The sequence below is a fragment of the Streptococcus sp. Marseille-Q7087 genome (genome assembly GCF_965111935.1).
In genome coordinates, this window is the sequence record NZ_CBCOPJ010000001.1 from 941,006 (window position 1) to 998,676 (window position 57,671).

Sequence of the window (57,671 nt, forward strand, 5' to 3'; positions counted from 1 at the left end):
TGCACTTCCAATCTCAGTCCCTGTAACTTTTTCAGTTTTTGAAAAATCTGGAAGCTCAAACTGAACAGTAGGATCTTTTGGTTTACTTTGACCAGCTACTACGACTCCTTCCATATCCATGACCGGTTCATAGAACTTTTTAATCTGACTCGGTGTCTGAACACTTGGAAGATTGATTGCTGCACGGTGGATTTCGTTATACACTTCCACTTCTTTTAGCATTTCCAACGCATCTTTGATGGTTTCTGACTGGCGGTTGTCTGCTTGGGATAGGTCTTGAAGTTGACTTTTATGTTCCAATTCTCCCATAGCTTCTTTGGTTAGGTCTTCTTCACCTTCAAAGCGCACACTAAAGTGTAAATCCTCTTTAGAAAATGCTTGATAGATTGCCCAAATCCAATCCTGGAAATTTTGAGCATCTAGTCTAGTTTCTTTCGTCAAAAGACCTTTTCCATTTGTCGGATATTCTTTAGACTCTAATTTTTCACGTGATCCTTTTCCGACTAGATAGAGTTTCTTCTCAGCACGTGTCATGGCTACATAGAGCAAACGCATGAGTTCAGAATAACTTGCTAATTGGAGTTCTTCCTCATTTTGAGTATATGTCAAGCTTGGAATAGATAATTTAATGGTAGATGGAACATATTCCTCTTTGGCATTTGTAGCAACTCTAGCAACATACTTGAGACCAAGGCCATTTCTTCGACTCAGGATAACCTCAGCCATGGAATCTTGCTTGTTAAATTGCTGATCAATATTAAGGATAAAGACATAAGGAAATTCAAGACCCTTACTTTTATGAATACTCATAAGTTCTACAGCATCCTTGGGTGGTGCTACAGCGACATTGGCAAGATCATGCTGGGCTTCCAAGACTTGGTCAATCATTCGAATAAAGCGAGATAATCCCTTGAAATTACTCTTTTCAAACTGATCTGCTCTTAAAGCAAGGGCATAGAGATTTGCCTGTCTGGCCTGTCCATTTGGCAAGGCACCGACATAGTCATAGTAAAAGCGGTCGCTATAGATTTTCCAAATGAGGTCATAAAGAGAATGTGTTTTAGAATAAAAGCGCCATGAATGGACTGTTTCCATGAAAAATTCTAATTTTTTATGAAGTTCAGACTTAATTAAATCCTTATGAATACTAGTTTTCGCTTGAGCATTGACTAGTTTCTCATAAAAGTTCTCTTGAACTTTATCCTCAGATTTTTGGAGAGCGAGACGAGCCAATTCATCCTCATCGAAGCTAAACATCGGAGATTTCATTAGAGCAACCAAAGCAAAGTCTTGCAGAGGATTATGGATGACACGAAGAGTATCCAACATAACCTGCACTTCTAGGGATTGCAAATAGTTTGCTTGAGCACCGTCTGTCTTGACAGGGATACCATACTCTGACAATGCTAGTAGAACTTGATCATTACGACTTCTGCTGGCAGTTAAGAGAGCCATGTCCTTGAAAGGTACACCCTTATCATTATGAAGGTGAATTATCTCCTTAAGCACCATCCGCATTTCACCAGTCAGTTTGTTAGTTGCAAGTTCCTCCTCATCATCAGAATCGCCATCATCAGCCTTATCATACAAGAGAACTTCTGCCTTGTTTTCTGGATTTGATTGAATATCAGTATTTCCAAAAACAAGCTGGTGCATACCGTCATAAGATATCTCTCCAACTTCCTCGTCCATGAGGTGTTTAAAGACATCGTTCGTAGCATCAAGAACCTCTGAACCGCTCCGGAAGTTTTCCTTAAGCAGAATTAACTGACCTTCTTTGTCATCTTGAGCAAATCTATGAAATTTTTCGTTGAAAATTTGGGGATCTGCCTGTCTAAAACGATAAATAGACTGCTTAATGTCACCCACCATAAAACGATTATGACCGTTTGAGAGGAGTTCTAGCATTCTTTCCTGGATGTGATTGGTATCCTGATATTCATCGACCATGACTTCATGGAAGCGTTCCTGATACTCTTGTCGAACCTGAGGGAAGTTTTCCAAAATCTCAATGGTATAGTGGCTAATATCAGCAAATTCGAAGGCATTTTCTTCGCGTTTTCGTTGTCGATAAGCATCAACAAAATCTCTCATGAAGACTTGAAATGTCTTTGCCAAGTCCCAAGAATCTTGATGATAATCTTCTTGGAATTTTAGTAAAGTGATTTGATCATTGAGTGCAATCAGCTTTTCAAATTTTGCTTTTCTCTCTTGGTTGTAAGCTTCTTTCAAGTCTTGCAGTTCGGCCTTGCGACTGGCATTTGTGAGAGCTTTACCATTCTTAGCTTTAGAAATATTTACAACTCGCTCTAAAACTTCTTGGTATTGTTCAAAAGTAGATTCGTTGGTTAAAGCTCCGATTTCATCAAGAACTTGTTGGACAGACTCTAAATAAGCTGCTTTACCAAATTCCTTGGCATCATTATCCAAATGGTAACGGAAAAAGCTTTCTAAATCCCAGAGTTTCTCCTTTATATCGTCTACAGTGTTTTCTTTAGCAACTGTAAAATCAGTCTTTTCAAAACCTTTTAGGAAAGATTCCTCTAGCCAAGCCTGAGGATTGCTAGTGGATTGCAAAAAGTCATAAATCATATAGACCTGTTTACGTAGTCCACGCGCGTCTTTGCTTCTACCTGCAAAGTTTTTGACCAATCGACTAAAATTGTCTTTATCCTTGCCTTGGTAGTGCTGTTCAAAAACTTGTCGAAAAACCTCATTTTTTAAGAGAAGTTGTTCACTTTCGTTCTGAAGGATACGAAAGTTTGGGGCAAGATCAAGGAGGTAGCCGTGCTTAGCCAGGAACTTCTGGGTAAAAGAGTCCATGGTTCCAATAGCAGAATTGGGTAAATCGGCTAATTGTCTACCAAGATGTTTTTTTAGTTCCACATCTTGCGTTTCTTGGATCTGTTGGCTGATTTTCTTCTCCAAGCGTTCTTTTAACTCGGTTGCTGCCTTAACGGTAAAGGTTGAGATAAAGAGTTGGCGAATTTCTACACCACGCGCTAGTTGGTCAAGAATCCGTTCAGCCATGACAAAGGTTTTCCCTGAACCAGCAGAAGCTGAGACTAGAATATTTTGACCAGAACTATAGATCGCTTGAATTTGTTCAGCCGTTTTCTTAGGTTTCTTGTTAGACTGAGCTTCTGCTATTTGTAACTCTTTAATCTCTTCTTGAGATAAAAATTTCATCGCTCCAACTCCTCTCTGATTTTATTAAACCATGCTTCCTTGTCATTGCTCTTAGCTACCTTATCTAACAATCTAGCCTGACCTAGATGATAATTAGCTTCAAAACCTGTAATAGATTGATATTGTTGGACATAGGGCGCAATGCTTCTACCATTTTCTGTATATGGATTGATAGCAAATTGACCAGATAAAATCTTCTCTGCTGCCTTTTTGTAGATAAGGGCATTATAGTCTAGTAATAATTGGAATTCTTCATCAGATAACTGATACGTCTTGTTTTTATTGTAAAACTCTCCGAGGTGTTGCATCTCTTTTTCGAGAAAGAAACCTTGGTATTTCATGCTCTTATTGGTTTCTGTTACTGCCTTTGAAAGAGTTTTAGCAGTTTGTAATGACTGAATCGGTTCAGCCATCTCTAAATACATGGCACCAAAGAAGTCTCTATTCCCTTCTTGCTTGAGGGCGGCAAGATAAGTCGGCAATTGCGAATTAAGACCGTTATAAAAGAGAGGAAACTTGAACTGAGTCAAAGAAGACTTATAATCTACAACACCGATAGCATCAGAAGTTTTCAAACGGTCAATTCGGTCAACCTTCCCACGAATATAGACATTACGACCATTATCTAACTGTACAAAAGCTTGTTCCTTGCCACCAAAAACAGCCTCCTCTTGAATTGTTTCGACATCAGCATTGTGACGAAGAATATGTCCAGTAGCACGTGCCACATCTAAGAGAACTTCCTTAGCAAATTGAGATTCTAAACTTTCTTGATAAATAGCTTGAAACTCTCTTTCTTGACTAGTTTCAGAGATGGCCTGTTCTAAACGGCGATCAAAAGATGTATCAGCAGGAAGTTTCATCGCACGTTCAAAAATACGATGCAAGAAATTCCCGTGACTTCTAGCGTCAGGTTTCAAACGCAATTCTTCCTGTAGGCCCAATACATACCGAAGGTAATAGCTGTATTCATTTCGATAGAATTCTGTTAGACCAGATGTTGATAGATAAAAATCTTGATTTTGAGGATACAAGGCATCTAAAGTATCTGCAGCTAAAGTCTTACTGCGAGGACTTGTAGGCAGGACTGGATTTTCTAAACCTTGGTCTTCCAACTTTTTCCCCATGACACGAGCCAGAACTTTTATAAAAGTTAAGTCTTGGTCACTTGTCTCACTCTCACCTTGCTGATGATAGGCAACAAGACTAGACAAAAGACTGTGATAAGAACCAATATCATCTTTCGATAGATTTTTTCTGTCGATTCTTTTTTCGATCTTGGTAAAACCTAAGTTTTGCAATTCCTTCAAATAAATGGACTCTTCACTCTCGTCTTCATTGAACAAACTTGGTGCTGACAAGACTAACTGTTTACGGGCAGAATTGACCAAAGAAAGCATGGTATAGCGGTTTTTCTTAAGGTTTTCTTGACTTGCAATCAGTAATTGAGAACCTTCTTGGGTTGCTTGGTTCAGTACTTCCCTTTCTTCATCGCTCAAAAGACTAGTATTTTGGGTGATTTTAGGTAGATGATCCTGGGTTAAGCCAAGTGCATAGATGTAATCAGAAGTCAAAGGTGAAATCAAATCATAACTTTGCACCAGAACCGTATCTACCGTTGCTGGTATTGTGCGATAGTTCGTCAAGGACATCCCAGAATGAAGTAAAGATAAGAAATCATCTAAATTAACCAGTGAACCTTCAAATACGGTTGCAAATTGCTCCATAACATGGCAAAAAGCCTTCCAGACTTCTTCTTGTCTTTCTTGTTCAGATACCTCCAATGTTTCTGTTAAGACTTGTAACTGCTTGGTCAAATGAGCTTCCTTCAAAAAGTTGTTCCATTTTGCAAGAATATTTTCAGCCTTTTGCTTGCGACTTCCTAGTAAATTTTCTAAAGGTGTAATGATACGAAGTCGAAGTTCATTTAATTTTTCTAGATCAAACTTTCCGTGATGTGACTTTGTAAACTCTTGTTTAAAATTAGAAAGACCATCAATCCCCAGATAGCGGAGATATTGTTCAAGGCTATCAATTTCCTCTTGACTAAGGTCCGTATACAAGTTAGTTCGTAAGAGATTAATCAAATCTTCTTGACGGAAATTGTATCGTTTCAAACGTCCAATGGATTCTACAAATTGAGTCAAAGGATGATGAGCCATGGACTCACTCTTGCCCAGATAAAATGGAATCTGGTATTGATTAAATATTGTCTGCAAAGACAGTTTATAAGACTCTACATCTCCTAGCAGGATTCGAAAATTCTTATAACTAAGTTCTGAATCTTGATGCAATTTCTGGCGAATACTACGAGCAACTAACTCCACCTCTTCTTTTTGTGTTAGACAAGACCAGATTTGAAAGTCCTTTCTATCTTCGTCATTCACATCTAAACTAATTTCGGAATAATCATAGGCACTTTCGAGAAGTTTTGATGCTTTAGCAAAGGCATCAAGATTTCCGTGTTCTTGACATGCATTTTCTGCCTTGGTCTGATATTTAAAAGCTAAATGGCGTAGAAACTCAACACTGGCTTGGTAGAGGTTCCCTTCACTAAATGGGCTAGTATAAGATTTCTTAGACGCATATACACCAATAACAATCTCAACACCCTTACGATAAAGTAGATCCACTAGGTGTTCTTCTTCTGAAGAGAAACGAGTAAAACCATCAATAACTAAGGCAATCTGGCTAAAATCACTACTTACTTTGTTTTCTTCTATAGCATTGATCAGATAGGATAATTGACTCCCTTGCGAAACTTGACCTTGATTCAGATAAGCTGTTACCTTTTCAAAAATCAAGAGTAAATCAGAACGTTTATCAGCGTCAGATAGACTTTCTAAATCCAAAAAGCTCATCTTCGCAGTTGTCATTTCGTGATAAATCTCAATCAGTTGTTGGATAAATTGCGGATCTTGCTTAATAGCTCCGTAAACACGTAAATCCTTAGCGTCTATCTCAGACAAACATTTATAGAAAGCCATACCAAGACCGATATCATCGAGACTAGACTTCGCTGGTATATCGTTTAAAACCAGATAACGAGCCATTTGAGCAAAGCGCGTGACTGTGATCGCAAAAGAAGCCTGCTGACTCAAGCACTCCAGCACGGCACGTTCCTTTTCAAAAGAAAGAGAGTTAGGGGCGATATAAAAGACTCGTTTACCTTGGTCAACTAGTCCTTGAGCCTCCTTGGTTAGGATTTCTGTTAAAGAAGTCCGAGTATCGGTATACAGTAGTTTCATATCTGCCTCATTTGTTTTTGTCATTACCTTTTATTATATCATTTTTTAAGTCAAAACAGATTGATATAAAGCCCTAATTTTAACCTGTCCCATATCAAAAAAGTCGGAATAAACTCCGACTTTTTAGTATTTACCTACCAGAAAACAAGAGTACCCATAATTCCCAAAATGCAGCAATGTTGATCATGATGTGAAGTAAAATGGGATAATAGAGAGAGTGAGTTTTTCGGTAGAGGAATGCTACAATCGCTCCTCCGCTTGCATAGGTGAAAAAGGCAAGTGGTGTTATACCATCAGAAACATGCACATAGCCAAAGACACAGGCTGATAGTAAAACATCTCCATACCAAGGTGAATCTTTCAAAAATGTATTCATCAGAACTCCTCGATAAACCAATTCTTCTGTAATTGGTCCTAGCAGACAAGTAATAAGCAATAAATATAGTAACTCTTGTCTCCCTGTCATCTCAACTAATTCATTTAAAGCCATTTGATTGGACGTTGCTGGGGTTAAAAAGGAAAACACAATACCTGAAAGATGATTGACTCCATAAGCAAGAAGCAAATAAACTGGATATCTCCATTTCCACTTCAACTCAAGAATTCTTCTACCTTCGAATACTAGTAAATAAAGAATAGCTAGAAAAGTAACGCTAAACTCTAAAAAAGAAAGAATTTGAAAAAATTCTCTACTAGCAGGCACAAGTCTACCTGCAAAATGATTAAAAATCCACCAAAACCATGTCTTTCTATAAATGATTACCAACAAGGCTAGTAAAATCTGTACTACTCTTTTTTTCATGCCAAGTCCTCTGCTTTTTTATCCATTATCAGTACAACATTAAATATATTACTAATTTAGTATATCATATTTTTGTTATCTATCTACTAAAAACCTAAATAGAAATGGCATTTCACTTAGCTTTAGAATTATTTGCCTCAAAATATGCTATAATATAAGCAAAACTCGTGAAAAGGAACTACTATGATTAAACTACTTGCTCTGGATATGGACGGAACTCTGCTCAACGAAGCCAAGGAAATCCCTCAGGCTCATATTGATGCCGTTCATAAGGCTATCGAAAAGGGCGTCAAACTAGTTCTATGTACTGGTCGTCCTCTCTTTGGAGTTCTTCCCTATTACAAAAAACTCGGTCTTGATTTACAGAATGAATATGTCATCGTCAATAATGGTTGTTCTACCCACCAAACCAGTGACTGGGGCCTTGTTGACTGGCGAGAACTTAGCAAATCTGATATTGAATACCTGAATGACCTTGCTGAAAAGAGCGAGGTTCAGTTGACTCTCTTTGACGAGGAACACTACTTCGTTCTCGGAGGCAAACCAAATCCTATCGTTCAATATGATGCGACACTTGTCTTTGCTGACCTGACTGAAATCTCCCTTGAGGAAGCCACTAGCGGTAAGTACCGTATGTTCCAAGGCATGTTCTTAGGTACAAAAGAACAAACAGATGATTTTGAACAACGATTTGCGGATGAACTTTGTCAGAGATTTAGCGGTGTTCGTTCTCAACCTGTTATCTATGAAGCAATGCCACTCGGTACAACTAAAGCTTCTGCCCTTTCTCGTTTGGCTGAGATTTTAGATATCCAACCTTCTGAAATCATGGCAATGGGTGATGCAAATAACGATATTGAGATGTTAGAGTTTGCTGGTCTTGGGATTGCCATGGGAAACGCTAGCGACCACGTCAAATCTCTCGCGGATGCCGTAACTGCCAGCAATGATGAAGATGGTGTTGCACGCGCTATTGAGAAATATATTTTGTAAACAAATAAAAGCAACCAGCAGAACATTCTGCTAGTTGCTTTTTATTTTTAGAATAAAGCTGTCAAAGCTGTGATAATCCCAAAAACGATACCTGGTGCATTAGCTGCTGCCAAAGGAATATCACGTTCTTTTTTAAAGAGACCGTAGTAAACCCAAAGACTGCAGTTAAGTGCAGCTACTGCTGGTTGGATAAAATTCCCTTTTTGACCAGCAAGGTTATTCATAATTTGAGGAATATAAGAGACATACATCATTACAGACATAAAGGTTGCAATCCAACCCAAAGTTTTCATTTGTTTTTCAGTCATTTTTTCTCCTTTCAAAAACAGTCTCAATTATACACTATTTTTTAAGATAGTGAAGTTTAAAAAGCTATTTGTTAAAAACTTGTAAATTATCACAGTCTTGTGATAAGGGAATCTTATTCATTTAGATAACTTACTTCTTCTCAATCGGTGCTACACTAGCCAAAAGTTTTTTCAAACCGACTTCTGGGAAGTTGATTTTTAGTTCCTGGGTAGCTCCACTACCTGATACTTCAAGGACAGTCCCTTGACCCCATTTTTTATGAAGGGCAATATCACCGATAGACCAATTTGTCTCACTAGAAGAAGATTTACTAGTAGATGCAAATTGTCCAAATGGTAAACCACTTGATTGGATCGATGTAGGCGCAGTATTCCGTTTTCGTTCTTGAAGAGACTGAGCCAGACTCACTCCTTGCCCAAATGTAGTACCACCACTACTGTATGATGCTTTAAAACTTGTATTAGCTGGACGAGCCAAACCTTGATAGGTCAACAAATCTGAACTAATCTCGTTGATAAAACGGGTCGGACGATTGTAACTTGTACGTCCGAAAAGTAAGCGAGAGTTTGCGTTAGTCAGATAGAGAATCTTCTCAGCGCGCGTGATACCTACATAGGCCAAACGACGTTCTTCTTCCAATTCATCAGGATCTTCAGAGGCACGACTAAGAGGAAATACATTCTCCTCCATACCAATAATAAAGACAACTGGAAACTCGAGTCCTTTGGCAGCGTGTAAGGTCATTAAGGTTACTTCTGACGTCTCCTGACTGCCTGAGTCCGTATCTGCAATTAAGGCAAGATCATTCAGGAAACGACTCAGTTTATCTAGTCCTGTTTCCTCTTCTTGGCTTTCAGGATTGTCATCAAAGTTTTTGGTAACAGATAAGAATTCCTCGATATTTTCAACCCGAGCCTTACTTTCCAAGGTTGCTTGTGCATTTAGAATATCAACGTAACCTGTTTTTTCAAGGACAGCCTCAACCAACTCTGTAATTGTTAATTGGTCCAATTGCTCCCTCAAATCCAGAATCATATTTGCAAAGTCCCAAATAGACTGGGCTGCCTTACCTTTAATTCCTGATAACATGATATTGGCTGAAGCATCCAGCATGGACATTTCTTGCAAATTAGCAAAATCACGAATCTTCTCAACAGTACCTGGGCCAATTCCACGCTTTGGTTCATTGATGATACGCTCAAAACTGATATTATCACTTAGGTTGGCAATGAGATTGAGGTAAGCAATGATATCACGGATTTCCTTACGGCTGTAGAATTTTGTCCCACCAACCATGGTATAAGGAATATTAGACTTGAGCAGAGCTTCCTCAATAGTACGTGACTGGGCATTAGTACGATAAAGGACTGCAAAGTCTTTGTGTAGGAAGTTTTGACTTCGACCAAGTTCATCGATGGTTTTGGCTACAAAAACAGCCTCATCTTGTTCGTCATTGGCACGATAGTAGACAATTTGTTCCCCATCTGCATTTTGAGTCCAAAGGTTCTTAGGACGACGGTTTTTATTATTTTTGATAACATCGTTGGCAGCTTGTAGGATTGTTTTAGTGGAACGATAATTTTCCTCTAACAAGACTACCTTAGCATCTGGATAATCCTTCTCAAAATCAAGGATATTCTGCATATCAGCGCCACGCCAACCATAGATAGACTGGTCTGCATCCCCAACCACACAGATATTTTTGAAGCGTGAAGCTAAAAGTTTAACGAGTTGATACTGGGCATGGTTGGTATCTTGGTACTCATCAACATGGATGTACTGGAACTTTTGCTGGTAGTATGTCAAGACATCTGGATTCTGATCAAAAAGTCGCAGCGTCAACATGATCAAATCATCAAAGTCTACAGATTCAGATTGACGAAGTTCCTTTTGGTATGCAGTATAACATTTAGCCACAATATCAGTATACAAATCTCCAGCTTGAGCAGCATAAGCCACATCATCAATCAGGTCATTCTTAGCATTAGAAATAGTTCCTAAAATAGAGCGTTCATTCCATTTTTTAGGATCTAAGTTTAATTGTTTTAAAATGCGCTTCATCAGGGTTCGTTGCTCACCTGGATCGATGATAGTAAAATTGCGATTATAGCCAATATGATCTGCGTCACGACGTAAGATACGAACACACATAGAGTGAAAGGTCGCAATCAAACAATCCTGAGTAGCTGGATTTAAACCATAGGCACGCTCCTTCATTTCACGAGCGGCCTTATTGGTAAAGGTAATTGCAAGGATATTCCATGGATTGACCATCTTTTCATCAATCAAGTAAGCAATACGATGGGTCAAAACTCGTGTTTTACCAGAACCAGCCCCTGCCATGATTAGCAGTGGACCTTCTGTAGTCTGTACCGCTTCTGCTTGGCGGTCATTCATACCGTTTAATAAAGGGTTCATTTTCTCTTCCTATTCTTCAAATCAATGTTTCTATTATATCAAAAAAGACGGAAAATAACTCGAACTTGGACAAGCTTATTTTACAAAAAAAGAACACCAAGCAGTGTTCTTTTTATTTTAATCATGAATTGATTCCAAGAGTGTCAAGAGTGCTTGAGCAGAGCGACGACCTGCTTCTACGATAAATTCATCAAAAGAAATAGAAGCTTCGTGGTTGGCATTATCACTCATGGCACGAACAACCAAGAATGGTAGTTTCAAGGCATTTGCTGCCTGAGCAATAGCTGCCCCTTCCATCTCGACTGCAAGAACCTGAGGAAAATGCTCTTTAATCACCGCAATCTTATCATCACCAGCTACAAAACTGTCTCCAGTCGCAATCAAACCTAAATGCCAATTTTGATCAAGTTTAGATAAGCTCTCCTGAATCAAAGTAACAAACTTTTTGTCTGATTCAAAGTAAAGTGGTTGTTGGGCCATTTGACCGTATTCATAACCAAAAGCAGTCACATCAACATCATGATAAGCTAGTTTTTCAGCAATCACGACATCTCCTACTGAGATACCTTCAGCAAGAGCACCGGCCGATCCTGTATTGATGACAGCATCCACTTTAAAGTGATCAGCTAAGATTGCGACACTCATGGCAGCCATGACTTTTCCAATACCACTTTCGACTAATACAAGCTCAACAGCCCCAATTCTTCCAGTGTGATAAGTATTGCCCAATACCATTTCTTCACTGGCATTCTCCAAGTGTTGAATCAGGTAGGCAAGTTCTTCTGGCATCGCTGCAATAATACCGATTTTCATGACATCCCCCATTAAATAAATCTCATTGCTAAAACTAGCAAAATCAAGAGAAGGATAACAGCAAATAGAATCTTATTCAATTTAGAGTTAAAGACATTTCTCTTGGTATTTTCGATTCGACGACTCTTATGGATTTGAGGTTCAACCTCAATCATTAAAGTATCCTGACTAAATCCATGGTCACTTGAACTTGAAGCTCTATAATGTTGAGATGAAGTAGAAAGTATCTTTGTCTCTTGATCATCTACTAAAGTGGGACCAGAGATGTCTTCACCACGATTAGCGCGTTCAATCATTTCGTCTGTTAATAAAGGTTTTCCCATGGGTTCCTCCACTATTTTTCTTGTAATTCCCAGTACTGGATGGCCATGATAGTTTTGGCATCACAAATATCTCCAGACTGGATGAGTTGTTTTGCTTGTTCAAGGCTAACTTCTAGTAATTCTAAAGTTTCATCTTCATCTTGTGGACGTGGATTTTCGACTTTGGATAGGTTGCTTGCCAAGTACAGTTTCAATCTTTCATTACAAAATCCAATAGCTGAATAGAAATCATATAAAAGAGTCAAATCACCTGTATAGGCAGCTTCTTCTTCTAATTCACGAAGAGCTGCTGCTTCTGGATCTGCATTTTCGCCGACTTCTAATTTTCCAGCAGGTATTTCGTAAGAAACTTTTTCAATCGCCTTGCGATATTGCTTCACTAAGACAATTTTGTTTTCTTGAGTAACTGCAAGAACACATACTGCATCGTTATGGAAAATCAAATCGCGTTGAGCCGTCCCTTTTCCTGAAGGCAGTTCAACCTGGTCTTGAACCAATTGGAAAATAGGACCTTTATAGATTTCTTTTCGACTAATCGTCTTCTCTTCAAATTCCATGGTTAGCTCCTATTTGTTTTTAGGATGGTGAGGGAGACGAGTTGCATATTCGTCCTTATTAACTTGACGACCTCGTCCTATGGCAATAGCGTCAGCAGGCACATCTTTAGTAATTGTTGAACCTGCACCAACAAGAGAGTTATCCCCTAGTTCTACCGGAGCGATAATCGTTGAATTTGATCCGACAAAGACATTGTTACCGATGACAGTTTTAAACTTGTGTTGACCATCGTAGTTCACAGTGATGGTTCCAGCACCAAAGTTAACATCGCTTCCAACTTCACAGTTTCCAATGTATGTTAAATGGCCTGCTTTAGTATTTTCGCCAATAGAAGAACCTTTCACCTCAACAAAGTTTCCGATATGAACATCCTTAGCTAAGCTAGATCCAGGACGTATATGAGCGTAAGGGCCGACTGTAACTCCATCAGCAACTGTGCTTTCCTCAATCATAGAGTTGGTAATTACTGCACCTGATCCAATAGTACTATCAACAATATATGTTCCTTTTGTCAAAACAGTCTCTGAACCAATCTTACTAGAACCTTTGAGGGTTACATTCGCTTCAATTTGAACATCTGGAGCAATCTCAACATCCACATCAATATAAGTCGCATCTGGATTTACAAAACTTACCCCATTGACCATGTGTGCTTGGTTAATACGACGACGCATTACAGCTTCTGCTGTAGCAAGTGCGACACGGTCATTTACACCGAGACTTTCATCAAAGTCTTTCAGAGTATAAGCTCCCACCTTCTCACCAGCTTCACGGAAAATACCAATCACATCTGTGATATAATATTCACCTTGAGCATTGTTAGTATTGATATTCTTAAGTGTCTCAAAAAGACGAGCATTATCAAAAACATAAGTTCCTGTATTGATTTCTTTGATTTGTTTCTCAAAGTCAGTCGCGTCTTTTTGTTCAACAATACGGAGCACTTCAGCGTTGTCATTACGAACAATACGTCCATAACCAAATGGGTCGTCAGCTTCTGCAGTTAAGATTGTTGCTACATTCTTGTGGTTTACATGGAAATCAATCAAGTTCTTTAGACTTTCACCAGTGATTAAAGGTGTATCTCCAGCGATAACCAATGTTTGTCCAGAAAGACCTTCAAGAATTGGCTCAGCCATCATTACTGCATGACCAGTTCCCAATTGCTCAGACTGTCTCACAAAATCAGTTTGTCCGGCTAAAACTTGTTCAACTAGCTCTGCCTTATGCCCAACAACTGTAACAGTTTTTTCAGGGTTAATTGCACCTACACTACGAAAAACATGCTCAAGCATTGAAATTCCCGCAACCTTGTGCATAACCTTCGGTAAATCTGATTTCATACGGGTACCCTTACCCGCTGCTAAAATAATTGCATAATTTGCCATATTTTTCTCTTTTCTATAGAAATTCTTTATTATTATACCACATTTTAGTTCATGGTACACAAATTTGATGAACTCAATACCACTCAAAAGACTGTCATTACTCAATTTTGAGTAAATATTTTGATTTTTTTCATTATTTACGATAAACTATAGAGGTATGAGAAAAAAAATTCATCCAGCTTTTATAGTTACTATATTTGCTGTTTTTATAGGACTCTTATTTCTCAACCGGCCTCGGTTTGAAGAACACCCTGTAAAAACTAAACAAAATCCAGTACAAATAGAAACACAAGCTCTACATAACTTGGATAAGCCTATCATCGATATCTCTGGTTGGCAGAGACCATCAGAAATTAATTATGATATTTTATCTCAAAATATATCTGGTGTCATTGTTCGAGTCCACGGAGGAAATCAGATCACCACTGAGAACGATGCATCTTATACAAACGGTATTGATAAAGCTTATAAAAGTCATATCGCTGAGTTTCAAAAGAGAAATGTTCCAGTTGCTGTCTATGCCTATATATCTGGTAAAAGTGTAGAGGATATGGAAAAAGCGGCTGAATCATTTTATAATTCAGCTTCGCCGTACAACCCAAGTTACTATTGGTTAGATGTCGAAGAAAAAACCATGTCTGATATGAACAAAGGGGTTGAAGCTTTCCGTGCTAAACTAGAATCACTTGGTGCTAAAAACATCGGTATCTATATTGGTGTTTACTTCATGCAAGAACATAGCATCAGTACAGATAAGTTCTCTGCTATTTGGATTCCATCCTACGGACTTGATTCAGGCTACTTTGAAAGTTCACCAAATACAGAACTTGACTTTGACCTTCACCAATATACCTCAAAAGGAAAAATAGTAGGGTTTGAACACCATCTAGACCTAAATCTTATTTCTTTATCAAAAGATAAGGAAGAGACGTTTAGAAAATTATTCTTAAAACCTTAAATTTATTTAGCAAGTCAGATATTACTTCTGCTTGCTTTTTTATTTCTCTTACTTTGTGATATAATACAAGAAGAGAATTTTAGAGAAAAAATACGGAGAGAGTTTATGTTATCTTGGATTTCAAAAATTATTAAAGGAATTGTTATTGCGTTAGGCTTTATTTTACCAGGAATTTCTGGTGGTGTTCTAGCAGCAATCTTGGGTATTTACGAGAGAATGATTCGATTCTTAGCTCACCCATTTAAAAATTTTAAAGAAGATGTTCTTTATTTTTTACCAGTTGCAATTGGTATGTTACTAGGTATTGGACTATTTTCATATCCTATTGAATATCTCCTTGAACACTATCAGGTTTATGTATTATGGAGCTTTGCGGGTGCCATTATTGGAACGGTTCCAAGCCTTGTAAGGGAAGCTACTAAGGACTCCGAAAGAGATAAGATAGATATGATTTGGTTTTGGGCAACCTTCATCATTTCAGGGATTGGACTTTATGCTTTAAACTTTGTAGTAGGTTCACTAAATGCAAGTTTTACAAGCTTTATCTTAGCTGGTGCCCTTCTTGCTTTAGGAGTTTTAGTTCCAGGATTAAGTCCTTCAAACCTTCTCTTAATTTTAGGACTATATAGTCCAATGTTGACTGGTTTCAAGACTTTTGATTTAATCGGAACTTTTCTTCCAATTGCAATTGGAGCTGGAGCAACTCTGATTATTTTCTCAAAATTAATGGATTATGCTCTTCGTGTCTACCACTCTCGTGTCTATCACTTTATCATTGGGATCGTCCTTTCAAGCACTCTCCTGATTTTGATTCCAAACGCTGGTAATGCTGAGAGCATCAGCTATAGCGGCTTATCTCTTGTTTCCTATGTCATCATCGCCTTCTTCTTCGCCCTTGGCATTTGGTTAGGGATCTGGATGAGTCAATTGGAGGATAAGTACAAATAATGGCAAAAAAAACTAAAGTAAAGAAGACCTTAGTCGAGCAAATATTAGCTAAGGCAGGTGTTGAACACCAAGGGATTCAAATCAATGCTTTAGAGGGAGAGCTTCCTTCTGAGTATGAGAGAAATCACATTTTTAAAACACTAGCTCTTTTAGGGGACAAGACTGGTCCAGTTATTGGGATTATTCCTATTACTGAACATCTTTCTGAAAAGAAATTAGCAAAGATTTCCGGTAACAAAAAAGTGAGTATGATTCCGCAAAAGGATTTAGAAAAAACAACTGGATATATTCATGGTGCAAATAACCCTGTCGGTATCCGTCAAAAACACAACTACCCTATCTTTATCGACCAAACTGCTCTTCAACTGAATGAAATGATTGTTTCCTCGGGGGAAGTTGGTCACAGTATCATTATCAATCCTCAAGATCTAGCATCCTTTGTTAAAGCGAACTTTGTAGATATTTTGGAGGAAAGCAAATCATGAAACTTTACTTTGTCCGTCACGGTCGAACAGTCTGGAATCTAGAAGGTCGCTTTCAAGGTGCAGGTGGAGATTCTCCACTTCTTCCTGAGTCCATTGAGACCTTAAAGGAACTCGGTCAATATCTTAAAGATGTTTCATTCGATAAAATTTATTCAAGTGATTTACCAAGGGCTGTAAAATCTGCTGAGATTATCCAAAGTCAGCTAACAAACCCGTGCCCGCTAGAAAGTGTACCTGAACTAAGAGAATGGCACCTTGGAAAACTAGAAGGGTTAAAAATTGCTACTTTAAATGCAATCTATCCGCAGCAAATTCAAGCCTTTAAAACGAACTTAGCTAAGTTTGATACGAGTATGTTTGAAGCTGAATCACTCTACAGCACAACTCAGCGCACCATTCAATTTATTAAATCTTTGAAAAACACTAAGGTAGAACAACTCTTACTGGTAGGCCACGGAGCAAATCTCACTGCAAGTCTTCGAACACTTTTAGGATTTAATGAAGCGCATCTTCGAAAAAATGGTGGTTTGGCCAATGCAAGTCTAACAATTATAGAGACTGACGACTTCGAAAAATTTAATCTTAAGACTTGGAATGATACTTCCTATCAGAAAAATTAATTGAACTTGATTTACTGCGTCAAGTTCTTTTTAGTTTTTATAGAATATCCGTGAATTTCTTGACTATTTATGATAAAATGGGAGTATCGTGAAAAATTGATTTAATATTTCAAAATTTGATTAAAAATTAGGAGGACCCCATGTCAACAGAACATATGGAAGAATTGAATGATCAGCAGATCGTTCGCCGTGAAAAAATGGCTGCGCTCCGTGAACAAGGAATTGATCCTTTCGGTAAACGTTTTGAACGTACTGCTAACTCTCAAGAACTAAAAGATAAATTTGCTGACCTTGATAAAGAACAACTACACGAATTAAACGAGACTGCTACTATTGCTGGACGTTTAGTCACAAAACGTGGGAAAGGTAAAGTCGGTTTTGCTCACCTTCAAGACCGCGAAGGCCAAATTCAAATCTACGTTCGTAAAGATGCTGTCGGTGAAGAAAACTACGAAATCTTTAAGAAAGCTGACCTTGGTGACTTCCTTGGTGTTGAAGGTGAAGTGATGCGTACAGATATGGGAGAGCTCTCTATCAAAGCTACTCACATCACACACTTGTCTAAAGCACTTCGTCCCCTTCCAGAGAAATTCCATGGACTAACTGACGTTGAAACAATCTACCGTAAACGTTACCTTGATTTGATTTCTAATCGCGAAAGCTTTGAGCGTTTTGTCACTCGTTCAAAAATCATCTCTGAAATCCGTCGTTACCTAGACCAAAAAGGATTCCTTGAAGTAGAAACACCTGTTCTTCACAACGAAGCTGGTGGTGCTGCTGCTCGCCCATTCATCACACACCACAATGCACAGAACATCGACATGGTACTTCGTATCGCGACTGAGCTTCACTTGAAACGCCTTATCGTTGGTGGTATGGAACGTGTGTATGAAATTGGTCGTATCTTCCGTAACGAAGGAATGGATGCTACACATAACCCTGAGTTTACTTCTATCGAGGTTTACCAAGCTTATGCAGACTTCCACGATATCATGGACTTGACTGAAGGAATTATCCAACACGTAGCTAAAGCTGTTAAAGGTGATGGTCCAGTTATCTATCAAGGAACTGAAATCAAGATCAACGAACCATTTAAACGTGTACACATGGTTGATGCAATCAAGGAAATTACAGGTGTTGATTTCTGGAAAGATATGACTTTTGAAGAAGCTAAAGCTATCGCAGCTGAAAAGAAAGTTCCAGTTGAAAAACACTACACAGAAGTTGGTCATATCATCAATGCCTTCTTTGAAGAATTTGTTGAAGAAACATTGATTCAACCAACATTTGTATACGGACACCCAGTAGCTGTATCACCACTTGCTAAGAAAAATCCTGAAGATGAGCGCTTTACTGATCGTTTCGAACTCTTCATCATGACTAAAGAATACGGTAATGCCTTTACTGAGTTGAATGACCCAATCGACCAGCTCAGCCGTTTCGAAGCTCAAGCTAAAGCCAAAGAACTTGGTGATGATGAAGCAACAGGCATTGACTACGATTACATCGAAGCCCTTGAATACGGTATGCCACCAACAGGTGGTTTGGGAATCGGTATCGACCGTCTCTGCATGCTCCTCACAGATACTACTACTATCCGTGATGTATTGCTCTTCCCAACTATGAAATAACAATAAAACTCCTAGAAAATTTCTAGGAGTTTTAAATAACTAGAAAGACAACCTTACATTTGAAGGTTGTCTTTTTTGTTTACTTAGAATAAACCGAGAACTGTTCCATCGCTTTCAACATCCATATTGAGAGCAGCTGGTCGTTTTGGAAGACCAGGCATAGTCATAACGTCACCAGTAAGAGCAACGATAAAGCCTGCGCCAAGTTTCGGTACCAATTCACGAATAGTAATTTCAAAGTTTTCAGGTGCACCAAGCGCATTTGGATTGTCTGAGAAACTGTATTGAGTTTTCGCCATACAGATTGGCAATTTGTCCCAACCGTTTTGTACGATTTGTGCGATTTGAGTTTGAGCTTTCTTCTCGAAGTTTACTTTGCTACCACGATAGATTTCAGTAACAATCTTTTCAATCTTTTCTTGAACTGAAAGGTCATTATCATACAAACGTTTATAGTTAGCTGGGTGTTCGTCAATTGTCTTGACAAGAGTTTCAGCTAGAGCCACTCCACCTTCTGCTCCATCAGCCCATACGCTAGCTAACTCAACCGGAACATCAATGGAAGCACAAAGTTCTTTTAAAGCTGCGATTTCTGCTTCTGTATCAGATACAAATTCGTTAATAGCAACAACTGCTGGAATACCAAACTTACGGATATTTTCAACGTGACGTTTCAAGTTTGCAAATCCTGCACGAACTGCTTCTACATTCTCTTCTGTCAATGCATCCTTAGCAACTCCACCATTCATTTTAAGGGCACGAAGAGTCGCTACAATGACTACTGCACTTGGAGCTGTTGGCAAGTTTGGTGTCTTGATATCCAGGAACTTTTCAGCACCAAGGTCTGCACCAAAGCCTGCTTCGGTTACTGTGTAATCAGCTAAACGAAGAGCTGTTTTCGTTGCCAATACAGAGTTACAACCATGGGCAATATTGGCAAATGGACCACCATGTACAAAGGCAGGTGTACCATAGATCGTCTGAACCAAGTTTGGCTTAATAGCATCTTTCAAAATCAATGCCAAGGCACCCTCAACCTGTAAATCACCAACTGAAACTGGTGTGCGGTCATAACGGTAACCGATAACAATATTGGCCAAACGACGTTTTAAATCTTCAATATCAGTTGCCAAGCAAAGAATAGCCATGATTTCTGAAGCAACTGTGATATCAAATCCGTCTTCACGTGGAATACCATTAAGAGGACCACCGAGACCAACAGTTACGTGACGAAGAGCACGGTCGTTCAAGTCAACAACGCGTTTCCACAGAATACGACGTTGATCGATTCCTAGCTCATTTCCTTGATGTAAGTGATTGTCAATCAAGGCAGAGAGAGCATTGTTTGCTGTTGTAATAGCATGCATATCTCCAGTAAAGTGAAGGTTGATGTCTTCCATTGGTAACACTTGGGCATAACCACCACCAGCTGCACCACCTTTAATCCCCATGACAGGACCAAGAGAAGGTTCGCGGATGGCAATCATAGTTTTCTTACCAAGCTTGTTCAAAGCATCAGCAAGACCGATGGTAATGGTTGATTTCCCTTCACCTGCTGGAGTTGGGTTGATGGCTGTTACCAGGATCAATTTACCGACTGGATTGGTTTCAACTTCACGAATCTTATCAAAGCTTAGTTTAGCCTTGTACTTTCCATACAACTCCAAATCATCGTATGAAATACCAAGTTTCTCAACGACATCAACAATCGGTTTTAACTCAATACTCTGTGCAATTTCAATATCTGTTTTCATAAAAAACTCCTATAGCCTCTAATGTGTTAATTCATTATATCATAAAACAAGATTTTTAACAGTCATTATGATTAGTAACGTTCGTGAATATCGCTAAATAACAGACTTTCTTTATCTCTATCTAAATTTTTATATGCCTTTATAGATTTTAACTATGGATTAACATCCTATTTCCGACCCTTGTTATATCACTTTCATTTTACTTATTGATCATTTTTTTGTACAATAGTTCTATGAAAATTTTAGTTACTTCTGGTGGTACTAGCGAAGCAATTGATAGTGTTCGTTCAATAACCAACCACTCTTCTGGTAGACTAGGTAAGATTATCACCGAAACTCTTCTAGAGGCTGGTTATGAAGTTTGTTTGATTACCACTCTTCAGGCAGTTAAGCCAGTTAGTCATCCAAACTTAACCATCATCGAAATTAAAAATACAGTTGATTTGCTACAAGTCATGAAAGATAAGGTAATGGATTACCAGGTATTAATCCATTCTATGGCTGTATCAGATTACACTCCTGTCTATATGACTGGATTTGGTGAGGTTAAAGCTAGTCAAGATTTAACAGAGTTTTTAGATAAGAAAAATCAGGAAACCAAAATCTCATCTAAGGAAGACGTCCAGGTTCTATTTCTCAAGAAGAATCCAAAAATCATATCTCTTGTTAAAGAATGGAATCCTAAGATTCACCTGATTGGATTTAAATTACTGGTTGATGTCAGCCAGGAACATCTGATTCAAATTGCTCGGGAAAGTCTTGAAAAGAACCAAGCTGATTTAATTGTCGCAAACGACCTTACTCAGATTAGTAACGAGCAACATAAGGCTTACTTAGTTGAAAAAAATTCTTTCCAAACTGCTATGAGTAAACATGAAATTACCGATTTACTCCTCGAGAAAATCAAAAGTTATGACTAAAAGAAAGGAATTTTATGGCCCGTATTACACTCGCTATTACAGGATCTATTGCTGCATACAAGACAGTTGACCTAGTTAGTTCTTTAAAAAAACAAGGGCATTCTGTTACTGTTCTTATGACTCAGTCAGCAACAGAATTCATTCAGCCATTAACTTTACAAGTACTATCACAAAATACTGTACATCTCGATGTCATGCACGAACCTTTTCCAGATCAAGTGAATCACATTCAAATAGGAAAAGAAACAGATTTATTTATCGTAGTTCCTGCGACAGCCAATACAATCGCTAAATTAGCTCACGGTTTTGCTGACAATATGGTGACTGCTACTGCTCTTGCTTTGCCACACTTTGTACCCAAACTATTGGCTCCAGCTATGAACACAAAGATGTATGACCACCCTGCGACCCAAGCTAATCTTAAAACTTTAGAAGATTATGGTTATACAATTATTTCTCCCAAAGATTCTCTACTGGCCTGTAGGGATACAGGTCGTGGTGCTCTCGCTGATCTCGAAACTATTTTACAAGAAATAAAGGATAAAATTCATGAACAAACGCTCTAATATTGCTCCAATCGCTATCTTTTTTGCTATTATGATTGTTATTCATTTACTAAGCTCGATTTTATTTAATGTACTTCCCTTTCCAATCAAACCAACCATCGTTCACATTCCAGTAATTATTGCAAGTATTATCTACGGACCAAGAATCGGTGCAACCTTAGGTTTTCTAATGGGAATGCTTAGCTTAACAGTTAATACTCTCACAATCCTGCCAACAAGCTATCTCTTCTCACCATTTGTACCAAATGGTAACTTTTATTCAGTTGTGATTGCAATTGTTCCTCGTGTCTTAATCGGTTTGACCCCTTATTTCGTCTATAAACTACTAAAGGGAAGAGCTGGACTCATCTTTGCAGGTGCACTTGGTTCACTCACGAATACAGTTTTTGTCTTAGGCGGTATCTTCTTTCTCTTTGGTAATGTTTTTGATGGAAATATTCAAAAACTATTAGCGACTGTTATCTCAACAAATTCAATCGCAGAATTAATTATCTCAGCCATCTTAACTCTCGTCATTGTTCCAAGACTTGAAAAAATTAAACAATAAAAACTGTATCAAGAGATACAGTTTTTTTATTTCTATTACTGGGCTAAACGAGCTTCTTCTAAAATCTTTTCAATCTTTGTTGTCAGTAAATCAATTGCTACTGTATTGGTTACACCTTCAGGTATCACAATATCAGCATAGCGTTTAGTAGGCTCGATAAACTGATGATACATAGGTTTTACGACTCCAAGGTATTGATCAATGACGCTGTCTAAACTACGACCACGTTCTTCCATATCGCGTTTAATACGACGAATGATACGGACATCATCATCAGTATCTACAAAAATCTTAATATCCATCAAATCACGAAGGCGTTTGTCTTCTAGAACTAAGATTCCTTCTACAATAAAGACGTCTTGAGGTTCTTGACGATAGGTTTTCGAGCTTCTTGTATGGGCAGCATAATCATAGGTAGGAATATCAACAGGACGCCCCGCCAACAATTCCTTAATTTGCTCAATCATCAAGTCAGTATCAAAAGCAAAAGGATGGTCATAATTAGTTTTGATTCGTTCTTCAAAGGTTAAATGTGATTGATCTTTATAGTAGGAATCATGCTCAATCATAGAGATTTTCTCATTTGGAAAATGTGACAAGATAGCCTTCGAAACACTGGTTTTTCCTCCACCAGATCCCCCTGTTACTCCGATAATGATTGGTCTGTTTTGCATAGTTGCCTCCGTATTTTTCCTTTGTCTATTTTACCATATTTTTAGAAAATTTTACAGGATGACTTTTCAAATTAGAGTACAAAAAACCTTGTAGTTTAGTTCTACAAGGTTTTAATGTTTTTAATCAAAGTTAACGTATTCTTTAGAAAGTTCAAGAACTTCTTCCATTGTTGAACATTCAGTAAGAGCACGGTTAGCGTATTCTTGCATCTTAGCTGTGTCAAGTTTCTTCATCAAGCTACGTGTACGAAGTACTGAAGTAGCTGACATAGAGAACTCATCCAAGCCCATTCCAACAAGAAGTGGAACAGCTGTTTGGTCACCAGCCATCTCACCACACATACCAGCCCATTTACCTTCAGCGTGAGCTGCTTTGATCACGTTATTGATCAAACGAAGAATTGATGGGTTATATGGTTGGTAAAGGTATGAAACTTGTTCGTTCATACGGTCAGCAGCCATTGTGTATTGGATAAGGTCGTTTGTACCAATTGAGAAGAAATCAACTTCTTTAGCAAATTGATCCGCAAGCATCGCTGCAGCTGGTATTTCAATCATGATACCAACTTGGATATCATCTGCAACAGCAACGCCTTCAGCAACCAATTTTGCTTTTTCTTCTTCAAGAATAGCTTTTGCAGTACGGAACTCTTTCAACAAAGCAACCATTGGGAACATGATACGCAATTTACCGTGAACAGATGCACGAAGCAAGGCACGCAATTGTGTACGGAACATTTGGTTACCAGTTTCAGAAATAGAGATACGCAAAGCACGGTAACCCAAGAATGGGTTCATTTCTTTAGGAAGATCGAAATAAGGAAGTTCTTTATCCCCACCGATATCCATTGTACGAACGACAACAGGTTTACCGTTCATACCTTCAAGAACTGCTTTGTAGGCTTCGTATTGATCGTCTTCTGTTGGGAAGTCTTGTGAATCCATGTACAAGAATTCTGTACGGTAAAGACCGACAGCTTCTGCACCATTATCATTCACACCTTCAACGTCTTTAGGTGTTCCAATGTTTGCAGCCAACTCAAAGTGTTTTCCATCAGCAGTAACTGTTTTAGCATCTTTCAAAAGAGCCCATTCAGCTTTTTGTTTAGCGTAAGCTTCACCAGCTGCTTTGAATTCTGCAATTTGTTCTTCACTTGGGTTAATTACAACTTCACCAGTAATACCTGAAACTGCCAAAACGTCGCCGTCTTTTACAAGTTCAGTGATGTTGTTTGTACCCAAAACAGCAGCAATTTCAAGTGTACGAGCCATAATAGCTGAGTGGCTTGTACGTCCACCAATGTTTGTTACAAAAGCTTTTACAAAGTTTTTGTCCAATTGAGCAGTATCAGATGGAGTCAAGTCATGTGCAATCACGATTACTTCTTCATTAATAGAAGCTGGGTTTGGTAACTTCTTACCAAGAAGATTTGCCAAAACACGTTTTGTAACGTCGCGGATATCCGCTGCACGTTCTTGCATGTATGGGTTGTCTTCCATTCCTTCGAAGATAGTGATAAACATGTCTGTAACTTCTTTCAGACCTGCTTCTGCATTTACTTTCTTAGCGCGAATCGTTTCTTTAATCTGACCGATCAATTCAGGGTCAGCAAGAACCATCAAGTGAGCGTCAAATACTTGCGCTGCTTCTTCACCAAGCGTACCTACAGCTTTCTCACGGATAAGAGAAAGCTCGTTTTGAGAAGCTTCAAGAGCAACATCCAAACGAGCCTCTTCTGCATTTGTATCTTCGACAGTAATAGTTTCGAAAGATAAATCCGGTTGAACGAGTAGATATGCTTTTGCAACAGCAACACCATCAGATGCTGCAATTCCTTTAAGCATTTCTGTCATTTCTTATGCCAATCCTTCTTTTTCCATTGTTTCTGAGATAGCAGCGATAGCGTCATCAGCGTCTGCACCTTCAGCAGTGATTGTAACGTCAGCACCTTGACCAACACCAAGGCTCATAACACCCATGATAGATTTAAGGTTAACTGATTTACCTTTGTACTCAAGAGTAATATCTGAAGCAAATTTGCTAGCAGTTTGTACCAACAATGTTGCTGGACGTGCGTGAATACCTGTTTCTGCCACTACGTGGAAATCTTTAGAAGCCATAATTTGACTCTCCTTTAAATGTTTTCTTTTTGAGTTATATCTGATAACCCTTACAATTTGGTATTATATCACCTTCTAGGATTTTTTTCAAGTATTTTATGGGATTTCTTCTTTTTCCTTTCAGATAACTTGCTGAAAATCTTCTATTTTATGTATCAAAATACATCATGTAGTTTTTTATAGTTTTAACATTTAGAAAACGCTGTTATTTATGGGTTTTATTTTTTTGTAATCACTACATATTGTGTTTTGACATCTATCATCGAAAAAAATTCTACAATATTTAGTTTTTCTTCGTTGACAAAGATTTTTTTTCTGATATACTTAAGAAGTAATTAAATTTTTGAAAGAGGAGTTACAGAATGGTAACCGTTTATTCTAAAAATAATTGTGTTCAATGTAAAATGACCAAACGTTTCTTAGATAGTAACAATATCGCTTATCGCGAAATCAATCTTGACGAACAACCTGAATTTATTGAACAAGTTAAAGAGCTTGGCTTTAGCGCTGCTCCTATCATTCAAACACCAACTGAAGTTTTCTCTGGTTTCCAACCAGCAAAACTTAAAAAACTTGCTTAAGTATCAGGATTAAAAGCTTCTATGTAAATCTTAGAAGCCTTTCTTTTGTAATGAAATAAAGGGAATTTTATGGGATTAAAACAACTTGAGGATGTAACATACTTCCGTCTAAATAATGAAATTAACCGTCCTGTTAACGGACAAATCATGCTCCACAAAGATAAAGAAGCTCTGGATGCTTTCTTTAAAGAAAATGTTGTGCCAAATTCTATGGTTTTTGATTCTATCACTGATAAAATCGATTACCTTATTAAACAAGACTATATCGAAACAGCCTTTATCAAGAAATATCGTCCAGAATTCTTAGAAGAGCTTTACCAATTTATTAAGGATCAAAACTTCCAATTCAAGTCTTTCATGGCAGCATACAAGTTTTACAATCAATATGCCTTGAAAACTAATGACGGAGAGTACTATCTTGAGAGCATGGAAGACCGTGTCTTCTTTAACGCTCTTTACTTTGCTGATGGTGACGAAGCTATCGCAATTGATATTGCCAATGAAATCATCCACCAGCGTTACCAGCCAGCTACACCTTCTTTCTTGAATGCAGGCCGTGCACGTCGTGGTGAATTGGTATCCTGTTTCTTGATTCAGGTAACAGATGATATGAACTCTATTGGACGTTCTATCAACTCAGCTCTTCAACTTTCACGTATCGGTGGTGGTGTCGGAATTTCCCTCAGCAACCTTCGTGAAGCTGGAGCACCTATCAAAGGGTATGAAGGGGCTGCTTCTGGTGTCGTACCAGTTATGAAGCTTTTCGAAGATAGCTTCTCTTACTCTAACCAACTAGGTCAACGTCAAGGGGCTGGGGTTGTTTACCTTAACGTCTTCCACCCAGACATTATTGCTTTCCTTTCTACTAAGAAAGAAAATGCTGATGAAAAAGTTCGTGTCAAGACTCTTTCACTTGGTGTTGTGGTACCAGATAAATTCTACGAATTAGCACGTAAGAATGAGGAAATGTATCTCTTCAGTCCTTATTCTGTTGAAAAAGAATATGGCGTACCTTTCAACTATATTGATATCACTGAAAAATACGATGAATTGGTTGCAAATCCAAACATCCGTAAGACAAAAATCAAAGCTCGTGATTTGGAAACTGAAATTTCTAAATTGCAACAAGAATCTGGTTACCCTTATGTAGTCAACATCGATACGGCTAACCGTGCAAATCCTGTTGATGGAAAGATCATCATGAGTAACTTGTGTTCAGAGATTCTTCAAGTGCAAGAGCCTAGCTTGATCAACGATGCTCAAGAATTCATTAAAATGGGGACCGACGTTTCATGTAACCTTGGTTCAACCAACGTGGTCAATATGATGACTTCACCTGACTTTGGTCGCTCAATCCGAGCTATGGTACGTGCATTGACCTTCGTTACTGATAGTTCTCATATCGTCGCTGTTCCTACTATCGACCACGGAAACAGCCAAGCGCACACATTCGGACTTGGAGCTATGGGTCTTCACAGCTATCTTGCCCAACAATTGATCGAATATGGATCTCCTGAGTCTATTGAGTTCACCAGCATTTACTTTATGCTCATGAACTATTGGACTCTCGTTGAATCAAACAACATCGCGCGTGAACGTGGTATCACCTTCCACAACTTTGAAAAATCAGACTATGCTAACGGAAGCTACTTCGACAAGTATGTGACAGGCGAATTTGTTCCAAAATCAGACCGTGTTAAAGAACTCTTCGAAGGTATCTTTATCCCAAGTGCTGCTGACTGGGCTGAACTTCGCGATAAAGTTAAAGCAGATGGTCTTTATCACCAAAACCGTTTAGCTGTCGCTCCAAATGGTTCTATCAGTTACATCAATGACGTATCTGCTTCTATCCACCCAATCACTCAACGTATTGAAGAACGTCAAGAGAAGAAAATTGGTAAGATCTACTATCCTGCTGCAGGATTGTCAACAGAAACCATTCCTTACTACACTTCTGCTTACGACATGGATATGCGTAAGGTCATTGATGTTTATGCTGCTGCTACTGAGCACGTAGACCAAGGTCTCTCACTGACTCTCTTCATGCGTAGTGATATCCCAACAGGTCTTTACGAATGGAAGAAAGAAAACAAACAAACGACACGTGACTTGTCTATCCTCCGTAACTATGCCTTCAACAAGGGTATCAAGTCTATCTACTACGTCCGTACCTATACAGATGACGGCGGTGAAGTTGGTGCTAACCAATGTGAAAGCTGTGTGATTTAAGGACTAACTGATAACCTCTATACTAAGATTAGGCAGTAACAAAAAGTCGGTATTCCGACTTTTTGTGCGGTAGTCCAATCATAGAGTGATACACTATTCATCCTTATTTTATTTATTAAAATCAAAAAGAAAGAGATTTGTAATGGAAACTTACTACAAAGCCATTAACTGGAATGCCATCGAGGATGTCATTGACAAATCAACTTGGGAAAAGTTGACTGAGCAATTTTGGCTCGATACACGTATTCCCTTGTCAAATGACCTTGATGACTGGAGAAAATTATCAAACAAGGAAAAAGATTTAGTAGGAAAAGTCTTTGGTGGTTTGACACTTTTGGATACAATGCAGTCTGAAACTGGGGTTCAAGCACTACGTGCAGATATCCGTACACCACATGAGGAAGCTGTATTTAACAACATCCAATTTATGGAATCTGTCCATGCTAAATCTTATTCTTCTATTTTCTCAACCTTGAATACCAAGACTGAGATTGAAGAAATCTTTGAATGGACTAATACAAACCCATATCTTCAGAAAAAAGCACAAATCATCAATGATATTTACCTTAACGGAACACCACTTGAAAAGAAAGTGGCTAGTGTATTTCTTGAAACCTTCCTCTTCTACTCTGGTTTCTTCACTCCACTCTACTATCTAGGAAATAACAAGTTGGCTAACGTTGCTGAAATCATCAAACTCATCATTCGTGATGAGTCAGTTCACGGTACTTATATCGGGTATAAATTCCAACTTGGTTTCAATGAATTACCTGAAGAAGAGCAAGAAAAATTAAAAGATTGGATGTACGACCTTCTCTACACACTTTATGAAAATGAAGAAGGTTATACCGAAAGCCTTTATGATGGTGTTGGATGGACTGAAGAAGTGAAAACATTCCTACGTTACAACGCCAACAAAGCCCTCATGAACTTGGGACAAGATCCACTCTTCCCTGATTCAGCTGACGATGTCAACCCTATCGTTATGAACGGGATTTCAACCGGTACATCTAACCACGACTTCTTTTCTCAAGTTGGTAATGGATATCTACTTGGTGAAGTTGAAGCTATGCAGGACGATGACTATAACTACGGGTTAGATTAATTTGAAATTAGAAAAGAACATCTGTGTTTGTTTTAAACTTAGATGTTCTTTTATTTTTGTTTATTTTTGTTTTCTTTAAGTTGCTGATATGTTTAAAATATGATAAAATGATATTAGATATAGGGGGTGATTCAATGCTAAAACAAGAAAAACTTGATTTGATTTTAGATATTGTCAATACCAAAGGAACAATCACTGTCAAAGAAATTATGAGTCGTTTAGATATCTCGGATATGACAGCTCGGCGTTATCTACAAGAGCTAGCTGACAAGGATTTACTTGTTCGAGTGCACGGAGGTGCTGAAAAGCTTCGTTCAGGCTCTCTATTAGCAAACGAGCGCTCTAATATCGAAAAACAAGGCTTGCAAATCGCCGAAAAGCAAGAGATTGCTCGATTTGCCGGTCACTTAGTTGAAGAAAGAGAAACAATTTTTATCGGTCCAGGTACTACTCTTGAGTTCTTTGCGCGTGAACTTCCGATAGATAATATTCGTGTAGTAACAAATAGCCTTCCTGTTTTCATTATCTTGAATGAACGAAAACTGACTGATTTAATTTTGATTGGTGGAAATTATCGAGAAATCACCGGTGCCTTTGTCGGAACCTTAACGCTCCAAGATATCGAAAGTCTTCAATTCTCTAAAGCTTTTGTTAGTTGCAATGGTATAAAAAATCATGCTATCGCTACTTTTAGCGAAGATGAAGGCGAAGTCCAAAAGCTAGCATTAAATAATGCTAATAAAAAGATTCTTCTTGCTGACCACAGTAAATTTAATAAGTTTGATTTTTATACTTTCTATAACATTGCTGATATTGATACAATTATTTCAGATTCAAAACTTAGCGAAGAAACCCTAAAAACTTTGTCTAAACAAACAAAAATTATTAAGTCGACACCTTAAAAAGTCTCACCAATGGTGAGACTTTTTTATCGTTACATTTACTCAATAACTCCTGTTTCTGCTAATTTCTTGTACCAATGAGCTGACTTTTTAGGATAACGCTCTTGAGTTTCGAAATCTACATAAAAGAGTCCATAACGTTTTTCGTAACCATTTGACCAAGAGAAGACGTCCATGAGTGACCAAATGAAGTATCCTTTTACGTTTGCACCATCGGCAATCGCATCAGACAATACTTCCAAATGTTGTTTCACATAATCGATACGGCCATCATCGTAAACAGTGTTGTCCACAAATTCATCTTTGTATCCAAGTCCGTTTTCAGTGATGTAGATCTTCTTGTAGTTTGGATAATCCGCCTTCACACGCATGATCTGATCATATAGCCCTTGAGGATAAATGATCCAGTCCCAGTCAGTGCGAGGTACATAGTCAGGAGCTACACGACGACCAACACCTTTAATTTGGTACTTAGAGCTTCCTTTTTCCCCTTTTCCGTTGTGGATGATTTCAGTTTCACCATCAAATGCTTCCATCCAATCACTCATGTAGTAGTTAATTCCAAGGAAGTCGTTCAAATCTTTAGCTGCTTCAAGTGCCACAAAATCTTCGTCTCGAAGATCCAACTCACCACCATTAACTAAAAGAATGTGGTTTACACCTTCCATGGTTTTATCGGAATAGTGTCCAAGGTAGGTTGCATCTAGAATAAACTTGTTATGGATGATATCTTCTAATTCAGCCGCCCGAACGTCTGCTGGATTTTCTGGATCCAAAGGATACTTAGTTGGAAGAGCGTGCACAACTCCAATTTCACCTTCATACCCTTTGTCTTTATATAATTTCACAGCACGCGCATGAGAAACCATCATATTGTGATGTGATTGGAAAACTTTGGCAAGGTCATACTGAATCCCAGGAGGGAATTTTCCTACTAAGTATTGACCATCACCGATTGGGCCAATTTCATTAAAGGTTGTCCAATAGTTGACTTCTGGGAATTCTTCAAAACAGAAGGCTGCATAATCAACGAAATGGTCCATATTCTCACGATTCAAGAAATCTCCATTTGAGTGAAGAGCTTCTGGTGTATCAAAGTGATGGAGGGTTACAAAAGGTTCTACATTGCGCTTGTGGCATTCATCAAATAAATTATGATAAAACTCGACACCTTTAGGATTTACTTCACCATAGCCAGTTGGGAAAATACGTGACCAAGCAATAGAAATACGAATTCCGTTTACGCCATATTCTTCAGCCAACTGTAAGTCTACTGGATATTTATGGTAGAAATCACTTGCTGGTTCAGCAGTATACCAATAGTTGTCTGCTAAGTATTTGTCCCAAGCAACTGGTCCTTTTCCGTCAGTATGGGTAGCTCCTTCTGCTTGATAGGCGGCCGTTGCCCCACCAAAAATAAAATCTTTAGGAAGTGTTTTTGTCATTTTTTCACCTATTTCTTGATTGTATAAAATGAAAAGTGAGTGGAGAGGAGTTAGTGAGCCATCCATCTCCATCTCACTTCTTGTTCCAAGCCACCGAATTGTGACATGAGGAGGTAAAAACGATATATTTTTACCGACGAATTAACAAGGCGATTAGGAAAATCGCCATAGCGATTTCCGTTACGATAGGAGACTGTTTCACAGTCCCTATCGTTAATCGAATTGAGCTTGAACGAATGCGAGAGCGCCTTTACCATCACGAGTCAACTTAATGTATTGAGCTCCTTCAGTCTTAGCCAATTTGATGCCTAGTTTATCTGTTTCAGCCTTCATATCTTCGAAGTTGGAAGCAACCTGAGGCGCCAAGATAACGAGGTCAAATTCTGGCAACATTTCACGGTGGGCTCCATAGCCACCTGCTGCAGCTTTAACTGGAACTTTATACTCTTTTGCGGCTTTATTCAAAGCATTGGCAAGAAGACCACTTGTTCCTCCACCCGCACAAAGAACGAGGACATTTGTTTCTTCAGTAATTGTATTTTTTGCTGATTCTACTCCAGCTTTTTCAAGAATGGCATCTGCTTTTGCAGTGTTAAAGTTTGCTGCAACTTTTTCTTTTAATTCATCATTAGCTTTACCTGAACGTTCTTCTTCAAGAATTTGTTCATCATAAACCTTGAGGAATGGATAGTAAATAGCAATATCTACTACAATTAACAATGCTGCAAGAGCGAATGATAAGAACTGGAAGTTTGTACCAAGAACAATACCAAGAGGTCCTGGTGTAGTCCATGGAAGGTTGGCAGTAAATGAGTTCATGCCAAGTGTTTCAATAAAGAACTTAAAGATCCATACGTTTGCAATTGGTGCAAAGATGAATGGGATAAAGAAGATTGGGTTCAAAACAAGTGGTGCACCAAACAAGATTGGTTCGTTTACACCAAAGAATGTAGGAACTACTGAAGCGCGTCCAATAGCACGATTTCGTTTCGATTTACACAACCACATAAACATGAATGGAACCACAAGAGTTGCACCAGTACCACCCATAGTGACGATAAACATTTGTGTACCAGATGTAAGGATCTTATCAGCGTGCATACCTTGTTGAAGAAGGTTCAAGTTGACTTCGGCATTTGCATAAGTAATCGCTGCAATCGCAGGCTCAACGATAGATGGGCCGTGAATACCAATAAACCAGAAGAATGCAAAGGCACCGAAAATAATCGTAATACCAACATAACCGTCTGCTGCTGAGAATAGAGGCGCAAAGAATTTACCGATTGATTCTGCTACGCTTGCACCAACAAAATGACGAGCAAGTAAGTCAAGACCGTATAGGGAAACGACAGAAAGCGTAAATGGAATAACATCTTTAAAGACCTGTGAGATATTTGGTGGAACTTCGTCAGGCATTCGAATAGTAACATTGTTCTTCACACAAACCTTATAAATAGCTACAGTTACAAAGGCTGCTAGGAAAGCTGAAAGTAAACCTTTTGTTCCGAGGAAACCTGTTGCAAAGCCCCCTTCAATTGGGTCAGCTGCCAACATCAATAACCCAACAATAGCAGCTAATAGAGTTGACATATAGTTGATTTGGTTAGTTTTTTCCATGCTACGGTTAACAGAGTCTGTTAAAGATTTAGCAGTTGTACCAGCAACCAAAAGTGCGAGAATACCCATTGAATAGCTATAAGGTTTCATCAATAGTGCCACTACATCATCTGACCACTGGAATCCCCATGAATTAGGCACAAAGGCAATCAAGATAAAAATACTTGAGAATAGAATGACTGGCATTCCTGCGATAAATCCATCACGAATAGCACGAAGATAGATATTACGAGATAGTTTTTCAAAGAAAGGTTTTCCTTTCTCGATAAAGGCAATTAACTTATTCATTATTTAGCTCCTCTTTTATAAAGTTCAATTAAATGATGCATCAAATCTTTTAGCAAGATTGTTGTCATCAGGTGATCTTGGCCATGCATCATGGTCACGCTATAGGCTAAATCCTCACCAGCAGCTTCCTTAGTCAATAGACTTGTTTGCGCGTGGTGGGCCTCTGCAATACAGCTACCAGCTTCCTCTACCAGAGCGTCCGCTTTTGCAAAATCACCAACTTCAGCAGCCTTCAAGGCTTCCAATAGTTTTGAACGAGCATCGCCAGCATAGGCAACAATCTCAAAACCTAACAATGTTACTTCTTCTCTATTCATGATAGATTTCTCCTTATATAATTTTTAGTAATATTATGACAATAAACGTTGAATATGTAGAACAAGGTAAACTCGTTCACTCTTATAAAGATCAACACCCGTTTCCTGAGCAATGACTTCATAAATTTTGCTACCAATCTCGAATGCTTCTGGATAGGTGTTTTTTATATGTTCTTCCATATCGAGCAAGGATTGATTATCATCGCGACTACGATCAAGGTAATCCAAGAAATAATTTAGATGAATCATAAAACGATCGTAGAAATTATTATTTTCTTGGGTTCTTTGAATGTTATAGCTCCTGAGAAGACTCTCAACCTTCTTTATGATTTCCTTTCTCTTATCAATAGCTTCTGCAACTTCAACCTCATTCTCACCCTCGGCATTAATAAAGTGGTAGGCTATTCTTTTTATTTCATCCTTTGGTAGATTACCAGATAGTTTACTATTATAGATTTCAAAAGACTCTTGAGCTATTTGAAAAGCAATAGGATACTCCTTTGAAATATCAGGTAAATTACTATCCTTATAACGCCCTTGGCTAATCGCTTGATAAGAACAATAGATATGGTCTGTCAAGGTTACATAGAGGTACTCTTGAATAGGATATTGGTATTTTTTTGAAAGATTATCGATAATTTCATAAGTAACGGTAATAAAGTCTAACGGAACATCCTTGAGTAAAGTCATAAAATTTTCTCGAGATTCTTCAGTCTTCATACGAAAGACTTTTTCAACCTGATCCTCAGAAATCAAATCTCCCTTCTTCTTACCAAACGAAATACCCTTACCGACTACGATCAACTCCTCTCCCTTGCTATTCCGCACAAGAGAAACATTGTTATTCATTGGATTTAATATCCGATACATGTCGACCTCCTTGTTCTCTCATTTAAGAGCTAGAGCATAAAAAATGACCACAAATGACCCTGAAAATAAATTTCTGAGTCATCTGTGATCATGCCTAATATTACTTAGTAACACTCACTCTTATTAACTTGTGATTTTAGTATATCACAAGATTTTGTTTTTGTAAACCTTTTCATCCAACTTTTTTTAAAATTAGTAGATTTAAAAGACAGATATAGGGAGTTTATACACGTTCAGTCCATGAAGTTGCTGTTGTTTTAAGAACTTTGTTGAGTTCATCGATGTTCTCAAAACCAGTTGTACGAAGCCATTCGCGAGCAGCTGCTTCACCGTCTTTGATATAAGCTTCAACTGATCCAGCCCATGTTGCACGTCCACAAAGAACACCATTGAAGTTTGCACCTGATTCGTGGGCAAATACAAGAGTTTCTTGGAAGAGTTTAGCTGATACACCTGCACTCAAGTAGATGTATGGCAAGTTAGTAGCTTCGTCTTGAGCTTTAAAGAAGGCTGCTGCTTCTTCACGTGTATGAACGATTTCGCCATCGCCAAATCCTTCAACGTATTTCACGTTAACTGGAACTTCCACTTTCAAGACATCAATGTTAAAGCGTGGGTCTGAGAAGACCTTCATAGCACCGATTACCTTGCGTGGTTTTACTTTAGCGTATTCGGCAGAACCTGCGTCCGCAATCTTTTCATCATAAGCCAAGATTTCAAGGAAGAATGGAATATCTTCAGCCACACACTCAGAACCAATACGTTCAATGTAGGCTTGTTTTTGTTGGTTGAGTTCGTCAGAGCTATCTACGTCATAGTAAAGCAAGAACTTAACAGCATCTGCACCTTGTTCCTTGATACGTTTTGCAGACCAAACGTCCAAGCAGTCTGGTAAGCGTTTTGTACTTGTTGTATCGTATCCTGTTTTCTCATAAGCAAGGAGAAGACCTGCATTTGGATCAAGAGCTTTTGTAGCTGGAAGTCCGTACTCAGGGTCAAGTAGCATAGATGAAGCATATTTAGTCAATTCATCTGCCACCAATACTTTAAGTTCTTCCATTTGAGCAACTGTTGGCTCTTCTGTTTGGTATTGAGCCATGAGGCGTTTCAAAGCACCACGTTGGTCAAAGGCGAGAGCTGAGATGATACCATTCTCATCAGACAGTTTTTGCATACAAGCGCGTTTATTTTCTGTTAAAACCATTTTATACCTCTTTTACAATTAATTGGTCATATAGACCTTGATAGTTAGCCATATTGACATGACCGGTCATTTTTTCTTGAGCATTAAGCATACCAAGGACATTTGCCTTGATCAACAGTTCTTGATCCGTTTCTTTATGGAAAAGACCTGAAGCAATACCTGCCACTGTAGAATCACCAGAACCGACTGGATTTACTACTTGAATTCTTGGAATATCTACTTTGTAGAAAGTGTTACCGTGTTTAGCGAATGCTCCGTTAGCACCTAAGGAAACGATAATCCACTCGATTCCATCAAATAGTGGTTCTTGAAGGACTTCTTTTAATTCATCCAAGTCTTTAGAAATTTCTCTTCCTAAAAGTTGAGATAATTCTTCATTATTTGGTTTGATGACTGTTGGTTTATGTGGAGACTCAAGAACTGCCTGAAGTGCAGCGCCTGAACAGTCCAATGCAACAGGTTTCCCAGCATGATTCGCAAGTTCAACTAAACTAGCATAGTAATCAACTGGAAGTCCTGCAGGTAGACTTCCTGAAATAGCCACTACCTCTACAGTCTCTAAAAGTTCTTTGAAATGAGCTAAGAAATCCTGACCTTCTTTTTCTTGAACTTCAGGACCTTTTTCTAGGATTTCTGTTTGGTTTTCTCCATGTAGAATTGCGATACAGTTACGGGTTTCACCTTGAATAGAGAAGAAACGTTTGCTTACTTTATCATCAATATTTTCTACTAAAAAATCACCAAGTTTACCACCGACAAGCCCAGTTGCCACTACTGAATCACCGAATTCTGATAGGACACGTGTAACGTTAAGACCTTTACCACCAGCCGTTTTAGTGACATCTACAACACGGTTGACAGTGTCAATTTTCAGTTCATCCAAAGGATAGGAAATATCAATGGATGGGTTCATTGTGACTGTTAAAATCATAAGTCACCTCTTAGTCGTGGTATTCACCACGATCCCATTTTTCAAGGAACTCTACAAAGAAGTTGGCATCAGTTTGATGATCGTTATGAGTTTCAACGTGTTGGATTTTAGCGATCAATTTTTTGTTTTCTTCTGATGGTTTGTATTCAGCGTTGATGAAAGCTTCAATGATATCACACATGAGCAATTCACCAGTGATTTTACCACCAAATCCGATTACGTTGGCATTCAATTGTTCTTTTGCATATAGAGCTGTTGTCATATCGCGAACCAAAGCAGAACGAACACCAGGAACCTTGTTAACAGCATTATTAATACCTACACCAGTACCACAGATACACACACCAAGATCAGCTTGGCCACTAACTACTGCTTCACCAACTTTTTTACCAAAGATTGGATAGTGGGTACGAGCGTGGTCATAAGTACCAAAGTCGATAACTTCATGTCCTTTTGATTTCAAAAATTCTGAAACAGCCATTTTTTCATTTGTTACGATGTGGTCACATCCGATTGCAATTCTCATTAGTTATTCCCTCCGATTAATTGTATAAATCTAATATCATTTATCCTAACTCAAGAAAAATCAAGATTAGCTTAGGAAGCGAGCTGCGAGCATAACTGAGGTTAGCTAAAGTGAGCTGACGACAGATTATCTTGATTTTTGAAGAGTATTAGCACATTTTGTTCAACATGTCGACCCTGATTTGGTGACGACCACCGTCGTATTTACCATTTACAAAGCCTTTAGCAATATTTTTAGCCAATTCATCACCAACAAGTTGAGCACCCATCGTAATCATACGTGAGTTGTTGTGACCGCGAGTCATATAAGCTGAACGTTCATCAGAAACTTCTGCAGCAACCATTCCTTTGATTTTAGTAGCAACCATAAATGGACCTGCACCATAAGCATCAATGACGATACCAAGGTTTTGTTCTTCTTTCTTGACTTCTTCCGCAACTGCTAGAGTTACATCAACAAAGTCTTGACCTTCTGCTGTAACATCCACTACGTGGAAGTTTTCTTTTTCCAAGAAGTCTTTTACAACTTCTTTCAATCTTAAACCTGCAGCATCTGCACCAATAACAATAGCCATATTGTATACTCCTTTTTATAATAGACCAGTAAAACTTTTTGATCCTAGCCAAAAAGAGACCTTTCTCAAATAGTTACTAGTAGTTTTGTTGACAATAATTTAAATTAAGAACAAATATCTTATTCGTTTCTTAATAAGCTTTCTTCAGAGAAAAGCTAGAACAGTAATCTTGTTAAAATAAACACAAATTGTTCTTTATAAACATAATATACTACTATTAGTTGGAAAAGTCAACAATTTATGTTTGTTTTTGTTTATTTTTTTATAAAATCTCAATATCAAATCCAACCTGATCAAAATCACTAGGTTTTATAATCTTAACATCTTTCTTATCTTCTAGTCTATCTCCTTCTTCTATTGAAGTAGACAAACCTGACCATGGTTCCAAGGCAATAAAAGGCCCTTTATTAATAGTTGACCATACGATTAAATTTGGAAACTCTTTAAAATCTAGTTTCAAACCTTTATCATGTTTTCGTGAACGCAAAGCTACTGTGCGAGATTCCAACTCATCTAATGTCACAGCATCATAGCTAAAGAAGTCATAATTCAAGTCTATTTCTTTTTGATTATTTAACCAAGAATTTCTATCTTTTAAATCCAACATTCCTGTTTCTGGGAAAGGTTTTGGAACTGTACATGTTTCTGGCTTTTCAAATTCAAGATAGTAATCTTCATATACCTCGTCATCTAGTAAGGGACAGTTAAAACCAGGATGCCCACCGATAAAATATGGCATACTCTTTTCTGATTCTTTATTATAGATTTTATACTGAGTACGTATGGTTTTCCCAGTCACTGTATAAGTGATTTCTAAACGAAAATGATAAGGGTAATTTGCATACATTTCTTCATCGTCTTCAATAGCGAATGTAACAGAATTATCTGTTTGTTCTTCTAATGTAAATTCTTTTTTTCTTACTAGACCATGTCGAGGGATTTTTCCTTCTTTTTGACTACCATCTTCATTATCATAAAGGACCGTATCATTTCTTACTGAACCACATATTGGGAATAATACGGGTGCTTGCCCACTCCAATAAGTTGGATCCCCCTGCCACAAATACTCTACGCCTTCCTTGTCCTTTATAGAAGAAAGTGCGCCACCAAGTGTTTGAAACTGAACATATAATTGATCTGATTTTAATTCAATCACAAGTCTTACCTCCATTTTTTTCAAAAAAACTAGGCTGACTGCTCCATAGTGGAAACTGACAACCTAGTTTTTACAATTTACATTTTTAGGAGCAAATTATTTTGCGTTTGCTGCGTATTCTTCGTTACGTTTGATCATTTGCTTTCTGTACCATGCAAAAATACCGATATAGAAAGTAAGGAAGATTACTGCACCAATAATTGCTTTGATATCACCTGTTGTAGTGTTACCAATTGTCCAACCAAGAAGTTTTTCGATTGGTCCTTCAAGTGTTGAGTGAGTGATCAATTGAGTTTGGCTCACACCTTCTGGGAAGGCACCTACACTTTTAGCAAGATCTGTTGCAAATGGTGCGATAAGTGTACCTGAAAGAAGGAAGAGTGGCAACAAGAGTGTTCCGAAGATAATCATACGGAGCAATTTACCACGAGTAACTACCAAGAGAGCCGGAGTTACACCCATTGCGATGATACCAGCAAGTGGCAAGATACCATTTCCGACATTTGAAAGAAGCACTGCTTCAATCAACATGATTGGTGCAAGTACGTTGGCACAAGCCCAGATTTCAGCACGACCAGCGATAAATGGCCAGTCAAGACCGATATTGAATTTACGTCCTTGAAGACGTTTAGTAGCAACGTTTGTAATACCTTGTGAAAGTGGTTCTACGGCTGCGATGAACCATGAACCGATCAATGAGAAGAGCTCCAAGCAGACACCGGCAGTCAAACCAAGTGACAACCAACCTTTAATAACTAGTTCCCATTTATCAGCACCTTCAACACCAGCAACTGGATGTGGAGTTCCCATCAAACCAATAACGATACCAAGGATGAAACCGATGAAGAATTTAGATCCCCAGAAACCGATTCGTTTGTTCAATTTAGCAGCGTCAAAGTCGTATTTATCAAGACCTGGGAAGAATTTATCAAAAATCTTATCCAAAACCATGATAACTGGGTTCATCATGTAGTTCATGTGAGTTGAAGTCATTGGTGATGAACTTGGTGCGTTAAGAAGATCATCAAATGTTGGTTTCATCAAGTCAGAGTTGATGATTTTAAGAACCCCTACAAGAACAACTGCTGCAGTCGCGATGAAAAGAGAAACCCCTTGACCAACTCCACTCTTGTCAGCATACCATTTAATCAAAAGACCTGTAATAGACAAGTGCCAGATATCGAAGATATCAACGTCAAGTGTGTCTGTTTTCTTCATTGCAAGCATTACAATGTTGACAATCAACATCACAAGCAAGAAGTAGAGTGTCCAGGCAGAACCCCAAGTGATTGTAGCAAGTGGTGCCCAACCAACGTCGGTGATGTTCAATTGAATACCAGTATTTTCAACGAATTTTGCAAGAGAAGCTGAGAAAGCTCCGTTAAGCATTCCGATGATAGCACCGATACCAGTAAGCGCGATGGCAAGTTTAATACCACCTTCAAGTGCTTTGGAGAATTTCACTCCAAATAGTAAAGCCAATACTGTCAAAATGATCAGCATGATGATTGGGCCACCCATATCCAAGATTGGCTTGAATACTTTATTGGCCAACTCAATAATGAAATCCATAATTTTTCCTCCCTTTATTTTTATGGAAAATTACAAAATAATAATTAACTTAATCCGTGTTCTTTAATTGCTGCTTCAATATTGTCATAAACTGGAGCACTCATCGCTGGAATACGGAATAAGATAGGTCCAGCTTCTACTACTGGGATACCAGGGTCAAAACCTAAGTCTGTTGCAGCAATTGGTGTGAAGATATCATAACCTTTAATCAAGTCTTCGTTGACATCTTTAACCATAACTGCATCACACTGTACGTCGTATCCACGGTTAGATAGCTCTTCTTCTAGAGCGCTTTTAATTTGGTGGCTTGAGTTAACACCTGCACCACATGCAGCAAGAATTTTAATCATTTGGATTTCCTCCGTTTTTTAGTTTCTAATTATTTATTATTTACAAATTTAAGAAGTTGCTTCTGAGATATACTGGTACAGAGCTTCTGGATCAGTAAGCTTAGATAGTGCTTCTAGATGACCATTACCTGTAAAGAAGTCCATCAATTGTGCAAGAATGTTTGTTTGACTTGAACTTGAATTATTGATGATAAAGAAGAGTAATGATACTTCTACTTCCTTGTCAGGTGCAATCATATTGTGAAATGTTACTGGTTTTGGCAAGCGAACCACAACAACATTTTCAGTTAAATTATGAATCGTATCTGTGTGAGGGATTGCTACATTCGGCAAGTCCTTCCCTAGAAATTCCATATCTAAACCGGTTGGGAACATTTTTTCACGTTCAATTAAAGCCGATCGATAGGTATCCGTAACAACTTTCTTTTCTTCCAATAGGGTTGCAACTTGATCAAATAGCTGCTCTTGATTATCTGCTTCTAGACAAAAGACTAAGTCTTTGCTGAAGAAATGATCTAATCCCATGACTTCTCCCTTCATATTTAACTTTTATGATACAAGTATATCACTATATGAAACCGTTGTCAATATTTTTTGTTGTATTTTGTTTGATTTTTATTTTTTTTGTTTGATTTTAAACACCAAATAATTTTAAATAGTTTTGAAAAAAGAAAGAAAAAAAACAGGACATACATCCTGTTTTTTAATCTATTAATTTTTTTTCGTAGTCCAACTTTGTTCAATTAATGGAAGCATATCCTTCAACACTTCAGGTGTTCCTTCTAGAGAAACGTATCTAAACTTACCATCGTCTGATTTAAAGATCCAGATGACCAGATATTTCCCGTTTTTAGCTATACAATTTACAACATAGGCATCATAACCACCAATTTTTGACTTAGAACCCCATACTTTTGAGAAGTCCTTGCTTTGTTGTTTGGTTTGATAGACACTAGTAGAAACTTGAACAGCATCAAGAGCAGCATATTCACTTTCACTAACACCAAGGTGCTCTGGTTTAAAAGTATTTAGGGTTACGATATTGATGTCAGTACCATCACAGTACTGAATATCATCCCCACCCTCAACTTCTGTAAAGTGAATCCATGATTTTGGAACCTTTACATAGCCATAATCATCCGATCCGATTACCTGCGTATCTTTAATCGTTGATTCGGCTACAGTTGTTGTTTCTTGAACTATGGTAGTTTCCTGGATTGTTGTTGTATCTGTGGCTGCTTCTTTCTTAGTTTTTGAAGTATTACAAGCAGCAAGAGTTAAGCAACACACTAAAAGCGTAGATAAGCTGATGATTTTTTTCATAATCCTTCTCCTTTCACTTCTATTTTAAAGTATGAAGGGAAAAGTGTCAAAAAATTACTGTATTTTGAAAGTTTAAAAAATACAGTAATTAATCTCTTATACTAGATGCCATTCTCACATAGCGACTATTCTTCATCCATGCTCAAGACGCTGAGGAAAGCTTCTTGAGGAACTTCAACTGAACCGATAGCTTTCATACGTTTCTTACCAGCTTTTTGTTTTTCGAGGAGTTTACGTTTACGTGAAACGTCACCACCGTAGCACTTGGCAAGCACATTCTTACGAAGGGCTTTGATATCAGTACGAGCCACAATCTTATGTCCAATAGCTGCTTGGATCGGTACTTCAAACTGTTGACGAGGAATGATTTTCTTAAGTTTCTCTACGATAAGTTTCCCACGTTCATAAGCAAAATCTTTGTGAACGATAAAGCTAAGAGCATCCACTTTGTCACCATTAAGAAGGATATCCATCTTAACTAACTTAGATGGTCGATACTCTGACAATTCATAATCAAAGCTTGCATAACCACGTGTCGAAGACTTGAGCTTATCAAAGAAGTCAAAGACAATCTCAGCAAGGGGAATTTGATAGATGACATTGACACGATTATCATCAATATAATCCATCGTCACAAAATCACCCCGTTTGCGCTGAGCTAGCTCCATTACTGCTCCAACGAATTCTTGTGGTACCATGATTTGTGCCTTTACATATGGTTCTTCAATGGTCGCAATCTTTGTAGGATCAGGAAACTCAGATGGGTTCGATACATCCATAGATTCACCATCTGTCTGATTAACCTTGTAGATAACGGATGGTGCAGTCATGATAAGGTCGATGTTAAACTCACGTTCCAAACGTTCCTGAATAACATCCATATGAAGTAATCCAAGGAAACCACAACGGAAACCAAATCCGAGTGCTTGAGAAGTTTCTGGTTCAAACTGCAAACTAGCATCATTGAGTTGCAATTTTTCAAGGGCTTCACGAAGATCGTTATATTTATTTGACTCAATTGGATAGAGACCTGCGAAAACCATCGGATTCATCTGCTTGTAGCCAGATAGTGGCTCTGAAGCAGGATTTGTTGCCAAGGTTACTGTATCACCGACACGGGTGTCCTGAACAGTTTTGATAGATGCTGCAATATATCCAACGTCACCTGTCGCAAGGAAGTCTCGTCCAACTGCTTTAGGTGTGAAGATTCCAACTTCAGTAACATCAAAGGTTTTACCATTACTCATCAGCTGAATCTTATCACCTGGTTTGACCACTCCATCCATGACACGAACTTGGAGAATAACCCCGCGATAAGCATCGTACACAGAGTCAAAAATCAAGGCCTTCAGTGGTGCTGTAACATCACCTGTTGGAGCAGGAACTTTCTCTACGATTTGCTCGAGAATTTCTTCGATACCAATACCAGCTTTGGCTGATGCTAAAACTGCTTCACTAGCATCTAGACCAATAACATCTTCGATTTCCGTACGCACGCGCTCCGGATCTGCTGCAGGCAAATCAATCTTATTGATAACTGGAAGGATTTCTAAATCATTATCCAAAGCAAGATAGACGTTTGCCAGAGTTTGAGCCTCAATTCCTTGGGCAGCATCAACAACCAAAATTGCTCCCTCGCAGGCAGCTAGAGAACGTGATACCTCATAAGTGAAGTCCACGTGTCCTGGTGTATCAATCAAGTGGAAAATATAAGTCTCACCGTCTTTAGCAGTATAATTCAACTCAATGGCGTTGAGTTTAATAGTAATCCCACGTTCACGTTCAAGGTCCATACTATCTAAAAGTTGGGCCTGCATTTCACGGCTAGAAACTGTTTCTGTCTTCTCTAAAACACGGTCTGCTAACGTTGATTTCCCATGGTCAATATGGGCAATAATTGAGAAGTTACGAATCTTCTCCTGTCGTTTTTTCAATTTTTCTACGTTCATGATTCTCTTCCTTTCAGGGTATCTATTAATTATAAAATGTTTTTAATATTTTGACAAGACCATACCCTGCTAGGAGTACTAATCTTCGGCAACAAAGCCGTCATTTTCGATGAAATAGTGGTCAGTCATACCTTGGTCAGTAAAGACAATTCCATGAAGGACACCGCCATAGACAGCTCCTCCATCCATTCCGATTTTCCCGTCTTCTGTCATCCAAAGTTCTTCAGTTCCTGGTTCTTGATCCAAAAGTCCATAGACTGGTGTATGTCCAAAGACAATTGTTTTCCCTGTATGATTAGCTGCTTCGTGGAATGGTTTTCTGAGCCAAACTTTCTTGTAATCTGTAGTATCATGCCAGTCATCCAAAGTCAAATCAATACCAGCATGAACGAATATATACTTATCTGTTTCGATGACAAAAGGCATCTGACGGATAAACTCCACTAAGTCGGCTGCTTCAGTTTCAACACGCTTAGCATCTGCTACACCATCTACCGGTGCATCCAATGGGCGACCTAGAATAGAATTAATAGTTGTATCCCCACCATTACGACGATAGTGGTCATAGCTTTCTTCAGGGTTATCCAACCAAGTTAAAAACATATACTCATGGTTCCCTGACAAGCAAATAGCTCTCTGATTGTCAACCAAGTCTTTGACCATTTCTAGAACTCGGCGACTATCTTCACCTCTATCAATCAAATCTCCAAGAAAGAGTAATTGAGTCTTACCATCCCATGTTTTTAGAAGGTCCTCGAGCATTCCTGCTTTCCCGTGGACATCTCCAATAACATAATAGTCTGTCATTTATTTCTCCTTACTTTGCAACAATTCTCTCGCTTGACTAAGTGCAGCTTCAGTTACATTCTCACCAGCCAACATTTTAGCAACTTCTTCCACTCTTTCATCAACTGTTAACAAGCGAACGGTTGAAACGGTTGAATGCTCATTGCTAATTTTTTCAATAAAGAACTGATAATCAGCGATAGCGATGACTTGAGGAAGATGCGAAATAGCTAGAACTTGGCCATGCTGACCAATCTTATGAATTTTCTGTGCGATTGCCTGAGCTACGCGACCTGAAACTCCTGTATCTACCTCATCAAATACAATGCTAGTCTTACCTTCCTTACGAGAAAAGGCAGACTTAATAGCCAACATCAAACGAGATAACTCACCACCAGAAGCTACTTTTACTAATGGTTTAAAGTCTTCTCCAGGGTTAGTTGAAATATAAAATTCAACACTCTCATTCCCTTCACGACTGAATTTTCCTATAGTAAACTGAACCTGAAATCGAGTCTTGTCCATATAAAGGTCTTTAAGCTCTTGTTGAATCTCAATTTCTAATTGTTGAGCTAAGTTGTGGCGAGCAGATGCAAGTTTACTTGCTAAATCAACCAGACTTACTTCTAATTGTTTGAGTTCTGCTTCCATATCTTCTGAAGAAAGATTATTACCAGTGAGTAAATTGTATTCTTCAGTTATTTTTGCAAAGTATAACAAGACATCATCTACATTTCCACCATACTTACGTGTAATGGCATGTATGAGATCTAAACGACTATCAATCTGCATCAAGCGATTGCCGTCAAAATCTAAATCTTCGATAATATCCTCTAAACGTTTGGTGACATCTTCTAATACATAATAAGACTCTGATAAAGAAGTTGATATTTCACGGTACTCAGCATCATACTCTTCTAAACTCTCCATGTCATTCATAGCAGAACGGACGTTAGCCAGGCTTGAAAATTCTTCATTATCTAGCATGGTATAGGCATTAGTTAGCGTATCAGCAATATTTTTATAATTCAGAAGTTTATCGCGTTCTTGGTTGAGTTTGAGGTCTTCACTTGGCTGTAATGCTGCAGATTCAATCTCTGCCATTTGAAATTCCAACATCTCAATACGAGCCTTATGTTCTTCTTGGTTTTTCTTAACTTCAAGAAGTTGCTTGCGCATTTGACGGTAGGCATCAAAGTTGGTCTGATAAGATTGCTTCAATTCAAGAAAATCTGTATCACCAAACTCATCCAGCATCTGAATATGTAATTGTGGACGCATTAACTCTTCTTGGTCATGCTGACCATGAATATCGACTAGATGTTGTCCAATTGCTCGTAGAACAGAAAGATTGACCATCTGTCCATTAACTCGACTAACACTGCGCCCGTTTTGTAAAATTTCACGACGAATGATGATTTCATCACCTAAATCGATACCTTGCTCATCAAAAATCTCTTGAAGGGGGAGACTATTTTCAATTGAGAAAAGACCCTCGATTTCCGCTTTGAGTGCACCATGACGAATGACATCTGTTGTTGCTCTTGCTCCCAGCATCATGTTCATAGCATCGATGATGATAGACTTCCCGGCACCAGTTTCCCCAGTAAGAACTGTCATTCCTTTCTCAAAATTAAGTGAAATAGCCTCAATGATGGCAAAGTTTTTAATTGAAATTTCAAGTAACATAAGGTCCTACCACTTTTTAACTTGCTCTACAATTTCTACAGCTGCATCTTCAGTTCGCGCTACAATTAAAATGGAATTATCATCTGCTAAACAGCTAAAAATCTTATCTGAAAATGTTTGGGTTAATTGGCTTTTAACAAAAATTGTATTTCCAGGAATAACATCTAAATTGATGAGATTTCCCATTCTCTCAAAACTTTCAATATTGTTCTCAGCCAACTGTAAACTTTTGACTACTGACTTTGGTAATTCATAGACATAAGTATTGTCTTTCAATGGAATTTTTACAATCCCTAGTTCTTTGATATCTCGTGAAACAGTTGCTTGAGTAGCAGTGATTCCTGCTTCTTTTAAATGTTCAACGATTTCTTCCTGAGTACCGATTTGATAATCAGTCACAAATCTTCTAATCTTCTCAAGTCTCTCTTTTTTATTCATCTTTAAACTCTCTATGTGCTTTTTCTACTAGTGGTTCTATTTCAGAAACCACCTGATTGCTTGCGTGTTCTTCCTTACGTAAATAAGCAAGAAACTCAATATTACCGTGGCCGCCTTGTATAGGTGAAAAATCCAATCCTATGACGGAAAATCCTTCTGTGACCGCCATTTCTGTTACCGATTCTAAAACATTTTTGTGAACCTTAGCATCTCTAATAATCCCATTTTTCCCAATTTGTTCTCGACCGGCTTCGAACTGTGGTTTTATGAGGGCAACAACTTGTCCTTGATCAGCTAAGACTCTATGTAGAGCTGGAAGGATGAGACTCAATGATATAAAACTCACGTCGATACTTGCAAAACTAGGTTCTTGTTCAAAATCAGTCTTTTCAGCATAACGAAAATTAAACTGCTCCATACTAACAACACGTGAGTCTTGGCGCAATTTCCAAGCAAGCTGATTGGTCCCGACATCAACTGCATAAACTAATTTTGCTCCATTTTGAAGCATGACATCCGTAAAGCCTCCTGTTGAAGCTCCAATATCAATGGCCGTTTTACCTTCAACTGATATGCCAAAGTTTTCCAAAGCTTTCTCAAGTTTCAAACCTCCTCGGCTCACATACTTAAGCTTTTCACCCTTGAGTTTTAATTCAGTATCATCTGGGATTTTTTCTCCTGGTTTATCAAAACGCTCACCATTTAGAACCGCAACAACCAAACCAGCCATAACGCCACGCTTAGCTTGTTCTCTCGTTTCAAATAAACCTTGTTTGTAGGCAAGTAAATCTACTCTTTCCTTAGCCATTGATTCTCAAACTTTCTACTATTTTTACAATTGGTTCCTTATCAAAGGTAACTAACTGACTAATCTCTTCCAGCTTTGCATTAGCCTGATCCAAAGTTTGGTTACAAAAAGCTTTTGCTTCGTCTAAGCCTAACAAGGCAGGATAGGTCGATTTTTCAGCTTGCAAATCTTTCTGGGGTGTTTTACCAATTTCTTCAAAGCTAGCTGTAACATCAAGAATATCATCTCTCACTTGAAAGGCAAGACCAATCAACTCTCCAACAGTTTTAAGTGCTGTTTGAATAGTTGTATCCAATCCAGCGATGATTCCAGCCGCATGAAAAGGAAAGACTAATAGTTTACCAGTCTTATTAGCATGGATAGTCTGAAGTTCCTCTACATTCAAGTGTTCTCCTTCACCTTCCATATCCAAAACTTGACCCGCTACCATTCCCATACTTCCAGAAGCAAGAGATAGATTTGCTATTAAGTCTACCTTGATTTCGTTTGGCAAGTCTGACAGAGCTATGAGAGCATACGGGTCTAGAAAAAGAGCATCACCTGCCAAGATAGCTAAATCCTCTCCATAGACTTTATGATTGGTCAAACGTCCTCGGCGATAATCATCATTATCCATAGCAGGTAGATCATCATGAATCAAACTACCTGTGTGAATCATCTCAAGCGCTGCCGCAACTTGCGCATGAGCTGGAGTAATTGGTACCTGCAAAGACTCCAAAACTTCTAAGAGAAGATAAGGACGAATCCTCTTGCCACCAGCATGAATGGAATAGAGAACCGCTTCTCTAAGATTTGAAGCTATTTGTTGTTCCCCATAAAACTCCTCAAGCGCTGACTCAACTAAGTCTAGTTTTTCTTGCTTGTTCATACGAGTTCGCTCTCTGTTCCATCTTCTTGCATGACTTTAACTAAGGTCTTTTCTGCTTTATCCAGTGTTGCCTGCAATTCCTTTGATAAGAGCATCCCTTTTTGAAAAGCTGCAATGGCATCTTCTAAAGCAATTTCACCATTTTCTAAGCTCTGAACAATAGTCTCAAGTTCTGCTAAATTTTCCTCAAAATTCTTCTGTTTTGACATCTTTAACCTCTAATTCTACCTGACCATCTCGCATCAATAACGTTACTTGATCAGTTTTTTTCAAATCTTTTGCTGACGATACTACGGCATCCTCTTTTTTCACAATCGCATAACCTCTGGCTACGATACGACTAGTATCTAACATAAGTAGCGCTTCTGACAAACGTTTGACTTCGGCAACCTTGGCATCATAAACTACTGCCATCTGACTACGAAGCAACTTTTCAAATTGGAGTAGACGATCCTGATAACGATGAACCTTATTGATTGGTGATAACTGCTCTAATCGATGAACTAGTTTTAATACTCTTTGCTCCTGTCTAACAAGTTCTGAATTTACACTTTGTTTGAGACGAAGCTGTAACTGATCCAATCGTTGTAAATAACCATCATATAAGCGTTCAGGTTGCCTGAAAATAACGGATTGACTTAGTACTTTTAATGCTTTTTCTTTCTTAGATAAAGTGTTTTGTACAGATGTAGCCATACGTCTCTCTTGATTCTTCAGATAAGTCAAAAGATCTAACTTAGTAACAGGAGTCGCTAGTTCTGCTGCAGCAGTTGGAGTTGCTGCTCTCTTATCTGCTACAAAATCTGACAAAGTAACATCCGTCTCGTGACCAACACTTGAAATAATCGGTAAACGCGATTCAAAAATAGCACGAACAACTATTTCCTCGTTAAAAGCCCAGAGATCCTCTATCGAGCCACCACCACGACCAATGATAAGTACATCTAGGTCATCACGTTCATTAGCTTTAGCAATGTTAAGGGCAATCTCCTCTGCCGCTCCTTCACCTTGAACCTTGGTAGGATATAAGATAATTTCCACACCAGGAAAGCGTCTGCTAACGGTTGTAATGATATCCTGGATAACAGCTCCACTACGACTTGTCACTACCCCGATACGGTTTGCAAACTGCGGAATTACTTGCTTAAAGCGGTCTTGAAAAAGCCCTTCCTCTGAAAGCTTCTTTTTCAGTTGCTCAAACTGAAGGGCAAGTGTGCCGACACCATCCGGCTCTGCCTTTTCAATAATAATTGAATAACTCCCACTTGGCTCATAGACTTGAACTCGGCCGACTACATTAATCTTCATGCCTTCTTCCAAGTCGAATCCAAGTTTCTGATAGATACCAGACCATATGGTTGCTTGGATAACAGCGCGATCATCTTTTAGAGAAAAGTATTGGTGAGTTGGACGCTTTCGAAAGTTAGAAACCTGACCAGTTAAATAAACCCTCTCCAAGTATGGGTCTTTATCGAATTTCATTTTTAAATACTTGGTCAAAGTTGTTACCGATAAATACTTTTCCATCTCAACCTCCTTCTTTCTCTAGTTTTTCCTGGGTATTATTATACCAAAAATATGCTTAAAAATCTCTATTTCCACTTGGAATGGCAAAAATACAGCTTGTTTGTACAAAAGTTTTGTCCCTTTCATATCCCTTGAATAAAGAAAAAACCCTTTGGATAAAATCCAAGGGGCTAAAAACGTTGTTAAATCAACGATTATTTTTTAAGGTTGTAGAATGATTTCAATCCACGGTATTCAGCTACTTCACCAAGTTGATCTTCGATACGAAGCAATTGGTTGTATTTAGCGATACGGTCAGTACGTGAAAGTGAACCAGTCTTGATTTGTCCTGCGTTTGTTGCAACTGCGATGTCAGCGATTGTTGAATCTTCAGTTTCACCTGAACGGTGTGATACAACAGCAGTGTAACCAGCTTCTTTCGCCATTTCGATAGCGTCGAATGTTTCAGTAAGAGTACCGATTTGGTTTACTTTGATAAGGATTGAGTTAGCAGCACCTTCTGCGATACCTTTTTCAAGGTATGAAGTGTTTGTTACGAAGAAGTCGTCACCAACCAATTGAACTTTACCACCAAGACGTTCAGTAAGAGCTTTCCAACCGTCCCAGTCGTTTTCGTCCATACCATCTTCGATAGTGATGATTGGGTATTTGTTTACCAATTCTTCAAGGTAGTCGATTTGTTCTGCAGCAGTACGTACAGCAGCTCCTTCACCTTCAAATTTAGTGTAGTCGTATACTTGACGTTCTTTATCGTAGAATTCTGATGAAGCACAGTCAAATCCGATAAATACGTCTTTACCTGGAACATAACCAGCAGCTTCGATAGCAGCAAGGATAGTTTCAACACCATCTTCAGTTCCTTCGAAACGAGGAGCAAATCCACCTTCGTCACCTACGGCTGTTTCAAGACCACGAGATTTAAGGATTTTCTTAAGAGCGTGGAAGATTTCAGCACCCCAACGAAGAGCTTCTTTGAATGTAGGTGCACCAGCAGGTACGATCATGAATTCTTGGAAAGCAATTGGAGCATCTGAGTGAGAACCACCGTTGATGATGTTCATCATTGGAGTTGGAAGAACTTTAGTGTTAAATCCACCAAGGTAGCTGTAAAGTGGGATTTCAAGGTAGTCAGCAGCAGCGCGAGCTACAGCGATAGACACACCAAGGATTGCGTTAGCACCCAATTTACCTTTGTTAGGAGTACCGTCAAGTGCGATCATAGCACGGTCGATAGCTTGTTGGTCACGTACATCGTAGCCGATGATTGCTTCAGCGATGATGTTGTTTACGTTGTCAACAGCTTTTTGTGTACCAAGACCACCGTAACGAGATTTGTCACCATCACGAAGTTCAACTGCTTCGTGTTCACCAGTAGAAGCTCCTGATGGAACCATACCACGTCCGAAAGCACCTGATTCAGTGTAAACTTCTACTTCAAGTGTTGGGTTACCGCGTGAGTCTAGGACTTCGCGAGCGTAAACATCAGTAATAATTGACATTTTTTACTCTCCTTTGAGTTAAATTTTTTACACCTCTATGATACATTAAAAAGAGACCTTTTTCAAGAAAAAACGTTATCTTTGTGCAAATTTTCCTTAAGTTGATAAAGTAATCGCTTTCTTTTTCCTTTTATCTTGAGACTTTTGTGATATACTATATTTATGACTGATCTATCTAAACAAATCCTAGAAAAGGCCAATGGTGGTCTTAAATTAAATCCTGATGAACAAAGACGTTTTCTCGGAACATTTGAAGAACGTGTCCTTGGCTATGCAGACCTTGAAACTGCCGATGATGATAAATTTCAAAAAGGATTTTCAACAATTTTAGAAACCTTTAAAAAAGAGACTGAACCTCTATTTGTCAAAATTTCTCCTCAGGTTGAATTTGACAAACAAGTCTTTTATCTAAAAAAAGCCAAAGAAGCTGAATGTCAAGCAACCATCGTTTCTGAAAATCATAACTCTTCTCCTTTCGGCATGGTCATACACAGTGATAGTCCTGTTCAAACCCAAGAAAAAGACCTTAAAAAGGCCTTTTCTGACTTATGGCAAGAGAAAGAGACGAAAGCTCCTACTTCTTTTTGGAAAAAATGGTTTGGTTAACTCTATCTCAAAGACATGATCCGAGCAATACTTGCAGCTGTATTTTCTAAATAAACAGCTGCATTTTTTAAACTATCTTCTAATGGTTCGCTTTTTTCTAGTATAGAAAAAGCAGCGATGATATTCTCAAATGGTAAAGGAGGTAAATCCTCAGCTAAACTACCACACATAGCAATAACCGGAACACAATTTGGTGTTCTTTTTGCTACACCGATTGGAGCCTTGCCTGAAAAACTTTGAGAGTCTAATCTACCTTCACCAACAATAACTAGATCTGCATCTGCGACCTGTTCATTGAAGTTTATCAAATCCAAACAAGTTTGTATTCCAGAAACAATCTCTGCATCAGCAAAGGCACACAAACCCGCAGCAATTCCACCACCAGCACCACTACCTTCTAATTTTAAAATTTCAGGTGCAACTTTGTTGTAAAAGTTTTCAATAGCAATATCAACATCTTGGAATTTAGCTGGTTCCAACCCTTTTTGCTTCCCGAATGTATAGGTGGCGCCGTGAGGTCCACATAGGGGATTAGTTACATCTGCAAGTATTTTTATATGTACATCAGAAGGAATTTGAAGCACTCCCTCCTTCGAAATTTTCCTGATATCAAATAGAGATTGACCATTTGCTTGAACTACATTTCCGTTTTTGTCATAAAACTGGTAACCAAGTCCTGAAGCAATGCCAATTCCACCATCGTTACTAGCCGTACCACCGACACCAACGTAGATATCTTTGATTCCTTGTTCTATCAAATGGAGAATAAGTTGACCAATTCCCTTTGTTTGAATCTCTAGAGGATTACGTTTTTCATAAGGAATTTTTTCAAGACCCACTAAATTTGCAACTTCAAATAGAGCTAATTCTCTTTTTTGAAAGTAAGACATCAAAACCTCATCACCAAAAGGTCCAGTTACCTGGACTCTTTTTTCTTCCAAACCTAGAGAACTTTTAATGGCGTCTACTGTTCCTTCACCTCCATCACCAACAGGTAAAAGTAGACATTCAGCATCTGGTATCACCCTTTTAAATCCTCTTTTTATAGCTTCTGCTACTTCGTTTGCAGTAAGACTCTCTTTGAAAGAGTCCGGTGCGATAACAACTTTCATTTTGATTCCTCTTTCTATCTAAAGGAAGTCTATCATTTCCAAAACTTTCCCAAAATCTCTCTCATCTACCTGAAGATTTATTTCCTTTTTCACAATATCCTTGGCACAAAAGGCTATACCAAGTCCTGCACTTTTAAGCATTTTTAAGTCATTAGCTCCATCACCGATTGCAATCGTTCTATCAAAAGGCACTTTTAATTCTTCAGCCCATCTCACGAGGGTTGCTTCTTTTACTTCTCTGCTTATAATAGGGCCAATTAGATTTCCAGTTAAATGATCATCTCTGATTTCCAGTTGATTAGCAGTATATAATGAAATTCCCAAATCTTTTGCTAATCTTTCTACAATAGTGGTAAATCCACCTGATACTAAGCCGACTTCTATCTGATTTTCTTGAAGAACTTTAATAAACTTGGCAGCGTTTTTACTAAGGTGAAGTTCATGATAAATCTTATCAAAAACATTGATAGAAAGACCTTTAAGAAGAGAAACACGTCTTTTTAAACTTGCTTCGAAGCCTAATTCTCCTCTCATAGCTTGAGCTGTTAGCAGGGCTACTTCTTCTTCGCACTCTGCCTCTTTCCCTAATAAATCAATAACCTCTTCTTCTATCAGAGTTCCATCTACATCAAGGACACAGAGACCGTTGATTGTTTTCATTTATAATCCTTACTTTATTATCTCAAAAAATCGTATGAAAGCATCATACGATTTTAACTATTTAGTTTGCTAAACTGTGATACAAATCAAGGTAAGACTGACAAGCTGTATCCCAAGAGAAGTCACATTCCATAGCTTGAACTTGAAGATTTTTCCAAACATCTGGATGATTATAGTAAACATCCAAGGCAGTTTGTAGAGCCCAGTTAAGCCAATATGGAGTCAAGTTATCAAAACTAAATCCTGTACCTGTTCCTTCAATTGGGTTGAACGGTTGAACAGTATCTCTCAACCCCCCTACTTCGTTAACAAGAGGTAAAGTACCATAACGCATAGCCATCATTTGAGAGAGTCCACATGGTTCAAAGCGACTTGGCATAAGGAAAATATCGCTTGCTGCATAAATTTCTTGTGCGAGTTTCACATCAAAAGTAATATTAGCAGATAATTTGTCTGGGAATACTTGACCAAACCATGAGAAAGCTTCTTCGAAACCAGGGTCTCCTGTACCTAAGAGAACGATTTGAACATCTTCTTGAAGCATACGATGAAGACCTTCAACAACGACATCAAAACCTTTCTGTCTTGTCAAACGTGACACTATACCAATCATTGGAACATCAGGTCTTACCGGAAGACCAAGCTTCTCTTGCAATTTAGCTTTATTCTGAGCTTTTCCTGATAGGTCTGATTTATTAAAATGATAATCCAACAGTGGATCCGTTTCTGGATTATAAAGATCCGTATCGATTCCATTTACAATACCAGAAACCTTACCAGACTCCATTCGAAGAATTTGATCCAAACCACATCCAAACTCTGTTGTCATGATTTCATAAGCATAGCTTGGCGATACAGTAGATACACGGTCTGCATAGAGAATACCAGCCTTCATCCAGTTTAGGCAGTCATTCCAGCGAACTGTACCATCCGCATAGCGTTCGAATCCAACTCTAAACAAGTCCCAAAGCATACCTTCAGAGAATTGCCCTTGGAATTCCAGGTTGTGGATAGTTAAAACAGTCTTAATGTTTTGATAGGCTTGAATCCATCTGTATTTTTCCTTCAACAAGAAAGGAATCATAGCTGTATGATAATCATGAGCATGGAGAATATCAGGAATAAATCCAATACGCTCCATAGCTTCTAAGGCTGCAAGTTGGAAGAAAGCAAAGCGTTCACCGTCATCGAAATCACCATACACATGACCACGGAAGAAATAATATTGATTGTCAATAAAGTAGAAGGTAACACCGTTTAAAACTGTTTTCTTAATTCCACAAAATTGTCTTCGCCAACCAACATACACTTCAAATTGAAGAACATCTTCAATCTGGTCGCCAAACTTAGCTTCTACCATGTCATAGTAGGGTAGGATAACAGCAACTTCATGACCAGCTTTAACTAATGATTTTGGAAGAGCCCCGATAACATCTCCCAAGCCACCTGTTTTAGAGAAAGGGGCTCCTTCGGCTGCTACAAATAAAATTTTCATGAAAGAATGTCCTCTGTTATTTTTTCACCTTTTTTGATGACAACAGGATTTTCTGCTGTACCACGAATAACAACTCCATCAGCTACTTCAGCACCCTTATCAATAATTGCATACTCAACTTGAGCGCCTTCACCAATGACAACACGAGGGAAAATAATAGACTCTTTAACTAAGCTATCTTTATGAATTTGAACATTACGAGAAATAACTGAACGAACAACTTTACCTTCGACAATACTACCAGAAGCAAACTGCGAAGTATTTACTTCACAACCAGGTGCATAATAAGTTGGTTCTTCGTTTTTCACCTTTGTATGAATCTTTTGATTTGGAGAGAACAAAGAGTAGAATTTATGCTGATCAAGCATATCAATATTGGCTTGGTAGTAGGTTTCTACAGAATGAATATTTGCCAAATAGCCAGTATACTCGTAGGCAAAAGCACCTTCTTTAGCTGCCAAATCACGAAGAACATAGCGAAGTTTTTCTGGATGTTCTTTTTGAGCTTCTTCTTCAAGACGTTCAATCAACCATGGGGTATCAACGACAAATATATCGGTAGACATGTTGTAAAGATTTTGGTCTGATTTTTTATCAAAGAGCTTGTGAGAAAGCACATGGTCAGTTTCATCGATATCAAGGATTGCATTTACTTCTGAAATATCCTTCTTAGGTAGTTTCTTGTAAACAACTGTGATAGGAGATTTTGTAGTATTATGCAAATGGAAAACCTGAGCAAGATCAATATTTACCAAAACGTCACAGTTCAAGGAAACAGTTTGGTTAGATCCAGAACGTTTTAAATAAGTCAAGAGTTGTTGATAATACTCTTTACCGACTGTGCTGCTTTCTACACGTGTATTGTAAATACCTAAATAGTAGTGACTAAGTAGTGTATTCAAGCCCCACTCGCGACCTGAACGAATGTGATCGAAAACTGAGCTGATATTATCTTGTTGGAAGATTCCAAAGACACTACGAACACCAGCATTTGCTAAACTTGAGAGTGGGAAGTCAATCAAGCGATACTTTCCTCCGAATGGCAAACTCGCCACAGGACGATTACTCGTCAAGGTTGACATATCATGAAAACCAACAGTGTTTCCTAAAATCGCTGAATATTTATCAATCTTCATCTGTTGCTACCCCCACTACTTCGTTATATCCGACTACTTCTACTTCTTCCGTTCCATCAATTTCTACACCATCAGCAATGATAGCACCTTCACCAATAATGGCACGTTTAATCTTAGCACCTTTTCCGACTACTGCTCCACTCATGATAACAGAATCAACAACTTCTGCTCCTTCACGAACTTGTGCTGCTGTAGATAAGATAGAGTGCTTCACAGTACCATCCACATAACATCCATCTACTACGAGAGAATCTTCTACATGAGCATGTTCTCCAATAAAGTTTGGTGGAGAGATCAGGTTACGAGAATAGATTTTCCATTGACGATTACGGCTATCTAGAGCGTTTTCTGGAGAAATATATTCCATATTTGCTTCCCAAAGCGATTCGATAGTGCCGACATCCTTCCAGTATCCACTGAATTCATAGGCATAAACACTTTCTCCAGACTCTAGGTAGTTAGGAATAACATTCTTACCAAAGTCTGACATGTCAATATTATTCTTTTCAGCTGCAACGAGCATATTGCGTAGACGTTTCCAATCGAAAATATAAATTCCCATTGATGCCTTAGTTGATTTTGGTTGAGCAGGTTTTTCTTCGAATTCAACAATGCGATTATTAGCATCTGTATTCATGATACCGAAACGACTAGCTTCTTTTAATGGTACATCCAAGACAGCTACAGTCAAGCTGGCATTGTTATCCTTGTGTGATTGGAGCATATCATCATAGTCCATTTTGTAGATATGGTCTCCTGAAAGAATCAAAACATACTCAGGATTAATGCTGTCGATATAGTCGATGTTTTGGTAAATAGCGTGACTTGTACCTTCGAACCAAC

General features: G+C 38.4%; 54 protein-coding genes (2 of these 54 running past the window's edge). 14 read left to right on the forward strand and 40 right to left on the reverse strand.

The genetic code is table 11. The features are described from left to right. The 3 genes from addA to ACWPVF_RS04905 form a co-directional block, all read right to left on the reverse strand. On the reverse strand, nt 1-3,189 hold the 5' portion of the coding sequence (addA, locus tag ACWPVF_RS04895; RefSeq protein ID WP_414307390.1) for a helicase-exonuclease AddAB subunit AddA. It extends 462 nt beyond the left edge of the window; the window shows 3,189 of its 3,651 coding nt (coding positions 1-3,189); its start codon is at nt 3,187-3,189; its stop codon lies beyond the left edge, outside the window. Further along, entirely contained in the window at nt 3,186-6,437 is a 3,252-nt protein-coding gene (rexB, locus tag ACWPVF_RS04900; RefSeq protein ID WP_454385797.1) for an ATP-dependent nuclease subunit B, read from the reverse strand. Before rexB ends, addA begins: the two co-directional genes overlap by 4 nt. 130 nt (nt 6,438-6,567) lie before the next feature. Then, a complete protein-coding gene (locus tag ACWPVF_RS04905; RefSeq protein WP_414307391.1) occupies nt 6,568-7,239 on the reverse strand; it encodes a CPBP family intramembrane glutamic endopeptidase in 672 nt (223 codons plus the stop codon). Nucleotides 7,240-7,422: 183 nt separating this feature from the next. Between ACWPVF_RS04905 and ACWPVF_RS04910 the strand changes: the two genes are divergently transcribed. Further along, nucleotides 7,423-8,232 carry a Cof-type HAD-IIB family hydrolase gene (locus tag ACWPVF_RS04910; RefSeq protein WP_414307392.1) on the forward strand — a complete coding sequence of 270 codons (810 nt, stop codon included), beginning with the start codon at nt 7,423-7,425 and terminating at the stop codon, nt 8,230-8,232. A gap of 47 nt (nt 8,233-8,279) precedes the next feature. Here the strand turns inward: ACWPVF_RS04910 and ACWPVF_RS04915 are convergent, their stop codons facing one another. The 6 genes from ACWPVF_RS04915 to glmU all read right to left on the reverse strand — a co-directional run bounded on the left by ACWPVF_RS04915 (nt 8,280) and on the right by glmU (nt 14,041). Then, on the reverse strand, nt 8,280-8,540 hold the full coding sequence (locus ACWPVF_RS04915) for a SemiSWEET family transporter (protein ID WP_454385023.1): 261 nt from the start codon (nt 8,538-8,540) through the stop codon (nt 8,280-8,282). Between the two features lie 130 nt (nt 8,541-8,670). Further along, entirely contained in the window at nt 8,671-10,959 is a 2,289-nt protein-coding gene (gene pcrA, locus ACWPVF_RS04920; protein ID WP_454385025.1) for a DNA helicase PcrA, read from the reverse strand. A 117-nt stretch (nt 10,960-11,076) separates the two neighbouring features. Further along, on the reverse strand, nt 11,077-11,772 hold the full coding sequence (locus tag ACWPVF_RS04925) for a 5'-methylthioadenosine/adenosylhomocysteine nucleosidase (protein WP_414307394.1): 696 nt from the start codon (nt 11,770-11,772) through the stop codon (nt 11,077-11,079). Between the two features lie 11 nt (nt 11,773-11,783). Next, on the reverse strand, nt 11,784-12,095 hold the full coding sequence (macP, locus tag ACWPVF_RS04930) for a cell wall synthase accessory phosphoprotein MacP (RefSeq protein WP_414307395.1): 312 nt from the start codon (nt 12,093-12,095) through the stop codon (nt 11,784-11,786). Nucleotides 12,096-12,106: 11 nt separating this feature from the next. Further along, a complete protein-coding gene (locus ACWPVF_RS04935) occupies nt 12,107-12,652 on the reverse strand; it encodes an NUDIX hydrolase (RefSeq protein ID WP_454385028.1) in 546 nt (181 codons plus the stop codon). 9 nt (nt 12,653-12,661) lie between these two features. Continuing rightward, a complete protein-coding gene (gene glmU, locus ACWPVF_RS04940; protein ID WP_454385030.1) occupies nt 12,662-14,041 on the reverse strand; it encodes a bifunctional UDP-N-acetylglucosamine diphosphorylase/glucosamine-1-phosphate N-acetyltransferase GlmU in 1,380 nt (459 codons plus the stop codon). A 157-nt stretch (nt 14,042-14,198) separates the two neighbouring features. Here glmU and ACWPVF_RS04945 point away from each other — a divergent pair, with 157 nt between their 5' ends. The 5 genes from ACWPVF_RS04945 (at nt 14,199) to lysS (ending at nt 18,683) form a co-directional block, all read left to right on the forward strand. Continuing rightward, complete coding sequence (locus ACWPVF_RS04945; RefSeq protein ID WP_045614900.1) at nt 14,199-14,999, forward strand: glycoside hydrolase family 25 protein; 801 nt, start codon at nt 14,199-14,201, stop codon at nt 14,997-14,999. 105 nt (nt 15,000-15,104) lie between these two features. After that, nucleotides 15,105-15,947 (forward strand): DUF368 domain-containing protein, encoded by an 843-nt coding sequence (locus tag ACWPVF_RS04950; RefSeq protein ID WP_414264021.1) that lies wholly within the window; start codon nt 15,105-15,107, stop codon nt 15,945-15,947. Further along, nucleotides 15,947-16,432 carry an aminoacyl-tRNA deacylase gene (locus ACWPVF_RS04955; protein WP_045614904.1) on the forward strand — a complete coding sequence of 162 codons (486 nt, stop codon included), beginning with the start codon at nt 15,947-15,949 and terminating at the stop codon, nt 16,430-16,432. Before ACWPVF_RS04950 ends, ACWPVF_RS04955 begins: the two co-directional genes overlap by 1 nt. After that, nucleotides 16,429-17,052, forward strand: a complete 624-nt coding sequence (locus tag ACWPVF_RS04960) for a histidine phosphatase family protein (RefSeq protein WP_045614907.1) — start codon at nt 16,429-16,431, stop codon at nt 17,050-17,052. The genes ACWPVF_RS04955 and ACWPVF_RS04960 overlap by 4 nt, the downstream gene beginning before the upstream one ends. Before the next feature lie 140 nt (nt 17,053-17,192). Beyond that, the gene (lysS, locus tag ACWPVF_RS04965) at nt 17,193-18,683 is read left to right on the forward strand and encodes a lysine--tRNA ligase (protein WP_045614909.1); all 1,491 of its coding nucleotides are present in this window, start codon (nt 17,193-17,195) and stop codon (nt 18,681-18,683) included. A gap of 83 nt (nt 18,684-18,766) precedes the next feature. Here lysS and ACWPVF_RS04970 read toward each other — a convergent pair whose 3' ends face one another. After that, entirely contained in the window at nt 18,767-20,437 is a 1,671-nt protein-coding gene (locus ACWPVF_RS04970; protein ID WP_454385034.1) for a formate--tetrahydrofolate ligase, read from the reverse strand. Nucleotides 20,438-20,670: 233 nt separating this feature from the next. Between ACWPVF_RS04970 and coaB the strand changes: the two genes are divergently transcribed. From coaB to ACWPVF_RS04985, 3 genes are read left to right on the forward strand one after another with little or no spacing between them, the layout of a single operon-like run. After that, complete coding sequence (gene coaB / locus ACWPVF_RS04975) at nt 20,671-21,357, forward strand: phosphopantothenate--cysteine ligase (RefSeq protein WP_454385036.1); 687 nt, start codon at nt 20,671-20,673, stop codon at nt 21,355-21,357. 14 nt (nt 21,358-21,371) lie between these two features. Then, the gene (coaC, locus tag ACWPVF_RS04980) at nt 21,372-21,923 is read left to right on the forward strand and encodes a phosphopantothenoylcysteine decarboxylase (protein ID WP_454385038.1); all 552 of its coding nucleotides are present in this window, start codon (nt 21,372-21,374) and stop codon (nt 21,921-21,923) included. Continuing rightward, complete coding sequence (locus ACWPVF_RS04985) at nt 21,907-22,470, forward strand: ECF transporter S component (RefSeq protein WP_454385040.1); 564 nt, start codon at nt 21,907-21,909, stop codon at nt 22,468-22,470. The genes coaC and ACWPVF_RS04985 overlap by 17 nt, the downstream gene beginning before the upstream one ends. 35 nt (nt 22,471-22,505) lie before the next feature. On the opposite strand, the gene udk is transcribed toward ACWPVF_RS04985, so the two are convergent. The 3 genes from udk to ACWPVF_RS05000 form a co-directional block, all read right to left on the reverse strand. Then, entirely contained in the window at nt 22,506-23,144 is a 639-nt protein-coding gene (gene udk / locus ACWPVF_RS04990) for a uridine kinase (protein WP_007555045.1), read from the reverse strand. 120 nt (nt 23,145-23,264) lie between these two features. Then, nucleotides 23,265-24,998 carry a phosphoenolpyruvate--protein phosphotransferase gene (gene ptsP / locus ACWPVF_RS04995; RefSeq protein ID WP_454385042.1) on the reverse strand — a complete coding sequence of 578 codons (1,734 nt, stop codon included), beginning with the start codon at nt 24,996-24,998 and terminating at the stop codon, nt 23,265-23,267. A gap of 3 nt (nt 24,999-25,001) precedes the next feature. Next, nucleotides 25,002-25,265, reverse strand: coding sequence for a phosphocarrier protein HPr (locus ACWPVF_RS05000; protein WP_000146952.1), 264 nt, complete (start codon nt 25,263-25,265; stop codon nt 25,002-25,004). Nucleotides 25,266-25,627: 362 nt separating this feature from the next. Here ACWPVF_RS05000 and nrdH point away from each other — a divergent pair, with 362 nt between their 5' ends. From nrdH to ACWPVF_RS05020, 4 genes are all read left to right on the forward strand, one after another. Continuing rightward, nucleotides 25,628-25,846 (forward strand): glutaredoxin-like protein NrdH, encoded by a 219-nt coding sequence (gene nrdH, locus ACWPVF_RS05005; RefSeq protein ID WP_006145603.1) that lies wholly within the window; start codon nt 25,628-25,630, stop codon nt 25,844-25,846. A gap of 69 nt (nt 25,847-25,915) precedes the next feature. Beyond that, nucleotides 25,916-28,075: a class 1b ribonucleoside-diphosphate reductase subunit alpha gene (gene nrdE, locus ACWPVF_RS05010; protein WP_454385044.1), complete on the forward strand. Its 2,160-nt coding sequence runs from the start codon at nt 25,916-25,918 to the stop codon at nt 28,073-28,075. 142 nt (nt 28,076-28,217) lie between these two features. Next, complete coding sequence (gene nrdF / locus ACWPVF_RS05015; RefSeq protein WP_454385046.1) at nt 28,218-29,180, forward strand: class 1b ribonucleoside-diphosphate reductase subunit beta; 963 nt, start codon at nt 28,218-28,220, stop codon at nt 29,178-29,180. Nucleotides 29,181-29,314: 134 nt separating this feature from the next. Beyond that, nucleotides 29,315-30,082 carry a DeoR/GlpR family DNA-binding transcription regulator gene (locus tag ACWPVF_RS05020; RefSeq protein WP_454385048.1) on the forward strand — a complete coding sequence of 256 codons (768 nt, stop codon included), beginning with the start codon at nt 29,315-29,317 and terminating at the stop codon, nt 30,080-30,082. 38 nt (nt 30,083-30,120) lie between these two features. Here the strand turns inward: ACWPVF_RS05020 and lacG are convergent, their stop codons facing one another. The 22 genes from lacG to eno all read right to left on the reverse strand — a co-directional run bounded on the left by lacG (nt 30,121) and on the right by eno (nt 51,819). Next, a complete protein-coding gene (gene lacG, locus ACWPVF_RS05025; protein ID WP_454385050.1) occupies nt 30,121-31,527 on the reverse strand; it encodes a 6-phospho-beta-galactosidase in 1,407 nt (468 codons plus the stop codon). Between the two features lie 213 nt (nt 31,528-31,740). Beyond that, a complete protein-coding gene (locus tag ACWPVF_RS05030) occupies nt 31,741-33,432 on the reverse strand; it encodes a lactose-specific PTS transporter subunit EIIC (protein ID WP_414290732.1) in 1,692 nt (563 codons plus the stop codon). After that, nucleotides 33,432-33,749: a PTS lactose/cellobiose transporter subunit IIA gene (locus ACWPVF_RS05035; RefSeq protein WP_454385052.1), complete on the reverse strand. Its 318-nt coding sequence runs from the start codon at nt 33,747-33,749 to the stop codon at nt 33,432-33,434. The genes ACWPVF_RS05030 and ACWPVF_RS05035 overlap by 1 nt, the downstream gene beginning before the upstream one ends. A 33-nt stretch (nt 33,750-33,782) precedes the next feature. Beyond that, complete coding sequence (locus tag ACWPVF_RS05040) at nt 33,783-34,619, reverse strand: PRD domain-containing protein (RefSeq protein ID WP_223332993.1); 837 nt, start codon at nt 34,617-34,619, stop codon at nt 33,783-33,785. A 223-nt stretch (nt 34,620-34,842) separates the two neighbouring features. After that, entirely contained in the window at nt 34,843-35,823 is a 981-nt protein-coding gene (lacD, locus tag ACWPVF_RS05045) for a tagatose-bisphosphate aldolase (RefSeq protein ID WP_006152000.1), read from the reverse strand. A gap of 1 nt (nt 35,824) precedes the next feature. After that, complete coding sequence (locus tag ACWPVF_RS05050) at nt 35,825-36,754, reverse strand: tagatose-6-phosphate kinase (protein WP_454385055.1); 930 nt, start codon at nt 36,752-36,754, stop codon at nt 35,825-35,827. 10 nt (nt 36,755-36,764) lie between these two features. Then, nucleotides 36,765-37,280 (reverse strand): galactose-6-phosphate isomerase subunit LacB, encoded by a 516-nt coding sequence (lacB, locus tag ACWPVF_RS05055; protein ID WP_454385057.1) that lies wholly within the window; start codon nt 37,278-37,280, stop codon nt 36,765-36,767. A gap of 148 nt (nt 37,281-37,428) precedes the next feature. Further along, nucleotides 37,429-37,854, reverse strand: a complete 426-nt coding sequence (lacA, locus tag ACWPVF_RS05060) for a galactose-6-phosphate isomerase subunit LacA (RefSeq protein WP_006148584.1) — start codon at nt 37,852-37,854, stop codon at nt 37,429-37,431. A 262-nt stretch (nt 37,855-38,116) separates the two neighbouring features. Then, the gene (locus ACWPVF_RS05065) at nt 38,117-39,025 is read right to left on the reverse strand and encodes an aldose 1-epimerase family protein (RefSeq protein WP_454385799.1); all 909 of its coding nucleotides are present in this window, start codon (nt 39,023-39,025) and stop codon (nt 38,117-38,119) included. 81 nt (nt 39,026-39,106) lie between these two features. Further along, nucleotides 39,107-40,582, reverse strand: a complete 1,476-nt coding sequence (locus ACWPVF_RS05070) for a PTS galactitol transporter subunit IIC (RefSeq protein WP_223332987.1) — start codon at nt 40,580-40,582, stop codon at nt 39,107-39,109. A gap of 44 nt (nt 40,583-40,626) precedes the next feature. Further along, nucleotides 40,627-40,932, reverse strand: coding sequence for a PTS sugar transporter subunit IIB (locus tag ACWPVF_RS05075; protein WP_006148587.1), 306 nt, complete (start codon nt 40,930-40,932; stop codon nt 40,627-40,629). A 48-nt stretch (nt 40,933-40,980) separates the two neighbouring features. Further along, nucleotides 40,981-41,457, reverse strand: a complete 477-nt coding sequence (locus ACWPVF_RS05080; RefSeq protein WP_454385060.1) for a PTS sugar transporter subunit IIA — start codon at nt 41,455-41,457, stop codon at nt 40,981-40,983. A 186-nt stretch (nt 41,458-41,643) separates the two neighbouring features. Further along, nucleotides 41,644-42,255, reverse strand: coding sequence for a hypothetical protein (locus ACWPVF_RS05085; RefSeq protein ID WP_454385062.1), 612 nt, complete (start codon nt 42,253-42,255; stop codon nt 41,644-41,646). 125 nt (nt 42,256-42,380) lie between these two features. Next, entirely contained in the window at nt 42,381-44,204 is a 1,824-nt protein-coding gene (gene lepA, locus ACWPVF_RS05090; RefSeq protein ID WP_045614948.1) for a translation elongation factor 4, read from the reverse strand. Between the two features lie 78 nt (nt 44,205-44,282). Then, nucleotides 44,283-45,011 (reverse strand): metallophosphoesterase family protein, encoded by a 729-nt coding sequence (locus ACWPVF_RS05095; protein ID WP_045614949.1) that lies wholly within the window; start codon nt 45,009-45,011, stop codon nt 44,283-44,285. After that, the gene (gene recN / locus ACWPVF_RS05100) at nt 45,012-46,679 is read right to left on the reverse strand and encodes a DNA repair protein RecN (RefSeq protein ID WP_045614950.1); all 1,668 of its coding nucleotides are present in this window, start codon (nt 46,677-46,679) and stop codon (nt 45,012-45,014) included. It lies immediately after the preceding gene. Between the two features lie 6 nt (nt 46,680-46,685). Continuing rightward, a complete protein-coding gene (locus tag ACWPVF_RS05105) occupies nt 46,686-47,117 on the reverse strand; it encodes an arginine repressor (protein WP_045614951.1) in 432 nt (143 codons plus the stop codon). Then, a complete protein-coding gene (locus tag ACWPVF_RS05110; RefSeq protein WP_414307409.1) occupies nt 47,110-47,925 on the reverse strand; it encodes a TlyA family RNA methyltransferase in 816 nt (271 codons plus the stop codon). Before ACWPVF_RS05110 ends, ACWPVF_RS05105 begins: the two co-directional genes overlap by 8 nt. Beyond that, entirely contained in the window at nt 47,918-48,793 is an 876-nt protein-coding gene (locus ACWPVF_RS05115; protein WP_414307410.1) for a polyprenyl synthetase family protein, read from the reverse strand. The genes ACWPVF_RS05110 and ACWPVF_RS05115 overlap by 8 nt, the downstream gene beginning before the upstream one ends. Continuing rightward, on the reverse strand, nt 48,790-49,002 hold the full coding sequence (locus ACWPVF_RS05120; RefSeq protein WP_414307411.1) for an exodeoxyribonuclease VII small subunit: 213 nt from the start codon (nt 49,000-49,002) through the stop codon (nt 48,790-48,792). The genes ACWPVF_RS05115 and ACWPVF_RS05120 overlap by 4 nt, the downstream gene beginning before the upstream one ends. After that, entirely contained in the window at nt 48,980-50,320 is a 1,341-nt protein-coding gene (gene xseA, locus ACWPVF_RS05125; RefSeq protein ID WP_414307412.1) for an exodeoxyribonuclease VII large subunit, read from the reverse strand. The genes ACWPVF_RS05120 and xseA overlap by 23 nt, the downstream gene beginning before the upstream one ends. A gap of 194 nt (nt 50,321-50,514) precedes the next feature. Next, nucleotides 50,515-51,819 carry a surface-displayed alpha-enolase gene (gene eno / locus ACWPVF_RS05130; protein WP_006151137.1) on the reverse strand — a complete coding sequence of 435 codons (1,305 nt, stop codon included), beginning with the start codon at nt 51,817-51,819 and terminating at the stop codon, nt 50,515-50,517. A 162-nt stretch (nt 51,820-51,981) separates the two neighbouring features. Between eno and ACWPVF_RS05135 the strand changes: the two genes are divergently transcribed. Beyond that, on the forward strand, nt 51,982-52,425 hold the full coding sequence (locus ACWPVF_RS05135; protein ID WP_454385067.1) for a DUF1694 domain-containing protein: 444 nt from the start codon (nt 51,982-51,984) through the stop codon (nt 52,423-52,425). Between the two features lie 2 nt (nt 52,426-52,427). Here the strand turns inward: ACWPVF_RS05135 and ACWPVF_RS05140 are convergent, their stop codons facing one another. The 5 genes from ACWPVF_RS05140 to ACWPVF_RS05160 all read right to left on the reverse strand — a co-directional run. Beyond that, the gene (locus ACWPVF_RS05140) at nt 52,428-53,537 is read right to left on the reverse strand and encodes a glycerate kinase (RefSeq protein ID WP_454385069.1); all 1,110 of its coding nucleotides are present in this window, start codon (nt 53,535-53,537) and stop codon (nt 52,428-52,430) included. Between the two features lie 18 nt (nt 53,538-53,555). Then, nucleotides 53,556-54,197, reverse strand: a complete 642-nt coding sequence (serB, locus tag ACWPVF_RS05145; RefSeq protein ID WP_454385071.1) for a phosphoserine phosphatase SerB — start codon at nt 54,195-54,197, stop codon at nt 53,556-53,558. A gap of 61 nt (nt 54,198-54,258) precedes the next feature. Continuing rightward, complete coding sequence (gene glgA, locus ACWPVF_RS05150) at nt 54,259-55,692, reverse strand: glycogen synthase GlgA (RefSeq protein WP_454385072.1); 1,434 nt, start codon at nt 55,690-55,692, stop codon at nt 54,259-54,261. After that, complete coding sequence (gene glgD, locus ACWPVF_RS05155) at nt 55,689-56,828, reverse strand: glucose-1-phosphate adenylyltransferase subunit GlgD (protein ID WP_368910169.1); 1,140 nt, start codon at nt 56,826-56,828, stop codon at nt 55,689-55,691. The genes glgA and glgD overlap by 4 nt, the downstream gene beginning before the upstream one ends. Further along, a protein-coding gene (locus ACWPVF_RS05160; protein WP_414307418.1) for a glucose-1-phosphate adenylyltransferase crosses the window boundary here: on the reverse strand, nt 56,818-57,671 show its 3' portion. The gene runs 289 nt beyond the window's last position; only the last 854 of its 1,143 coding nucleotides appear in the window; the start codon falls outside the window, past its right edge; it ends in the stop codon at nt 56,818-56,820. Before ACWPVF_RS05160 ends, glgD begins: the two co-directional genes overlap by 11 nt.

Coding starts and splice junctions, on each gene's coding strand:
- ACWPVF_RS05020 (WP_454385048.1), top strand. CDS start 29,315: ATGCTAAAACAAGAAAAACTTGATTTGATTTTAGATATTGTCAATACC.
- ACWPVF_RS05115 (WP_414307410.1), bottom strand. CDS start 48,793: ATGAACAAGCAAGAAAAACTAGACTTAGTTGAGTCAGCGCTTGAGGAG.
- nrdH (WP_006145603.1), top strand. CDS start 25,628: ATGGTAACCGTTTATTCTAAAAATAATTGTGTTCAATGTAAAATGACC.
- ACWPVF_RS05085 (WP_454385062.1), bottom strand. CDS start 42,255: ATGAAAAAAATCATCAGCTTATCTACGCTTTTAGTGTGTTGCTTAACT.
- ACWPVF_RS04950 (WP_414264021.1), top strand. CDS start 15,105: ATGTTATCTTGGATTTCAAAAATTATTAAAGGAATTGTTATTGCGTTA.
- ACWPVF_RS05080 (WP_454385060.1), bottom strand. CDS start 41,457: ATGGGATTAGATCATTTCTTCAGCAAAGACTTAGTCTTTTGTCTAGAA.
- ACWPVF_RS04925 (WP_414307394.1), bottom strand. CDS start 11,772: ATGAAAATCGGTATTATTGCAGCGATGCCAGAAGAACTTGCCTACCTG.
- glgA (WP_454385072.1), bottom strand. CDS start 55,692: ATGAAAATTTTATTTGTAGCAGCCGAAGGAGCCCCTTTCTCTAAAACA.
- ACWPVF_RS05030 (WP_414290732.1), bottom strand. CDS start 33,432: ATGAATAAGTTAATTGCCTTTATCGAGAAAGGAAAACCTTTCTTTGAA.
- ACWPVF_RS05135 (WP_454385067.1), top strand. CDS start 51,982: ATGACTGATCTATCTAAACAAATCCTAGAAAAGGCCAATGGTGGTCTT.
- udk (WP_007555045.1), bottom strand. CDS start 23,144: ATGCAAAACAGACCAATCATTATCGGAGTAACAGGGGGATCTGGTGGA.
- xseA (WP_414307412.1), bottom strand. CDS start 50,320: ATGGAAAAGTATTTATCGGTAACAACTTTGACCAAGTATTTAAAAATG.
- eno (WP_006151137.1), bottom strand. CDS start 51,819: ATGTCAATTATTACTGATGTTTACGCTCGCGAAGTCCTAGACTCACGC.
- lacD (WP_006152000.1), bottom strand. CDS start 35,823: ATGGTTTTAACAGAAAATAAACGCGCTTGTATGCAAAAACTGTCTGAT.
- serB (WP_454385071.1), bottom strand. CDS start 54,197: ATGAAAACAATCAACGGTCTCTGTGTCCTTGATGTAGATGGAACTCTG.
- ACWPVF_RS04985 (WP_454385040.1), top strand. CDS start 21,907: ATGAACAAACGCTCTAATATTGCTCCAATCGCTATCTTTTTTGCTATT.
- ACWPVF_RS04955 (WP_045614904.1), top strand. CDS start 15,947: ATGGCAAAAAAAACTAAAGTAAAGAAGACCTTAGTCGAGCAAATATTA.
- glmU (WP_454385030.1), bottom strand. CDS start 14,041: ATGGCAAATTATGCAATTATTTTAGCAGCGGGTAAGGGTACCCGTATG.
- lepA (WP_045614948.1), bottom strand. CDS start 44,204: ATGAACGTAGAAAAATTGAAAAAACGACAGGAGAAGATTCGTAACTTC.
- ACWPVF_RS04970 (WP_454385034.1), bottom strand. CDS start 20,437: ATGAAAACAGATATTGAAATTGCACAGAGTATTGAGTTAAAACCGATT.
- macP (WP_414307395.1), bottom strand. CDS start 12,095: ATGGGAAAACCTTTATTAACAGACGAAATGATTGAACGCGCTAATCGT.
- ACWPVF_RS05105 (WP_045614951.1), bottom strand. CDS start 47,117: ATGAATAAAAAAGAGAGACTTGAGAAGATTAGAAGATTTGTGACTGAT.
- recN (WP_045614950.1), bottom strand. CDS start 46,679: ATGTTACTTGAAATTTCAATTAAAAACTTTGCCATCATTGAGGCTATT.
- ACWPVF_RS04915 (WP_454385023.1), bottom strand. CDS start 8,540: ATGACTGAAAAACAAATGAAAACTTTGGGTTGGATTGCAACCTTTATG.
- lacA (WP_006148584.1), bottom strand. CDS start 37,854: ATGGCTATTGTTATTGGTGCAGATGCTGCAGGTTTAAGATTGAAAGAA.
- ACWPVF_RS05035 (WP_454385052.1), bottom strand. CDS start 33,749: ATGAATAGAGAAGAAGTAACATTGTTAGGTTTTGAGATTGTTGCCTAT.
- ACWPVF_RS05070 (WP_223332987.1), bottom strand. CDS start 40,582: ATGGATTTCATTATTGAGTTGGCCAATAAAGTATTCAAGCCAATCTTG.
- ACWPVF_RS05000 (WP_000146952.1), bottom strand. CDS start 25,265: ATGGCTTCTAAAGATTTCCACGTAGTGGCAGAAACAGGTATTCACGCA.
- ACWPVF_RS04960 (WP_045614907.1), top strand. CDS start 16,429: ATGAAACTTTACTTTGTCCGTCACGGTCGAACAGTCTGGAATCTAGAA.
- ACWPVF_RS05065 (WP_454385799.1), bottom strand. CDS start 39,025: ATGGAGGTAAGACTTGTGATTGAATTAAAATCAGATCAATTATATGTT.
- pcrA (WP_454385025.1), bottom strand. CDS start 10,959: ATGAACCCTTTATTAAACGGTATGAATGACCGCCAAGCAGAAGCGGTA.
- ACWPVF_RS05120 (WP_414307411.1), bottom strand. CDS start 49,002: ATGTCAAAACAGAAGAATTTTGAGGAAAATTTAGCAGAACTTGAGACT.
- glgD (WP_368910169.1), bottom strand. CDS start 56,828: ATGAAGATTGATAAATATTCAGCGATTTTAGGAAACACTGTTGGTTTT.
- ACWPVF_RS04905 (WP_414307391.1), bottom strand. CDS start 7,239: ATGAAAAAAAGAGTAGTACAGATTTTACTAGCCTTGTTGGTAATCATT.
- ACWPVF_RS05110 (WP_414307409.1), bottom strand. CDS start 47,925: ATGGCTAAGGAAAGAGTAGATTTACTTGCCTACAAACAAGGTTTATTT.
- ACWPVF_RS04910 (WP_414307392.1), top strand. CDS start 7,423: ATGATTAAACTACTTGCTCTGGATATGGACGGAACTCTGCTCAACGAA.
- coaC (WP_454385038.1), top strand. CDS start 21,372: ATGGCCCGTATTACACTCGCTATTACAGGATCTATTGCTGCATACAAG.
- ACWPVF_RS04945 (WP_045614900.1), top strand. CDS start 14,199: ATGAGAAAAAAAATTCATCCAGCTTTTATAGTTACTATATTTGCTGTT.
- lysS (WP_045614909.1), top strand. CDS start 17,193: ATGTCAACAGAACATATGGAAGAATTGAATGATCAGCAGATCGTTCGC.
- ACWPVF_RS04935 (WP_454385028.1), bottom strand. CDS start 12,652: ATGGAATTTGAAGAGAAGACGATTAGTCGAAAAGAAATCTATAAAGGT.
- ACWPVF_RS05050 (WP_454385055.1), bottom strand. CDS start 36,754: ATGATTTTAACAGTCACAATGAACCCATCCATTGATATTTCCTATCCT.
- coaB (WP_454385036.1), top strand. CDS start 20,671: ATGAAAATTTTAGTTACTTCTGGTGGTACTAGCGAAGCAATTGATAGT.
- ptsP (WP_454385042.1), bottom strand. CDS start 24,998: ATGACAGAAATGCTTAAAGGAATTGCAGCATCTGATGGTGTTGCTGTT.
- lacB (WP_454385057.1), bottom strand. CDS start 37,280: ATGAGAATTGCAATCGGATGTGACCACATCGTAACAAATGAAAAAATG.
- ACWPVF_RS05040 (WP_223332993.1), bottom strand. CDS start 34,619: ATGTATCGGATATTAAATCCAATGAATAACAATGTTTCTCTTGTGCGG.
- nrdF (WP_454385046.1), top strand. CDS start 28,218: ATGGAAACTTACTACAAAGCCATTAACTGGAATGCCATCGAGGATGTC.
- ACWPVF_RS05075 (WP_006148587.1), bottom strand. CDS start 40,932: ATGATTAAAATTCTTGCTGCATGTGGTGCAGGTGTTAACTCAAGCCAC.
- ACWPVF_RS05140 (WP_454385069.1), bottom strand. CDS start 53,537: ATGAAAGTTGTTATCGCACCGGACTCTTTCAAAGAGAGTCTTACTGCA.
- nrdE (WP_454385044.1), top strand. CDS start 25,916: ATGGGATTAAAACAACTTGAGGATGTAACATACTTCCGTCTAAATAAT.
- rexB (WP_454385797.1), bottom strand. CDS start 6,437: ATGAAACTACTGTATACCGATACTCGGACTTCTTTAACAGAAATCCTA.
- lacG (WP_454385050.1), bottom strand. CDS start 31,527: ATGACAAAAACACTTCCTAAAGATTTTATTTTTGGTGGGGCAACGGCC.
- ACWPVF_RS05095 (WP_045614949.1), bottom strand. CDS start 45,011: ATGACAGACTATTATGTTATTGGAGATGTCCACGGGAAAGCAGGAATG.